The organism is Nocardioides sp. NPDC127503, from assembly GCF_040302165.1.
Lineage (GTDB): Bacteria > Actinomycetota > Actinomycetes > Propionibacteriales > Nocardioidaceae > Nocardioides.
The window spans coordinates 1-54,257 of record NZ_JBEORH010000013.1; the positions used below are offsets into that span (position 1 = coordinate 1).

Sequence of the window (54,257 nt, forward strand, 5' to 3'; positions counted from 1 at the left end):
GCCGCGCGCGGTCCCCCCCCACCCCCCCCGCCGGGGGGGGGGGGGGGGGCGCCCCCCCCCCCCCCCACGCCTCCGCCTAGCGGCTCCGGCGGCTCGACCAGCGGAGCGGCCTCTCAGTTCTCCTGAGGCAGGGGTTTCGCGTACTTCACCTCGAGCAGGCCGTCGTAGGCCGGAGCGGTGAGGTAGGTCAGCGGCTCGAGGAACCAGCCGATCTGGACGTTGGGGTCGCGGGCGTCGGCCCGGTAGTTCTGTACGTGGTTGTCGCGGTCGATCGCGGCCTGCAGCCGGTCGGGGTCGCCGACAGCCTCGATGACGTACGGCTGGGGGTAGGGGACACCGTCGAGCTGCACCGTGCTGCCGGAGCACTTGATGCCGGTGGTGGTGATGATCCGCTTGCCGGCGATGGTGATCGCCTCGGCGCCGCCGGCCCAGAGCGCGTTGACGACGGCCTGGATGTCCTGCTGGTGCACGACGAGCGAGTTGGGATCGTCCCCGGTGTAGCTCTCCTGGACCTCGGAGGGCGCGTCGCCCAGGACGATCTGCATGCCGGCGCCACTGTGGTCGGAGGTGCCAGCCGGGTCGGCGAGCCGCGCGGACTGGTTCTGGAGCTTCTTGACGTCCTTGTCGGTGACGCCGCTCGTGAGCTGGTCCACCTCGCTCTGCAGGTCGGTCAGCTGGGCCTCGAGGCGGTTGTAGCGGATCCGCTCACCGTCGACGAGCGTCGCCAGATCCTCGTAGCGGCCCGGACGCAGGTCGGTGCCGTCGGCGTTCACGAAACTCACCGCGAGCAGACCGCCACAGAGCAGCACCACAACGGGCGTACCAAGCCTCCAGGAGGTCACGCGGGACCAGCGCTTTGCCCGACGCGTTGATTCGGAGGTGGGGTTAGCCTGGGTTCCGGAGCTCACGACCATTAGGGTATGCGCAGCAATCACATTTGTCTGAGGAGCATCACCCGTGGCCAAGCTCAAGCTCTCGAAGAAGAGTGATCTCGACCTTCCCAAGGAGCCGATCTTCACTCCGCGCTTCGGGGTCGCCCTGCTGCTGATCGCCCTCGGCATCGGCTGGATCGCCTACTACTACGTCGGGGTCCGTCCCAACGAGGTCGGCGGCGACTTCACCGGGCCGAAGCCGGTGCAGAAGCTCGAGGGGTGGAACTACCTGATCGGCTTCATCCTGCTCTTCCTGGGCCTGGCCGTCGCCGCCCACCCGAAGACCCCGCTGGGCCGCGGCCGCGGCGTCGTCGTCGGCATGCTCGGCTGCTTCGTGATCGGCCTGATCTGGATCTGCGTCTTCTACGTCTTCGCCAACGACCACCTGGACAAGATCTGGGTCTTCAACGACCTGGGTCAGAAGAACCTCCTGGTCGGCATCGGCTTCATGGCGGTGGGATTCACCTTCGCCACGAAGTGGGAGTGACCCTCTCGTTAGACGGCGAAAGCGGCGCAAACCTTTGGTTTGCGCCGCTTTGCGTTACACGGGTGTAGTTCTCCACAGGGTCATCCACAGCTGTGGATTTGTCCACGCGGTGAAAACGCCCCGAAAACACCTACTCCGAAGGCGTCAGAACAGCAGGATTCGTACGCCGATCACAGCAAGCAAGGCCAACGTGAAGCCGCCCAGGGCAGCCCACTGCAACGGCGCCTTCCGGTCGGACCGGAACTGCGTGAAGATGCCTGCGACGACGAGACCGCCGACGAAACCACCGACGTGCCCCTGCCAGGAGATGCCGCTGCCGAAGAAGGTGATCCCCGCGTTGATCAGGAGCACCGGCAGCAGCGGGGCGAGCGACTGCCCGGCCCTGACGAAGAGCACCACCAGGACGCCGAGGAGTCCGAAGATCGCGCCTGAGGCGCCGACGGTCGACCCGGCCGGTGCCGCCGCCCAGACCACCAGGGCGGAGCCCGCCAGGCCGGAGATCAGGTAGAAGACCAGGAATCGCAGCCTGCCCACGATCGGCTCGAGGAACGAGCCGAGCATGTAGAGCGAGAACATGTTCACGGCCAGGTGGATGAGCGAGACGTGGGTGAACGTCGAGGTCAGCACCTGCCAGACCGCGCCGTCGTCGACCCCTGGCATCCAGGTGTAGCCGCTCGCTCGGCAGACGTCGTTGGGCACCGCGAAGCCACCGTCCGGCGTGAGGCAGTAGCCCTGCAGACGGATCGCGATGAAGTCGGCGATCCGTGACCCGGACCCGCCGGTCAAGATGATGCTCAGCCAGACCAGGACGTTGACGCCGATGAGCGAGAAGGTCACCGGGAGTGCCCGGAACCCGACCCGCGCGCCGGTGAAACGCTTGGGCTGGCGTACGGACTTCTGGCCCTCACGCAAGCACTCGGGGCATTGGAAGCCGACCGAGGCGGGCGTCATGCAGTCAGGGCAGATGGACCGGCTACAGCGCTGACAGCGGATGTGCGTCTCACGGTCGGGGTGACGGTAACAGACCGGCACCCCGACCGGGGTCGAGTCGGACAACTAGACGATCTCGAGCGTCTCGATGACGACCGGCTCGACCGGGCGGTCCATCGCACCCGTCTTGGTGCCGGAGATCGAGTCGACGGCCTTCTTCGACTCCTCGTCGGCGACCTCACCGAAGATGGTGTGCTTGAAGTTCAGCCACGGCGCCTGGCCGGTGGTGATGAAGAACTGCGACCCGTTGGTGCCGGGGCCGGCGTTGGCCATCGCGAGCAGGTAGGGCTTGTCGAAGGTGAGCTCGGGGTGCGGCTCGTCCTTGAAGGTGTAGCCCGGGCCGCCCGTACCGGTGCCCAGGGGGCAACCGCCCTGGATCATGAACCCGGGGATGACACGGTGGAAGCCGAGACCGTCGTAGTAGGGAACGCCGGAGCGGCCGGCGTCGTCCGTGTACTCCTTGGTCCCCGTGGCGAGGCCGACGAAGTTGGCGACCGTCTCCGGAGCATGGTTGGGGAACAAGGTGATCGTGATGTCACCGTGATTGGTGTGGAGGATGGCCTTCTGGTCAGCCATGACCTGCCCTTCCGACATTGGGATTGGTACGGGATGTAACTCCTCGATCCTCCCACAGTGTCGGTCGCGGGCCTGAGGTCAGGAGGCCGCGTCAGCGAGCTTCGGAGCGATCCGGTCGGCGACGCGGCGCTCGACCCAGAAGATCAGTCCGGGGATCAGGCCGGCGATCATCATCAGCAGGAACTCCGGGATCGTCCAGCGGGCCTTCTGGGTCAGCAGGAAGGCGACGATCACGTAGATGATGAAGATCCAGCCGTGCGCGACCCACAGCGGCGTCATCGCCTCGCCGAAGGACTGCAGGGCGGTGCCCTCGGGGAGCAGATACTTGAACAGCGAGGAGACCGTGCCGACGAGCAGCAGCACACCCACGACGTACGCAAGCACCTTGTAGGTGCCGAACAGCTTGTTCACGCGTCTGAGCGTACGCGCAGATCCTGAGTGGTTTTCTCAGGGTCTTCTTCGTCGTCCTCGTCGAGCCGGGGGCGGAGGGTGTCGCGCAAGTAGCGCCACCACACATAGATCCCGAAGACCCCGAACAGCCACCACTCGATCGCGTAGAGGAGGTTGCGCAGCCCGGTCGTGGCCTCGGGCTCGGGCAGCTGCGGAGCGGGCACGTCGGCGACGTCCGTGGAGCCGTCGTTGACCGGCATCGAGCTGGCCGGCCAGTTGTCCTCGACCGGCGAGCGCACCATGTAGGCGCTGTAGAGGTCATAGCTGGTGCGCGAGATCAGGTCGGAGACGTCCAACTGCGGAAAGACGTTGTCGGACTTGCGGTCGTCGGCGACGTCGGTCCAGTCGCTGGGCTGCAGCCAGCCGGTGACGGTGACGTGGCCGCGCGGCGCGGGCGGTGCGGTGCCAACCTCAGGGGTCCAGCCGCGTACGACGTAGACGGCGGACTCGGTGTCCTCGACGAGCACCGGTGTGACGGCCCAGAAGCCGACCTGAGAGCCGCGCTCCATCCCGTCGATGAAGATGGTCTCCTCGGGCATCCAGATCCCGGAGACGGTCACAGGGCGCCCGATCTGCTCCCACGGGAAGGCGTCGTTGGGCCCGATCAGGTCGGTGAACGCCTTCGGCTTCGCGTGCACCAGCTCGGCGACCTGGTCCTGCTTGTCTTGCTGGCTCGACTCGTACTGCCACACCCCGAGCAGCACCGCGCCGGTCACGAAGATCACCACCAGCGCGTGCGCACCCCACAACCTGGGGGAGAGGATGCTTCGCGGGGGACTGGTCTGGGCGGCCATAGCACTCCCAGAGTACGGCCCTTCAGTCACAGACTGCGAACGGGACGGGTTCGCTGGTGACCAGCGTGGCCGCGGTCACCGGGCTTGTCACCCGGAACCCGATCCGCCCCGTGGCCGGGTCCGCGACACCGTTGGTGAAGACCTTCTTGTACGCAGGGGCCTGATCAGCCAGCTTCAGCCGGACGAACAGGTCGTCACGGTCCTCGCCGAGACGCAGGGTGGCCAGACCGCCGCCGAACTCGACCGAGTAGGCCTCGACCGGCGCCAGCCGGGTCTTCTCCTCCGGCCCGCCCTCGGCGCAGCCCTTGACGACGTACGTCGAGGTGGCGGGGCCTCCGGCGACGGCGACCATCACTTCCTGCGCGGCCCAGTTCTCGGCGTCCGGGGTCGCGGTGTTCTTGGTGATCAGGTGGGTCTCCGGGTCGAACTTCGCGCCCTTCAGGGGACCGACCCCCGCCTTGATCGCCGGGCCGGGCTTGACCCGGTCGGCGACCTTGATGACGTACCCATCCTTGCCGCCGCCGGTGAACCTGGCCTCCCAGATGACATCGGCAGCGCCCCACTTGTAGGTGTCGCGCAGACGCTGGTCGACCCCACGCAGCAGACCGCCGCTGACCTGGGCGGCCTCCTTGTCGGCCCGGTTCCACAGGTCGCTCTGGTCCGCGGGGCTCGACCGGCTGGTGATGTCATCGAACCCGAAGAGCGACTTCACCTCTCCGTAGTCGGTCACCGCCAGCGTCTTCGCGCCCTCCGGCACGAGCGTCATGGCTGCCTCGACGGGGTCCATGGTCGCGGCGTACACGGGGTAGGTGTCCTCCGACGCCGCCGCCTCCGGCTTCTTCGGCTCGCTGTCGTCCCCACAGCCGACCAGTGCGAGCGCCAGCCCAACGGCCAGCACAGAGATGCCCCATCGCCTCACGTTCACCCCAACGAGTATTCCCGATCCCCGTCACGGTAGGTGCCACGAAATAGATGGAGGCCGCAGGCGGAACGCGCCTGCGGCCTCCGGGATCCCGAGCGTCAGCGACCAGCGCCTGTGAGCTCAAGGGATGAGGGGAGCGGCTCGAGCACCGGGTCGATGATCCGCGAGGAGGCCTCGGACCGGGCGACCCGACTGCGGCGCAGGTCCTTGACGGTCGTGAGGCGGCGGAGCCAACGGTCGGTGCCGTCGTAGCGAGCCGTGAAGGGCTTGCGGCCGTGCAGCGCACGGTGGTTGTCGACGATGAGGATCTCGCCCGGCGCCAGCGCGACGTCCTCGACGTTCGCGGAGAGCTCCATGATGAGCAGCTGGAGCGCCCGGTCGGCCTCGACATCACCCGGCAGAGCCGCCATGTAGGGCGGGTCGAGCCGGACATCGGGAGCCTGGGGGGAGCCGGAGAGCACCGCGGTCGGCGCGGCGAGCAGCTCGCCCTCGTTGACGCCGGCCTCGCGGAGGTTGCGCAGGTGCTCGTCGTCGGGGTGAATCACGTAGCGCGGCTCGAACAGCGGAGCGTACTCAGGGCCGGTCACGTCGATCGAGCTGATGCCAACCGCGGTGGTCGGGATCATGTCCTCGTTGCGCAGCGAGATCAGTCCGAGGTGGTCGCAGCGAAGGTTGCTGAACGCGTCCTCGATGTGCAGGTCGAGCACGACGTCGCTGCTGTGACCGGTCTGCAGGCTCTCCTGCTTCTGGATCGGCAGGATGTTGTTGACCAGCTGGCCACCCTGCAGCGAGGACCAGGAGACGGCGTCGCCGAGTTGGGCCATGATCAGGGCGAGCCAGAAGTCGGCCATGTGCGGCGCCTGGGCCTCGGGGTGGTTCCAGTGCGGCGGGGTCGGGCCGGCGGTCACCGGGAGCCCGCTGACCACCAGAGCGTCGGTCGCATCGCCGTAGCGGAACGCGCGGATCGCCTTGGCGACGCTGTCGGGAAGCTCGCCGCCAAGGAACGGCGCGGTCTCGAGGAACTCCGAGGAGACCGGGCTCCCGAACCGGGCGAGCAAGGACTCTGACAGCTCGGCTGCGGCCTGCGACTCTGCTGGGGTCATCTCGACCCGGGTGACTACGGACTCTGCGCCCACAACATTGACCTCTCGGACTTTGCGGTGGAGGGGTTCGTCAGAAGCGTTTTCTGGCGCCCGCACCAAAGGGTTTCCTAAGTTCGAGACCACTTTGTTCCGCCGTACGGAATTCAAACGAGTGATAGGTCCAAATGTCGAGACGATAGGTATTAGGCCCCTTGCGCAATCGCCTTGAACCTGTTTAGGGAATGTATCTACCTTGCGGTCTGCCAGTTACCGGAAATTCCCCGTCTGGCGCGGGTTTTGAGCCGTACTCACGTTGCCCTCTGCATCATTGGTAAGGATCGACGAGCTCGCGGAGCGAGGTGAGCGCCTCGCGCAGGGCTGACGCCAGGCGGGGCCCGAGGTGGTCGTTCCACTCCTGCTCGACGCCCATCACCACCTCGCGAGCACGGTCAGCCGCATCCTGCCCCGCCACTGTGAACCTGATCAGCCGCGCCCGGCCGTCGACCGGATCCGGGACCCGCTCGACGAGCCCCTTGCTCTCCAGCGCGGCGACCAGCACGCTCGCGGTCTGCTTGGTGACCTGAGCCTGCTCGGCCAGGTCGACCAGGCGCGAGCCGTCCTCGGCGATCCGCTGGGCGAGCCGTGCCTGCGCGACGGTGATGTCGTAGCCGGCTTCCCGCATCGCGGCGATGACCCGTTCGTCCATCGCCCGGTAAGCGATGAGCATGAGCGTTGCGACGTCCATCGAACCCCTTGACACTGTGCGGCACCGTGGTCAATATAGTCAGTAAGACTGACTATCATACCGCTCTCCGGTGTCCAGACATACGTCTGTTCACGGGGCTCCGCCGGACGCGTGTTACTTCCACGATCTCCACTAGCCTCGCGCGCCGAGGCCCGTCCCGAGCAGGTCCCCATGAACGCAGTCGCGCAGCTCAGTGCCGGCATCGCCGCCCTGATCCTCATCGCCGTCTTCCCCGTCGAGGCCTTCTTCATCCACCGCCCCGAAGTCCAGCGGTTCCTCGGGATCGAGCCACACGGCATCCGCAACGTCCATCTGTGGTCGTTCTGCATCGGCGCCCGCAACGCCCTCGCCGGCGTCGGCACGCTCGCCGGCCTCTGGATGGTGAACTTCGGCGACGAGTCCACCGGCGTCACCGTCGTGGTCGTCGCCTGCATCTACATGCTGCTCGCCTCGTTGTTCATGGGAATCGCCGACGCCCTCGGATACTGGCTCCCACACGGCGGCAGCGTCAGAGGCACCATCGGCTCCGTCGTGCTGCCCGCGGTCGCGCTGATCGCGATCGCGGTCTGATAGCGCGAACCATCCAGGAGCATTACGCTCCGAACATGAGCGCGGCGATCGTCTCGGGACTCTTCGCAGTGGTGCTCGCCTGCCTCGCCTGGGGCCTGAAGAACGGCAGCAGACGTGCCCGGGTCCTCAGCCGGATCGAGCGCTACACCCAGATCCTGAAGGACATTCCGTACGGCCATCCGGCACGCGCACATCTGGACGCGGCCCTTGCCGCCGAGGCCGAGCGGCTCCGTACGCTGACCGGCTCGACGACGCCGCTGTTTCCGGCTCCCTGGTATCAGGACCCGTCATTCGCTCCCGCGCCGATCCCTGATGGCGCGCCCGGTCCCGTCGACACCGGACCCGCCACCATGGACGACATCTTCTCGACGGGCGAGAACCCACCGATCACACCGGGCGCATCGTCCCCGGCTCAGCCGATGACCCCCTCAGCCCCACCACCCGCCCTGCCCGGTGTTCGCTCGTCCCGATCGCTACAGGCGTACGCCTCGGTGGCCGCGGGTCTGCTTGCCGGCGGGTTCGCGATCTTCGCGATCTGGCTCGTCATCGACCAACTGCTGGGGTAGCCGACCTCTCATATTCCTTGACAGGCATATTCCATTTGAGGCATGTTTGAGGGGTGCCCACCCGAGACCTCTTCAGCGCGATCGCCGACCCGACCCGCCGGCAGATCCTCGACCTGCTCTGTCAGCGCGAGATGGGGGTGGGTGAGCTGGTGGAGACCCTCGGGCTCGCCCAGCCGAACGTGTCCAAGCACCTGCGGACGCTGGGTGAGGCGGATCTGGTTCACGTACGCGTCGACGGACCGCGCCGTCACTACCGGCTGCGTCCCGAGAGGCTCCGGGAGCTGGAGGAGTGGCTGGCGCCGTACCGGCGGATGTGGGCGGATCGTCTGGATGCGCTCGAGCGTCACCTGGACCAGCTCGACGACGACCCTGACCACAAGGAGAACTGAGATGACCACGACGACCGGACCCATGGGCGAGGTGCTCCGCGACGGCGAGCGGACGGGCCTTCGCTACGTACGCCTGCTTCGCCACGCACCCGAGAAGGTGTGGCGGGCCCTGACCGAGCCGGACGGCCTGCGGCACTGGTTCCCGACGGACATCGTCGGTGAGCGTGCCGTCGGGGCGCGGCTGAGCCTGCCGTTCTGGCCCGAGGGCCTGGAGCTGGCGAGCACCACCGAGGCGATCGAGGAGATGGGGGTCGACCCGGGCGACTACGTCTCCGAAGGGGAGCTGCGGGTGTGGGACCCGCCCCGGACCTTCGAGTTCACCTGGGGGATGGACGGCCGTGAGGAGCTGACCGACCTGCTCCGCTTCGACCTCGAGCCCACCGACGACGGCACCCGCCTCACCTTCACGACCTGGCTCGGCAGTCCCACCGGCAACACGGACACCGCCGTCGGCTGGCACGTCTGCCTCGACGAGCTCGCCGACCTCCTCGAGAAGGGCCCGTCGCCCATGACCGAGGAGGCCTCCGCCCGCGTCGTCCAGCACGTCAAGGACCGCACCGACGAGCTGCGACCGGCGTACGCCGCCGCGCTCGACAAGGTGGCCCCGCCGCTAGGCTGACCGGGTGGAGAACCGCACGTACGTCCAGCTCGGCCGTCGCTCGGATCTCGGCGCAGACTGCTCCAGCTGCTTCGGCCTGTGCTGCGTGGCCCTGGCGTTCGTGAAGTCCTCCGACTTCCCCCGCGACAAGCCCGCGGGGGAACCCTGCGACAACCTCGACGAGCACGACGCCTGCCGCATCCACCCACAGCTGCGCGACCAGGGCTTCAAGGGCTGCACCGTGTTCGACTGCTTCGGGGCCGGGCAGAAGGTCTCCCAGCGGACCTTCTCCGGCCGCTCCTGGCGCGATGACGCCCAGGTGCGGGACGAGATGTTCGCCGTGTTCCCGCGCGTACGCCGCCTGCACGAGCTGCTCTGGTACCTGGACGAGGCGATCGCCCTCGTCCAGGCTCACCGCGACCCGTCACCGTGGGTCGACGCGTTCGAGCATGTACGCGAGCTCAGCGACCGGCCGGCACAGGACCTGGCCGATCTCGACGTCGACGCTGCGTACGACTCCGCGCGAGGACTCCTGGTCGAGGCCAGCGAGATCGCCCGGGCAGGGGCCGAGACCAGCCAGCGTCGTCGCGGCGCCCGGGTGCCAGGGCCTGGGAGCGACCTGATCGGCGCGAAGCTGGCCGGCGCCGACCTCTCCGGCGCGACCCTCCGCGGAAGCGTCGCGATCGCCGCAGACCTCTCGGGCGCGACGATGCGGTCCTGCGACGTCCTCGGCGTCGACCTGCGCGACGCCGACCTCCGCGGAGCGGACCTCAGCAGCGCGATCTATCTGACGCAGATGCAGGTCAACAGCGCCCGCGGCGACGCCCGCACCGCTCTTCCCGAGGGCTTCGAGCGGCCTTCTCACTGGACGTACGGATAAAAGATCTGGGCAGCGTCCACCTCCCCCTCGCCACCGGCCATCCTCCCGGAGCCCTGTTCGTCTGGACGTCGCCAGTATCTTGGGTCGGGCTCGGGCCTGTGCGTCGCGAGGACTTTGCTGGTGGCGAAGCAAGGCATTCAGGTCCGCGTGGGTCCGCGGCACCTGCCCTACGAGCGCTGTTGGGGTTCTGAGTGCCGAATTCACTGACGGATGCCTGCAGGGGTGTTTCAATGCAAGCGCGCCGCATGTCGCAGCGCCTCGACTTCGAAAGAAGACCCCCATGCTCCGCAAGTTCACGCTTGCTGCCGCCGCCCTCGCGCTCGGCGCAGCGACCCTGTCACTCGGTGGTTCCGCGCAGGCTGCGACCACCCCATCTGTCAACGTCACAAGCGCCTGCCAGGGCGGCGCTGGCGTCATCACCGTCGGCGCTCGGCGCTCGCCCACCGGTGGCACCATCGGAACGACCGTTATTCGTGACGTGAAGAGGCCCAACTGGTCCGGACTCACGATGGTCGGCAACGGCGAGCCATCCGGTCCGTTCCCTGAGTCAGCGATGCTCCACCCGGTCGACGGCGTCGTACGCGACACCACGAAGTCCACCCGCGCCTGGCCGAAGCCAGTCACGGGCGTGTACTTCTCGGGTGACTACTCGGTCTTCTGCGTCGGAAGTGTCGACCAGAACCCCTACCGAGTCATCGGCATGGGCGCGTCCTCCCAGATCACCGTACGCCGCGACTCCGGCGTTGTCCGGGTCGAGGGCGAGGCGAACCGGATCGGCAAGTACCGCCTCACCGTACGCCTGTGGACTCCGGCCGGCTTCCAGGAGAAGTCGACGGTGGTCAACGTGGGCGTTAACACGAACATCGGCGAGTTCCGGCACCGCTTCACCGGCTTCAAGCGGACCAACAAGTTCACCAAGGCCGTACTGATCGCAAAGAACATTCGAAGCGGCAAGACCACCACGGTCACAGTGCGACGCACGTTCTGACCTTTAATACTGCTCGTGGCCCCGTCGATCCGGCGGGGCCACGATGTCTAAGAAGGTGCGTCGGCATCGGCGGCGGATTGAGAAGTGGAGTCGCGACGGGTAGCAGCTGCGTCATCGGCGGGAGCGTCTTGGTCTTCGTGCTGAGGCGCTCTTCTCGTCTTGGGCCGGTGCCGTCGGGACGGGGGTGCGCGTAGGTGACCGTGTGCACCTTGACGAGGACCCCCGTATATCGAGGTGTGGCGCTCGGTTCGAGCAGGTGGAGACACCTCGTGGGCACCGAGCAGGACGCTCACAACGTGCGCCGGATGTTCCGCGATGCTCTCCGCCTGGCGCCCGGGATCGATCCCGATGAGTGGGTGCCGTACGAGCTGCGGCACTCGTTCGTCTCGATCCTGTCTGAGCGGGGGATCCCGGTCGAAGAGATTTCGCGACTCATGGGACACAAGGGCACTGCGGTGACGGAGCTGGTCTACCGCCACGACCTGCGGCCGGTGATCGAGTCCGGGGCCAGCGTCATGGACAGCGTCTTTCCGCTCGCCGTCGAGGAAACCGACGAAGACGCCGAGGACGAGGACGAGGACGACGATGACGCGGCGTAGTCAGGCAGTTCGTCAGGATTTGGCCCTTCGGCCGCTGAATCCGGCTCAGTCGCTTTCGCGTTTTGCCTGGTCAGATTGGGTGGAGCATAGGGGACTCGAACCCCTAACCCCCTGCTTGCAAAGCAGGTGCGCTACCAATTGCGCCAATGCCCCGGACGGGTGTCCGTCGGTCAGCTCACCTTGTCGGTCGCCGCGGCCCAGTGACCCTTCTCAGGGTTGGACTGGTCGAGCTTCTTCTTGGCGAGGAGGATGCCAGCCGCGGCCAGCAGTACGAGGACGATCTTCTTCACTGTCTTCTCCTGCGAGTCGTGGTGAGCATCGCTGCCCGTTAGACCCGGAAAGCGTACCGGCCCGCCATGAAGCGTACGAAATCAACCGGCCTCGGGGTCGGGCGCCAGGCCCAGGGAGGCGATCGGGGTGCAGGTCATGTGGGTGCTCGCCCACATCCGGCCGGTCAGGATGCCGAACCCGCGCGCCGAGGGACGGCTGTAGGGGGAAGCGCCGGACTCGTAGGTGGTGATGAGCTCGCCCGAGACCTCGACGATCGCCTCGGCCATGTTGGGGAACCTGTACTTGCGCCGCACCGCACCGACGCGGCCGTCGGGCTTCCGCTCGCAGACGAAGATCGTGCTGGGCCGGTGCCGGCCGAACGAGGAGGAGAAGACGTACTCGTCGCGGCGCACGACCACTCCCTGGACCTTGGGCGGGGTGGTGGTCGAGAGGACCGGCTCGGAGAAGTCCCACTCGCCGTTCGCGCCCTTCTCGTAGGCGAACAGGGTCTGGTTGCCGAAGCCGCCCACGTAGAGGCGGTTCCCACGGATCCGGCAGTAGGAGCCGGCAGCCACCTTCGCCGGTGCCTCGATCGGCTCGACCTCGGTGCCCTTCGCCGCATTCCGGATGACCGAGAGCGAGTAGCGGTAGAGCCGGCCGGTGCCGCCGCCGGCACCCTTGGAGACCCAGACGTCGTCACCGTCGATCGCGACACCGCCGGCGTGGCCGGGACCGGCCTTGCCGTTGTAGCCCACGAGCAGCACCTCGGCGGCGGACTTGCCGCTCTTCAGGTCGACCAGCACCAGCGCCGAACCCTTGTCGTGGGAGTAGTAGCTCTGGGCCAGCATGTTGGTGTCCGGGCCGTAGCCCAGCCCCTGCGGCGTCCAGTCGTCGGTGCCACCGGTGGCCAGCGTGTTGGGGATGAGCGGGCCGACACGCCCGCCCAGCCGCCGCCCCCACCTCTCGGTGCGCCTCATCCCGCCCTTGACCCACCGGCGCGTACGTCCCGGGATGGAGTCGAGGTCGAACGGAAGGTCGATCTTGGTCATGATGGTGATATTCGCATGCGATTCCTACTGCGTTCAGATGGCATACCGACTCATCGTCGCTAGGTTCTTTGTGTGACAAGCGACCCCACAGCTTCTCCTGCCACTCCGACAGCTCGGGAGCTGATCGGTGCCCTGACCGGATTCGGGCGGGGCATGCTGCGCCCGCGCCGCGCTGACCAACGACTTCTCTCCTCGATCACCGACGCCGGCCTTCCCGAGGGCGACCGAACGGTCACGGTGACCACGATGCCTCAGGTCCCGCGCTCGCTGCCCGCCGGTGGCCTCATCGAAGGCGCTGGCCTCCGCCGGCGCGTACGCAACGCGATGACCTGCTTCGTCATCAGTCATCCCGAGGCGACGTTCGTCGTCGATCCGTCCTACTGCCGCGACGCACCCGACCGAGCCCTGAGCGAGCTCCCGGTGATGCTGCGACGCCTGGTCACCCCGCCGGCCGACACCATCGCCACCGTCGACTCGCTGCAGACGGCGCTGGTGCAGCCCGATTTCGCCCTCCCGACCCATGCCCACTGGGACCACGTCTGCGGCCTCCTCGACCTCCCCGGTCTGCCGGTGCACCTGCGGACCACCGAGCGCGACTGGATCCTCGGCCCGGGCCAGCCTCCTGTCGGAGGCGTACGCCCGGCCCTCACCGATGGCCGACCGGTCGAGACGTACGACCTCGACGGCCCGCCCGTCGCGACCTTCACCGCCTCCCACGACCTGTTCGGTGACAGCTCCGTCCTGCTCGTCGAGCTCGCCGGTCACACGCCCGGCAGCATTGGCGTCCTCGCCCGAACCCCGTCCGGCTGGGTCCTGATCGCCGGCGACGCCGCCTGGCACTACGACCAGATCGATCTGATCAGGCAGAAGCCGGCCTTCCCCGGCGACCTCGTCGACGAGGACCGCGACGCCGCCTTCGCCACCCTCCACCGCCTGCACCTGGCCCGCCACCTGATGCGCGTCGTCCCCACCCACGACCACGACGCGTCCAGTCGGATCTGAACCCGGAAGAACCGGCCGGCCTACTTGGCTCGTCGGAGGCGGCCGCGGAGAAGAAGCACGAAAAGGACGAGCGCGGCCGCCAGTCCGCCAAGGAGCGTCGCCGCAACGACGAGGCCGAGCAGCCATTCGGACATGAACGGCGACAAGGACGAGGTCTCGGACATGGGCGGAACGGTAGCGGCTCGGTGGTGTAGCGGTTGCGATAACGGATGGATCGGTCGGGCAGCCAGTCCTACTGGAGAGTGAGCGCTTGGCGCGGCACATGGTGGGACCGGCCGCCGTTCCGCACGCGCCCTGCGGCCGCAGGGCGCCCCCTTGAATACCGACGTCCGCGTTGTGCGACGGAACCACCGACCATGCCATGCGCAGCGTCAAGGGCTCAGCACCCCGATCAAGGGCTACGGCTGCTGAGTAGTCCCGTTACCTGAACCCGCGGAAGACACCATCGGGGCCAGCCGCTTGGGAGAACTCCTCCCAGTCCATGTTCGAGATGTTGAGGTTGTTGTCTACACCCCACAGCTCAGCGGCGACACAGCGAAACGGTTGACGGGCGTCGACCAGGTCGACCACCAAGATCGGATACTCCGCGCCCAACGCCTCCTGGTCGACCACGAACATCACAGCCGGCCTGTCCGACGACTCCGGCACAGCCTGCACCAGCTCTTCCCAGGACACGCCCTGGTTCGACGGGTCATCGACGGGGTGCAGGTAGGCGCGGAATCCGTCCTCGTTGGTTGCTGTGGCCGCGGTCTTCGCCAGGTGCCAGGCGTCGTCGTTCGAGAACTCCACACGGACCAGGAGCGACTCACGCGCTGACGGCAGTGTGACCATATCGCCGATTAAACCCGAGCCTGCGGCAGCTGCAGCCTGAGACCGAGCGCGGCCGCCGCCCTCAATATTCCTAGGAAGATTCTACGGACGCCAGCGGACGACGCCGTCTGGAGCCTGTTGGTCGTAGTGATCGGAGAAGCTGGTATTGGCTAGTCCGAGGTTGCACTCGATGATGGCTATTGCTCGGGTGGCGCAACGAAACGACAGACCGAAGCGCCACTCCGGCCACCAGTCGGGGTGTGTTCGGGCCTCTTCGTTGTCCCTGAGATCAACGTAGGCAACGGTGATCTCCTCGCCGGCCCTAGCCTCACTGAAGGAGCGGGCGTCGGCGAGAAGGAGATAGCCGCCGCGCTCGGGCGGCACCCACGCCTGGATGAGGTCCTCAAGTGTCACGCCGTCGAAACTCCGATCTGAGATCGGGGTGATGTCCGGTTGATACGGCGGATGGTCAGGGTCACCGGGTAGCGGCTCGATGTCGTCGCGATCATCGAAGAATGCTGCTCGAGTGACGGCGTCGACAATGGTCGCCCACGCAGCGTCATCGGAGAAGTCGGTGCGAACCAATGGCGTCGAGTAGCTCATCGCGGCGTAGCAGGCATAGATCGGCTCGAGGTTCAACGAGCTTGCAGCCATCAGTATCCGATCAATTCGTCGCCTGCTGGGCTGCGCGCGAGCGCCTCAGCAGGTCCCAGGGGTGTGCGGAACGGGCGAGTTTATCGGTTTCGGTCGTTCCACACGTTGATGTTGCTCTTCGCTGGCCGGATCTCGTCGAGGGGCAGCCAGGCGTGCCGGATCTCCGGGGCTGCGTACGTTGTGTCGACCCAGATCACCCAAGCTCGCCACCGACCCCTGTGTTTCTCCCACTTGAGGACCAGGCCGGGCATGGGTGGCGGATGGTTCCGCCGTTGGCGATGCACCCAGACGTGTAGCCAGTGCCTGGGTTCAGGCCAGGCGTCGTTCTTGGGTGGGTTGGCCGACACACCTCATCGTATCGAACGTGCGTTCGATTCAAGGAGTCGGCTCGTGTATCCGGCAGCGACGAGCCGTTCGTACGCCGCGTACGTGGCTTCGTCGATCTGCTGCGGAGCGGCGAAGCCCCTGTCGGCGTAGACCCACATGCGTTGCGTGTCTCCGACGAGCATGTCGAGCACGCGACGAGTGCTCCCGATCGTGGAGATGTAGTCGGGCAGCTCCTGCGCGCGTGCGGAGCAGATCACCTCGAGCTCGGGCCAGATCTTGCGGGCAGTGGCGTACGCCCGTCGCTGTTGGTAGGGCCGACTGATCAAGGTTGCGGTACGCGGCGTGATGCCTTCGCCCTCGAGCAGGGCACGCGCGAACGCGAGGTTCTCGCCCGTGTTTGTTGCTCGCGGCTCGATCCGGAGGGCGGAGGCGGGAACCCCTAGCTCCTCGGCCCGCTCTGCGAACTCGACGGCTTCCCCTCGAGGGAAATCGTTCACGGTGGTAGGGGCGTTCGCACCGGTGAAGACGACCAGCGGAAACCGTCCTTGGCGGTGGAGATCCGCGGCGTGCTCGGCCACGCCGATGTCATGACTGCCCAGGCCGATCGCTACGTCAGTGTCGCGTGGCTCGTGGTGCATCTGGTGGAACTCCCACAGCGTCTGGGCGTCCTCCATCAGCGCAGGCATGCCGATCAGTCTGGCATGGAGAATGTGCAGCTCTAACAGAACCGCGAACGACAGCCCTGAAACGAGGAAGAGGCCCCCGAAGGAGCCTCTGACCTGGTGAAACTGCTGTGCGCTTAGGAGGACTTGAACCTCCGACCCCCACATTATCAGTCAGATTCTCGGCGTTGGCCGTGTTCTTCTGCCTCTGCTGCTACGCGGTCCAACGTCATGGTTCGGCATGGCTCAACAGGTGCCGATTCGACACGGCGGGGGCATCCTGGGGGCACGTGCGTCTGGTGGTTATCGCGGGGGCGGAGCGTCACTCATTCCGGCACCTGGCCCCCTTGGCGGGGGTCTGGGGGCTTGCCCCCACGCTGCCCAACACCACCGACTATAGAAGTGTCGCGGGGAGTGTCCCCACCGGCAGCCGCGCCCACCTCCCCCTCGTCATCAGCCCACTCCCTGGATCCCTGATCACTTGGACTTCGCCAACACCACCGACGGGGGCTCGGGTCTGTGCGTCGTGAGAACTTTTTCGGCTTTCGGTTTAGAACTGGTCGGGTCGGGGTAAGAGGCAGGTATGAGGAAGCCTGTGGTCGAGTTTCCGCCGGAGCTGCTGGACGATCCGTCGCTGCCGTTGCCGGAGCGGGTGGATCGGATGACGGCTCGCAGCGATCTGGAGTGGGCGGCGTGGCAGGAGGCGTATGGGAACGTGGTCGAGCTGCCGTTCGGGATGCCTGTGTTGCCGGTCGAGGTGGATGAGCCGGGTTGGTCGACGCCTGGAGAGTGAGCGCTTGGTCTACGGACTGGGCGCTCTTCTTCATTTGCGCGGCACGTAGGGGGACCGGCCGCCAGGCCGCACGCCCCCGGAGGCCGCGCACGCGGCCGGAGGCCGCCTTGAGTCAGTAGAGAAAGTTCTCACGAACACGGCGGTCCAAGTCCTTCGGCGCACGCGCCCTCGCCTCGGGATGCAGGCTGATGGGCGTGTTGACCAGGACGGTCGCGGCCATGACCTCGAAGAACCGTGCCGGCGACAGCTCATCTGGCACGAGATCGTGTCGAAGCAACACTCGCGGAAGATCGTCTACGTGGACAGGTGCGACGTCGTCAACTGGCGCGGCGTCCTCGACTGATGAGGCTTCCTCGGCCGATGCTTCTTCCTCGTCGATCCCGAGGATGTCATCGTCCAAAGTCATCGGGGCCGGGTCCTCCTCGCTGCCGTCCGATGTAGGTGCTATCACGTCCCACTCAGGGACGACGAGCCCCACAGCGCCGTACGCATCGTCCTCGCGACCGAGCTTCTGAAGAAGGTCAATGAGGCGAGCGGCGGTCTCTGGCTCCTCGTGAAACGCCGATGAGCCCAGCAGATAGAAAAATCCAAGAGCCGCTTGCGGGTGCCGCAGGCTCAAGTTCTTCGCGTCTCCATATGACTCCTCGATGCGGTTCGCCGCATTCTTTCCGAACGACGAGTCCATGCGCTTGGTCGAGATCATCAGTTCCGGCCCCGTCGACCAAGTACTCATGACTACATCAACTTGCTTGATGTAGTTCTTGCCCAGCAGGTTGGCGGAGGCGCTCGTGGTTCCTCCTGACCGGCCGTTGACAAGTCTGGCTCGCATTTCCTCCTGAAGCTTCTTCGGCAGGGAGTTGACGAATCTACCCACGTCGGCCGGGAGCACCCGTGGCGCGGTGGCGCGCGGCCAGACCCGGTCGGGGTGGAATCCTGCCCGCCGCAGCTCGTACGCCACCCACACATCCAGAGCAAGCGCCGGTACCCGGGTTCGGGGCTTCGCCTTGAGAGCGAGCGGGACACCGAGCAGAAGGGCCAATGTGTCGAAGTCTGGGGCAAATCTCTCGTCTGCGTCCCAGGGGCTTTCGTCTCGCTTTGGGGCCTCGGCGACGATCTGATCGAACAGGACCCAACTACGGTCCGTGAGACTTGGCATCCAGGAAACTCCCTCACGCGCCGTGCCGGGTGCAGGGCGCTAAGGCGAATCTTTACATCGCTTGGGCACCTGGCGCGGGAGGTTCAGGCAGCAGATACCAGTTCGTAGGAAAAGGGATCGATGCCGTACGCCTCGGCGGCGGCAAGCGTCGCGCCCTCGACGTCCCTGGCTCGAAACGCGTTGCGCAACGCCTCGGCCGTGCGCGGGTTGAGCGATTCGGATCGCGGTACGCGAATCTTCTTGAGGTACTGCGACTGGAACCGAAGGGTGCCCCCACGCATGCGGACGCAGTGGGCTTCGACGAACGCCTGGGCGATGCGAGACAGCAGGAGCCCTCCTAGGACCTCCATGTCCCACGTTTCCGATGTCACGTAGTAGAGGTTGTGGTGGGGGTAGTGCCCTCCCGGCTCTAGGACCGGGTTGATGAACGCCTTCATGTCCTGAAGCATGAGCTTTGGGCGCGGGGTGAGTTCTGCGTGAACCTTGTCGATGGTGCGATACCAGGCCCCAGGGTCCTTCTTCGCCACGAACCTGTTTCGCAGCGCGGGATGGGCCGCAAGATAGCGGGCAAGCCGCGGGAACTCTTCGAGCGGAACGAGGTTGCCCTCGTCATCCCAAGGGTTGACCAGGTAGCTTCCTTGCCACTCGAAGCGGCCTGAGGCCAGGTCCTTCCGCATAGCTAGCGGAAGCGCTCGGTCGGATTCAACGAGGCTTGGATCATCGATGACGTAGACCTTGTCGGCGCCGGTGGCGACTCCAATGGAGACCTTGGTTCCGGTCGCCGGGTCGTGAAGCGGATCGAAACGATCTGTAAGTAGCTCGATGAGTGCAAGTCGCGCCGGACTACCAGTGGGCCAGGACTCTGCGCCGTCGAACCAGTGCGGGAGACGGTGGGCCTGAACGCCAGTGTCGGAGAACGCCGTGAGCGACTCATCACGAGACCACTTGACGAGGGCTTGCGCGCTTGAAGGCCCGAACTCGGCGGTGGTGTCGGCTACAACGACCGGGCCTTGCTTGTGGTTGGCAAGGACCGTAATCGCTGGGTAGGCGGAGACAACTGCATCAAACGCGTCTACATCGTGCATGGTCCATACGTGCTCGACGGAGAAACGTGAGGTCACGAAGCGACGTAGGACAGATCCGTACTGATTGCGCATCCAACGATCCGCACAGATGAAACCGACCCTCCCGCCGGGTCGAAGCATGGCCAGTGCGCGCTCGAAGAATCCGACATAAATGTCTCCCCGGCCGCGCATCGTGGACCACGACTCGCGATACGCGGCAGCAACATCATCGGGAAGATCGTCGTAGCGGATGTAGGGCGGATTCCCAAACACGGCGTCGACGGATTCAGGTTCAAGCGCCTCAAGTAGGAAGTCTGCTTGCCGCACCCAGTCTCGCGCGAGCTCCTCCGACATCGACCGTTCTACGCCGGCACCGACCAGTAGTTCGATACAGCGAGCCCGTGCCCGCTCGACATTCTCAGGCCGGAGGTCGTAGGCCCGAATGGCGTCGCCCAACGTACCAAGGTCGCGACCGCGGGCGGTTGCACTCGCAATCAGTCGCTCGACGGCCGGCCCCAGGAACGCACCAGAACCACACGACGGCTCGACCACACGCAGCGAGCCGAGATCAACCGAGGCGTCATAGCCAGTCAGATCCAGAAGAGCCTCAACCACCCAGCGGCGTGTGAAAACCTCGCCATAGTTCGTCCAGGTAGCAGTCATGCGTGCAGTCTATGTCCCTTGCGCGTACGCAAGACTGAGGCTCGACCTAGAGCCCTCGGTACACTCCCCTCCAGACCTAATCGAACTAATGTTCTACCCTGGTTGCATGGGTGCGTCAGAGCGGGACCGGAGCAACGTGCGTCGGCCGCAACTCATACTCATGACAAGCCGATGGTCAACCGCTGCGGACAAGGTCACCCCCGGCCTGCTCTTGGAGTGGCGAAAGATCGAGCGGTACGGGCGGCGACCGCGATGGGAGGGTCTAGTGGCATACGCCGACGGTGGTGGCGAAAGTCCTTGGTCGCTCCACGTTCGATGGGTGCACGCGACCGACCTACATCCAGTCGCTGCCCCGCCCCCATCTTCGCCATCTGCGAGCACATCTTCCCTGCACCGTCGGAACAAGTAACCGGCACGTCTCAGGCGGCGCATCTCGCTCGTGCGGCTGGCCGCCTGGCAGACACTGGGACTGTTGCTGATCGACCGGGAGGGTCTAGGCTCGTTATGCATGCATGCATGACTTAAGGGGTGAAGGGTGACAGATGCAGCGCTCGTAAGGATCGGCGGCGAACTCCGCCGTTATCGCGAGGACGCTGGGCTCTCGGGCTCGGCAGTTGCACGCGAACTCGGGTGGTCCCAGCCAAAGGTGTCCAGGGTCGAGACTGGGCGCTTTGCCGCCTCGCTCGAAGAGATCGCGACGCTGCTCGATTACTACGGCGCTCCCGAAGAGGTCCGGGCGGAGCTCCTCGCGACCGTGGCGCGACGGGAAGGACTGGCGGGGGCCTGGGTAGTTCGTGCCGGAGGAACACGCCGGCGTCATGGCGAACTGCGCGCTATCGAACAGCGCGTCACCCGGCTACGGCAGCACCAAGGCTTGATGGTTCCTGGCCTTCTCCAGACCCGAAGGTATGCACGCGGTGTGGCTGATGCCCTCGGGTTCGCAGAGAGCGACGCAATCGCAGCGCGACGCGTTGCTCGCCAAGATGCCTTCATCTCCGAAGGAACAGCACGCTATGAAGTCGTGCTTGACGCTCGTGCCTTGATGCGCTGGCCGGGCGAGCCCGCGATTATGACGGAGCAGCTGCAGCACCTGGCCGACGTCGACACTGGCCGGGTCGACTTGAGGATTCTCCCGCCTGGTGGTGAAGCGGCGGCGTTCGCGACTGCCGGATTCCTCATCTACGACTTCACCGACGACAGACCGTCGGTGGTGATGCTCGAATCGTTGACGGCGGACACGTACCTCTCGGACGAGGTCGACGTATCGGCCTACGCATCAACGTTCGAGCGGCTGCAGAACGACGCTCTCGACGTCGAGGCGTCACGGCAGTATCTGGAAACCACGCTTCGCAACCTGCGAGGCACAAAGGGATGAGGAGTGCTCGATGAATGACAAGTGGCAGAACGCGCGTTGGCGGAAGAGCACCGGCAGCGACTCGGGCGGTTGTGTCGAGGTGGCAGAGGTCGACGGCATCGTCGGCGTACGCGACACCAAGACGAACGGCGCTGGCCCTGTCCTGGAGTTCAATCGCAAGGAGTGGGAAGCGTTCCTTCTGGGCGTCGGCAACGGTGAGTTCACCATGGAGGCCCTGAGCAAGTGAGCGCACCAGTGGAGGCCAGACAGGCAGGGACCAGCCCGCGCGGGCTTCGGCGTCTGCTGGCCTCTACTGGCGTCTCCATGATTGGCCAGGGGGCGGCAACAGCAGCCGTGCCACTGCTCGCCGCCTCACTCACTCGGGACCCGCTACTCGTGTCGCTCGTTGCAGCTGCTTCGTACGCTGCATGGCTCGTCGTCGGCCTCCCCGCCGGCGCTTTGGTCGACCGATGGCCACGGCGGCCGACGATGATCATTGCGGACCTGGTGCGAGTGGTGCTCCTGGCGCTCGTCGCCGTCGGCGTCCTGGTGGACTGGCTCCCGATCTGGGGCCTGATCGCCGTCGTCTTCCTGATCGCGTGCGCCAGCTGCTTCTTTGATCCGGCTGCACAGGCCGCCATACCTGTTCTCGCGACGCGGGAGCCTGCGGCACTTGCCAAGGCGAACGGGCATCTCTGGACCCTCGATGTCTTCGGACGCTCCCTGGTCGGCCCGCCGCTGGGTGCAGCGCTCTTCGCGTCGGCTGCGGTGCTGCCCTTCGCGCTGAACACGGGAACGTTCCTCGTGTCCGCGCTCCTATTGATCGGCCTTTCAGGGCTTGGCCGCGCTGAGCACCCCGACGGGGTCCAACCCGTCCATCACGCTGTGCGAGACGGCGTTCTCTACCTTGTGCGGCACTCGGGCTTGCGTCTTCTCACGCTCGGCATGGGGACCTACAACCTCGGCTACAACATCGCTTTCGGAATCCTGGTGCTCTTTGCCCAGGAGACTCTTGGTCTTCAGGCTCAAGGCTTCGGCGTCTTGCTCGCGATGCTCGCCGTGGGTGGCGCTGCTGGTGGCTGGCTCGGGTCCCGGGTGCATCGAGTCCTCTCGGCTGCGTCGACGTACTCCCTTGCCCTCGCGGTGCAAGGTGCGGCCTGGCTCGTGGTCGTCACGACACAGAATGTGTACGCCGCCGGCGCTGCACTCGTCGTAGTCGGCCTTGCCTCGACGGTCGTTAGCGTGGTCGGCGGAACCGCCCGACAGACACTGACTCCTGACCACCTGCTTGGCCGGATCACGGCCGGTACCCGCGTTGTCGGGATCGGTGCGGCCGCACTCGGCTCGGTGGTCGGGGGAGCTGTGGCATCCGCTGTGAATCTCAACGCCGCCCTTCTCCTGGCCTGCGCGGTCCTCGTCGCTGGTGCCGTGGCATTCCTGCCTGCGGCACTCGCCCGCCGCGTCTGAGCCTCCTTCGAGCAAGTTCGGCGGAAGCGCTTGACTCTCGCTATTCACTCGTGCATAGTCGTGGTTATGCAGTAGTGAATAGGTCGCTACGCAGAACCAAGGAGAACTAGTCATGGCGATTCAGCGGAGGATGAACCTCACCATCGAGCAGGTCTTCCCGGCAGGCGCGTTCATCGTGGGCGCGGTCGAGCCGGTCCAGGACTGGGACCAGGCCCCGCTCCCGGACGGGACCCGGCCGCAGAAGATCGACAAGGAGACCGGCCTCCCGACCTGGACCGTGCCGGTCCTCGACCCCGACCCCGAGGCGGGGAAGAACGAGAAGACGGTCAACGTCAAGATTCTCGCCACGCACCAGCCGGTGCCCCCGAAGAACGAGGCCGGGCTCCCGTTCGTCCCGGTCGAGTTCACCGAGCTGGTCGGTGTCCCGTGGATCGACGACTCCGGCAACCGCCCCAAGTTGATGTGGTCGCTCACGGCCATGGGGATGGACGCTCCCGGTGCGGCTCGCAAGCCCGCTGCCGGTGCTGCTGCTGGCTCGAAGGCGGCCGCGTGATGGGCGTCAACTCGCACGAAGCGGCATGGGTGGCAGAGCTCCTGATCCTGCTGCCGGACGTCGAGGTCCTCGGTCTCCGCGTCGGCAACGACCGTATGTGGATCGGGTCCGACTCGATCCCGATCGTCACCCTCGACGTCCACGTCAAGACGCTCACGGACGCTGAGGCACTGGCCACCGACCTGCACCTGTCCAAACTCGACCACGACGACATGAACCCCGCCCATGCAAACGACCCCGAACGGGTCTGGCACACCTGGCAGGGCTGGGCACACGAAGGCTCCCGACAGGCGGCCTGCTGGGTCGAGGTCAAAGCAGCAGAGCGGATCCCTGCCGAGGACACGGTGGCGGCGTGAGCCTCTACCTGGTGTGGATCGGCGATGGGTCCGACCCCGCGCACTACGCCGGGCTCAACGCCGATCTCACCCTGTGCGGGCAACCCAACGCCGGGACCGCCTGGACGTGGGACTACCCCGACCTTTCCACCCCGGTGTGCTCCATCTGTCGCGGCAAGGCGGCGGGTCTGTGAGCACACCCCACATTCGCCCGCCGGCCGTTGCGGAAGGGAAGCCGTGGCGGCTGGCGGGTCTCCAACACTTCGGAACGGAGCACGTCATGAACGAAACACTCGTCTACACCCTCGGCGGCCTGCTCGCCCTGGCGGTTGCGGTCCTGGTCGCGATCAAACCGACCCGAAAGCCGACCCTGGCCGCGCTCGTGTGGGTCGTGATGCTGGTCCGCCGGGCCTGGTGGTGGCTGGCCTTCCGGATCACCTGGAAGGGCCTCGCCCGTGAGTCCGGCCTCTCCAAGCGCCGCACCAAGCGCGTCAAGCGAATGGGCGTCGGGGAGGAATCCATTGAGAAGTGGCGCGACCCGAGGTTGAAGAGGGTCATCACTTCCTCGCACTCGGTGACTCTCAAGGTCCGCACCCGTCGCGGTCAGGCCCTGGCCGACCTCGAAGCGTTCGCCCCCAAACTGGCGGCCACCTACTCAGCCGACTCCTACCGGGTCTACCCCGCCAAGCGCCGCGCGGGGTCGACGGTGATGTTCGAGCTCGTGATGCGGGACCTAATCACCAAGCCCAACACGGCCACGATGCCGGAGCCTCGGATGCAGACTGAGACGGTCCTGCTCGGTCGCCGTCAGAACGGCAAGCCGTTCCACCTGCAGATCGAGCAGCGCCACACCCTCGTCGTGGGTGCCTCCGGTGCCGGTAAGGGCTCGTTCCTGTGGGGCATCGTCGGCTCCCTGTCGCCGGCTATCGCGGTCGACGCGGTCCGGGCTTACGGGATCGACCTCAAGGGCGGCATGGAGTTGACCATGGGTGCCCCGCTGTTCACCAAGATTGCCGTCAAGGGTGAGCAGGCGGTCGAGATTTTGCGCGAATTCGTAGCGATCGCTGACGCTCGGACTGAGGAACTGCGCGGCGTCTCTCGCAACCACAAGCCTGGCCCGGGTGACCCGCTCTACCTGCTGCTCATCGATGAGTTGGCCTCGCTGACGGCGTACGCCGATAACGAGATCAAGAAGGAGGCCGAACGGCTCCTCAAGCGGCTCCTCTCCATCGGCCGCGCCGTGGGCGTCGTCGTGGTCGCGTTCGTCCAGGACCCCCGCAAAGAGGTCATCGACATGCGCGGCCTGTTCACCCAGACCATCGCTCTGCGGGTCCGCTCGGCCATGGAAACCAACATGGTCCTCGGTGACGGCATGGCCGCCCAGGCATCCGCGCACCGGATCTTGAAGGCTGCCCAGGGCACCGCCTGGATCATCGACGAGGACGGCTCCACCGACCGCGTACGGGCCGACTACTGGCCCGATGAACTCATCCGGCAGTTGGCCTCGCTCTACCCAGCAACCCCCGATCTGGCGACCATCCCCAACGCTGCCCCAGACGATGCCCCCGGCGCACTTCCCGGGATGCAGCTCTCCCTGACCGATGGGGGTGCGCGATGAGTACCCCGGCCTGGATGGAACACGCTGCCTGTGCGACTCGGGAGGCTCGCGGGCTGCCCTGGACTACCGACGAGATCGAGACTCCTACGGTCCTGGTCGACCTGATGCGGGAGACCTGCGCGGGCTGCCCAGTCCGGCTCGCCTGTGCCGCCTACGCCCGTTCCTCCAAGGCCACGGGTGGATGGTGGGCCGGGGTCGACCGTGCCCCTGAGCCTGCTGACCTGCTCGACCTGCTCGACACCCGCCCCGCGGCTGCACTCCTGGACGGTGCGGCATGAAGACCAACGCCACGTCCAACACCGTGCCGGTCTGTGTGAGCGACGAGTACGGCTGCCCGCTGATCCTGGCCTGCGGCCACTACTGGCGACGCTGCGCCCCTGGCTGCCCCGGCTGGGGAGGCTTCAACGCCAACATCTACCCCAACATCCACGTTGCTGCCGCAGCCCTCCGCACTGCTCGCCCCGGCCACGCCGCTGCCATGCGAGGTGCTGCCGCGTGATCATCTCGACCATGGATGCACCGGGCATCCACAGTGACGCACCCTCCGCCTCGGGGTTCCCGGGGTACGGGGAGGGTGCGCCGCTGGATCTGCCCGGACTCGCCCCCGACCAAGCAGCCGGGATGCTCGCCCGCTGGCGTGACGGCACCTTCGACGCCTTCGCCGAAACCCTCGCCTCGGTCGGGAACTGCGCTCACCCCATCCGGCTCACAGGCTCGTCGGAAACCTACGACCTCGCTAGCGGGGATCTCGTCGGCACCTACGCGTCCGCGAATGCCCCGCTCGGGGTCCTGTTCCGACCCTGCGGCAACCGCCGCGCCGAGGTCTGCCCGGCCTGCTCCAGGACCTACGCCCGCGACACGTTCGCCATGATCAACGCTGGTCTCGTCGGCGGTAAGACGATCCCCGCCACCGTGGCAGATAACCCGCTGTTGTTCGCCACGTTCACCGCGCCCTCGTTCGGTCCGGTCCACACCCATTTCAAGAACAGCTCCCGCTGCCGCCCCCGCAACCGTGACCGGGGTGCCCGCTGTGAGCACGGTCGGCCCGTGTCGTGCATGGCGCGCCACAACGAAGACGACTCGATCGTTGGCGCGCCATTCTGCCCCGAGTGTCACGACACCGACAGCGCGATCATCTGGCAGTGGCACGCCCCCGAGTTGTGGCGACGCCTGACCATCGAACTGCGCCGCGCCGTTGCTCGTGCTCTCGGTGTCCCAGAGTCCCGGTTGAAGAAGCACGCCGCGGTGCAGTTCGCCAAGGTCGCCGAATACCAAGCCCGTGGCCTGGTCCACTTCCACGCACTCATCCGGCTCGACGGTCCTGACGGTCCCGGTTCGCCGGCCCCGCTCGATGGCCACGCCCTGGCCGGCCTCGTCGATCACGCCGCCGTCGCAACGAAGCTCGAGGCCCCACCCGTCGACAACAACGACGTCGCCCGGCTGCTGCGCTGGGGTAAGCAACTCGACATCCGTGTGGTCCGTGACGGGCACCGCACCGACGACCCAGACAGTCCCTTGGTCCCTGAGCAGGTCGCGGGCTATCTGGCCAAGTACGCCACCAAAGACGCCAACTCGATCCGCTCCGCCGACACGCAACGGCCGCACCTGGCCGCGATGAGCGCTCGCTGTCACCAGCTGGCCATGCGCGCCATGAAGCACTACGGCATCAAGAACGGCGCCCGGAAAGCCGACGCCAAGAAGACCGAACCGGCCAACCCCTACGACCTGCTCGGGAAGTGGGCTCACATGCTCGGGTTCCGGGGCCACTTCTCGACCAAGTCGCGCCGCTACTCCATCAGCCTCGGACGGCTCCGCCGAGCACGCGCACGCTACGCCGAACTCCGCGCCGCTGCCGAACACGACGAACGAGCCCGCGCAATCCTGCTCGACCTCGGCGAACTCGACGCCTGGCTACTCGCCGACGAAGAAACAACCCTCGTCATCGGCAACTGGACCTTCGACGGCATCGGCTGGCCCTCACCCGGAGACGAAACCCTCGCCCTGGCCGCTGCAGCCCGCGCCCGCGAATACGACCAATGGAAAGCCCAGACCAATAACAGCAACCGATGAAAGGGAAGATCGAATGAGTGCAGAGATTGGCAGCATGGAGCCGCTGATGACCATTGACGAGGTGTCCGATTTCCTGCGGGTCCCCGTCATCACGATCAAGTGGCTTCGCCAGGAGGGCCGGTTCGCTCCGGCAGTCAAGATCGGTCGTCGCCTCTCGTGGCAGCGTTCCGCCGTCCTCGCCTGGGTGGCTGAGCAGCAGGAGCAGGGGGTAGCAGCATGAGCGTTCAGCGGTACACCACGCCCAGCGGCAAGGTCCGTTACCGGGCACGGGTGAAACACCACGGGGTCGAGGTCGCTACCTCCGTCTTCGACCGGAAGCGTGACGCTGAGGACTGGGAAGCAGACCAGAAGCGACGCCTTCGCCTGGGGGAGTGGCACGATCCTCGCCGGGGACAGGTCGCTCTCTCCGTCGTCGCGGTCGACTGGCTGGATTCTCGCCATGCGATCAAGCGCAAGACTCGCGCTCTGGAAGAGGCTGCCTGGCGCCTTCACATCGCACCGAAGTTCGGCAAGCGTCCTGTCGCCTCGATCACCCCGGCCGACGTTGCTACGTGGGTCGGTCGTCTGGTCGCTGCTGGTGCTGCACAGTCGACGGTCTCGCGACACCTGGCGGTCTTCCGTAACTTGCTCGACTACGCCGTTCGGGACGGACGGATCACCAAGAACCCGGCTGCCCAGGTTGCTGCACCGACGACCGGCAAGGTTCGGCGCGAGGGTCAATTTCTGACTCGAAGGGAAGTCGAGGAACTCGCGAACACCTGCGATAGCGAGTACGGCGATGTAGTGCGTGTGCTCGCGCTGGCTGGTCTCCGGTGGAGTGAACTCGCCGGGCTCAAGGTGGGTGATCGTGTGCAGGTTCCTGGTCAGGGGATCCGGGTGCAGCGAACCGTCATGTCGAGCATGGAGACCGGCACTCTGTACGAGGACATCCCGAAGGGCAAGCGTTCTCGAACGGTGCCGCTCGTGGCCGACCTGGTGCCGATCTTCGACAGGTGGTGTGAGGGCAAGGAGCCGGGAGCCTGGATCTTTGCAGCTCCTAAGGGTGGACCGCTGTCTGAGCGGAACTGGAAGCGGTCAGTCGGCTGGTCTGATGCCGTCAAGAGGATCAATCGGCCGACGCTGCGCGTTCACGATCTCCGCCACACCTGCGCCTCGCTCTGGCTGGCTGCTGGCGCTGACCCCAAGGTGCTCCAGCGGATCCTGGGGCACGCCTCGGCGGCCATGACGATGGACCTATATGGCCACCTCGTCGATGACAACCTCTGGACCTCCGCTGAGAGGCTCGGGGGCACCCTGGGGGCATCTGATGAGAATGACAGCCCCGAAAACGAAGGTGAGGCCCCCGATGGGAGCCTCTGACCTGCGGAAAGATGTGGTGCGCTTAGGAGGACTTGAACCTCCGACCCCCACATTATCAGTGTGGTGCTCTAACCGTCTGAGCTATAAGCGCAGGCGCCAACTGGAGGGTGGAAGCCCCTACCAGCAGGCGAGAGGAAACATTACCCGGCTGCTGCCCGGGGCGCCAAAACGATGAGACCCCATCGACCCTGGGGAGGTCTGTCCGAACCAGGCTCGGACAGACCTCCCCAGGGTTAGGGTGCCAACATGTCCGACTCGGAGGACCTGCAGGCGATCGTCGCGCGCGAGGATGCGGCGCGGATGCTGGATGCTCAGCGACGGATGCAGGACGGCGTCGCGACCTATGCCCAGCTCACCGCCGGCGGCCTGAGCAGGATCGACATCGAGAGGTCCGTACGCCGCAACGAGCTCCGCCGGGTGCACCCGCGCGTCTACATCAACCACACCGGGCCACTCACCTGGGAGCAGCGGGCGTGGGCTGCGGTGCTCTACGCGGCTCCCGCTCTGCTGTGCCGCGACAGCCTCGAAGCTCCGCGCGGGCGCGACGACCGTCGCCCGATCCACGTCGCCATCGATCATTCCCGCAAGGTGATGCCTCAGCCTGGCATCGTCGTCCACCGGATGCGCGACCTCGAACGCAAGGCCTACGGAGGCACTCCACCGCGCCTCAAGGTCGAGGACAACGCCCTGGCGATGGCGAACGAAGCCAGGTCTGAGATCGATGCGATCGCACGAGTCGCCGAGGTGGCGAGCCGGTCCTACGTCACCGCGGCCACGCTCCAGGAAGCCCTGAACCGCGCGCACTCCTTACGCCGCCGAAAACTCATTCAGGGCTTGGTCGAGGACCTCGCAACCGGCACCCACTCGGTGCTCGAGCACGGCTACCTCACCAAGGTCGAGCGGGCGCACGGTCTCCCTGCGGGACGCCGCCAGTCGCCCCGGATCGGTGCTTCGGGCAATCAGTTCCGAGACATCGAGTACGAGGGGTACGCACTGGTGGTCGAGCTCGATGGCGCGCTCGGCCACGACTCCTGGCACGACCAGGCCCGTGATGCCGACCGTTCGTTGGACGATCTCGCAGAGCTCGGGGCGGTGACAGCGCGCCTGCGGTTCCACCAGGTGTTCGACACCCCGTGCCAGACAGCGGCCCGCGTAGGACGGATCCTCATCAGGAACGGCTGGAGCGGGACACCGCAGAGCTGTGGCCAAAGCTGCCCCGTGAACAAATGAACCTGGGGAGGGCCATCCGAACGGTGTTCGGACAACCCTCCCCAGGTTGCGGGTTCGAGTTGGGCTCAGTTCTCGGTGAGCTCTACTTCCACGCCGCCCAGGAGCGCGGCGGCCATGTTGTAGAGGAACGCGGCGAGGGTGGCGACGGCGGTCATCAGGACGATGTTGACGACCGAGACGACCATGGTGAATCCCATGATGCGGGGGAGGCCGAGGTAGTCCTGCACGTTCCAGCCGGCGCTGGAGTCACCGACGACGTCCTGGACCGCCTGGTTGATCGAGTCCCACACACCGGCGGCACCGAGTACCGACCAGATCACGAAGACGGCGACGATCACCACGACGCTGAGCGCGATCGAGAGCAGGAAGGCCATCTTCATGACCGACCAGGGGTCGATGCGGCTCAGGCTCAGGCGGGCCCGGCGGGCCGAGCCGCTGACCGCGTCCCGCTCCGCGCCGGCGGGGCCGGAGGTGCGGGCGGTCGAGGCCACGGCCGAAGTCGTACGCCTGGCCGCGTTGGCGACCGTGTCCGTGATCCGCTGGGTCACCGGCTGTGCGGTCTCGTTCCGCTCGGTCATCGCGACTCCCCCAGTCGTGCGGTCGGCGGTGCGGTCCGTCATCAGGATTCATCTTCCGTCGTGGTCTCGGACGGCGCTCCGTGCTCGCCGTCTTCCCCGATTGTTACATCATCCGCAATCTCTGTCCCGGTGACTACGTCATCGTCGACCTCGCGGGCCTCGACGGAACGTGCCACGACGGCGACCGAGTCACCCTTCTTGGGCGAGACGAACTTGACGCCCTGGGTGGAGCGACCGGTTGCCCGGAAGTCGGCGTTGATCGGGCTGCGTACGACCTGACCGGTCGCGGTGATCGAGAGGATCTCGTCGCCGTCGACCACGATGAACGCACCGACCAGGCCGCCGCGGTCGGCGTTGGCCAGGGCCATCGTCTTGATGCCCAGACCGCCGCGGGACTGCAGCCGGTAGTCGGAGATCTTCGTACGCTTCGCGAAACCACCGTCGGTGATGGTGAAGACGAACTGCTCCTTGACCTCGTCCGGCGACTCGGCACCGGAGACAGGAGCCGCGACGTCGGCGGTGTCCTCGTTGGCCTCGGAGAGCCCGGCCGCGATCTCGGCGGCGACGTGCTCGGCCCGGATGACCGACATCGACAGCAGCGAGTCGCTCTCCCGGAACTTCATGCCGGTGACACCCGAGGTCGCCCGGCCCATCGGCCGCAGCTGGTTGTCGTCGGCGCGGAACCGGATCGCCTGACCCTTGCGGGAGACCAGCAGGATGTCGTCCTCGGAGTTGACCAGCTCGGCGCCGATCAGCTCGTCGTCGTCCTCGCGGAAGTTGATCGCGATGACGCCGGCCTGACGAGGCGAGTTGTAGTCCCCGAGCCGCGTCTTCTTGATCAGACCGGAGCGGGTGGCCAGCACGAGGTAGGGCGCCTGCTCGTAGTCGCGGATCGCGAGCACCTGGGCGATCGACTCGTCCGGCTGGAACGAGAGCAGCCCGGCCACGTGACCGCCCTTGGCGTCACGCGCCGCCTCGGGCAGGTTGTAGGCCTTGATCCGGTAGACCCGGCCGGCGGTGGTGAAGAAGAGCAGCCAGTGGTGGTTGGTGGTCGAGATGAAGTGCTCGACCACGTCGTCGCCGCGCAGGGTGGCGCCGCGTACGCCCTTTCCACCGCGCTTCTGGGTGCGGTACTCACCCGCGAGGGTGCGCTTGGCGTAGCCACCGCGGGTGATCGAGACGACCAGCTCCTCATCGGGGATGAGGTCCTCCATGGAGAGGTCGCCGTCGGCCGCGATGATCTGGGTGCGGCGGTCGTCGCCGTACTTCGCGACGATCTCGTCGAGCTCGTCGCCGACGATCTGACGCTGGCGGGCGACGTTGGCGAGGATGTCCTCGAGGTCGGCGATGATGACCTCGAGCTCGGCCAGACGGTCGACGATCTTCTGCCGCTCCAACGCCGCAAGGCGACGCAGCTGCATGTCGAGGATCGCGTTGGCCTGGACCTCGTCGATCTCGAGCAGCCGGATCAGGCCCTGGCGAGCGTCATCGACCTCGGGGGAGGAGCGGATCAGTGCGATCACAGCGTCGAGCTGGTCGAGCGCCTTGACCAGGCCGCGCCAGATGTGGGCGTCCTCCTCGGCCTTGCGCAGCCGGAATGCCGTACGCCTCCGGATGACGTCGATCTGGTGCTCGACCCAGTTGGAGATGAACTGGTCGAGGGCAAGGGTGCGCGGCACCCCGTCGACCAACGCGAGCATGTTGGCGGAGAAGTTGGTCTGCAGCTCGGTGTGCTTGAGCAGGTTGTTGAGTACGACACGGGCGACCGCATCGCGCTTGAGCACGACCACGAGCTGCTGCCCGGTGCGGGAGGAGGTGTTGTCCTTGACGTCCGCGATGCCCTGCACCTTGCCGGTGTCGGCCAGGTCGGCGATCTTCTGGGCGAGGTTGTCCGGGTTCACCATGTAGGGGAGCTCGGTGATCACCAGGTTCGTGCGGCCCTTGGCGTCCTCGTCGACCTCGATCACCGCACGCTGGGTGATCGAGCCGCGACCGGTGCGGTAGGCCTGCTCGATGCCCTCGCGGCCGACGATCAGCGCGCCGTTGGGGAAGTCGGGGCCCTTGATCCGCTCGAGCAGCGCGTCCTGGAGCTCCTCGCGCGTCGCGTCGGGGTGCTCGAGCGACCACTTGGCCCCGGAGGCGACCTCACGCAGGTTGTGCGGCGGGATGTTGGTCGCCATGCCGACCGCGATGCCGGCCGAGCCGTTGACCAGCAGGTTCGGGAACCGGGCCGGCAGGATCGCCGGCTCCTGGGAGCGGCCGTCGTAGTTGGGCCCGAAGTCGACGGTGTCCTCGGTGATGTCGCGGACCATCTCCAGCGCCAGCGGTGCCATCCGGCACTCGGTGTAACGCATGGCCGCGGCCGGGTCGTTACCGGGCGAACCGAAGTTGCCCTGGCCGTGGATCAACGGGTTGCGCATCACCCACGGCTGCGCCAGTCGGACCAGGGTGTCGTAGATCGCCGAGTCGCCGTGGGGGTGGTAGTTACCCATCACCTCACCGACGACACGGGCGCACTTGGAGAACCCGCGGTCGGGACGGTAGCCACCGTCGTACATCGCGTAGAGGACGCGCCTGTGGACGGGCTTGAGCCCGTCACGTACGTCGGGCAGCGCCCGACCCACGATGACGGCCATCGCGTAGTCGATGTAGCTCGACTGCATCGAGGCCTGGAGTTCGACGGTCTCGATCCGGCCACCGGCAGCGGTCTGCCCGGAGCCTTCCGGAGGAGTCTCGGTCACGATTTCACTTTCTGCGTGCGTCTATCGGTATCTAGGGCCTCGGCGAGACTCAGATATCGAGGAATCGGACGTCCTTGGCGTTGCGCTGGATGAACGAGCGTCGCTCGGCGACGTCCTCACCCATGAGGATGGAGAAGATCTCGTCGGCGTGGGCAGCGTCCTCGAGGGTGACCTGCAGCAGCAGCCGCTGCGAGGGGTCCATCGTGGTCTCCCACAGCTCGTCGGCGTTCATCTCGCCCAGACCCTTGTAGCGCTGGACCGGGTTCTCCTTGGGCAGCTTCTTGCCCTGCTCCACGCCGTCACGCATGAGGGCGTCGCGCTCGGCGTCGGAGTAGACGAACTCGTGCTCGGCCGGCTTGTTCCAGCGCAGTCGGTAGAGCGGCGGCTGGGCGAGGTAGACGTAGCCCTGCTCGATCAGCGGCTTCATGAACCGGAACAGCAGCGTCAGCAGCAGCGTGTTGATGTGGTGGCCGTCGACATCGGCGTCGGCCATCATCACGATCTTGTGGTAGCGCAGCCGGTTGATGTCGAAGTCGTCGTGCACGCCGGTGCCCAGCGCGGAGATGATCGACTGGACCTCCTGGTTGGCCAGCACCTTGTCGATCCGGGCCTTCTCGACGTTGAGGATCTTGCCTCGGATCGGGAGGATCGCCTGGATGCGCGGGTCCCGGCCGGACTTGGCCGAGCCACCCGCGGAGTCACCCTCGACGACGAAGATCTCGCACTCTTCGGGGTTGGTCGACTGGCAGTCGGCGAGCTTGCCGGGCAGACCGCCACCGCCGCCGATGCCCTTGCGGTTGCGGGCCAGGTCGCGGGCCTTGCGGGCCGCGATCCGGGCCGAGGCTGCGGCCATCGACTTGCGGATGATCTCCTTGCCCTCGGCCGGGTTCTCCTCCAGCCAGGCGCCGAGCCGGTCGTTGACTGCGCCCTGCACGAAGCCCTTGACCTCGGTGTTGCCGAGCTTGTCCTTGGTCTGACCCTCGAACTGCGGCTCGCTGATCTTCACCGAGATGATCGCGGTGAGACCCTCACGGATGTCGTCACCCGTGAGCCGGTCCTCCTTCTTCTTGATCAGACCCCACTCCTCGCCCCAACGGTTGATCAGGGTGGTGAGCGCGGCGCGGAAGCCCTCTTCGTGGGTGCCGCCGCCGGGGGTGTTGACCGTGTTGGCGAAGGTGTGGACCGACTCGTTGTAGGAGGACGCCTGCCACTGCATGGCGATCTCGACGCTCATCGGGTTGGACGCCTTCTCGTCGGTCTCCGTCTCGAAGGCGATGATGCTGGAGACCGGGGTCTTGCGCTTGTTGAGGTGGTCGACGTAGTCGGCCAGACCGCGCTCGTAGTAGAAGGACTGCTCCAGCACCCGCTCGCCGTTGCCCGAGCTGTGCAGCTCGTCGGCGCTGTCGGTGTCGGACTCGCTCGTGCCGTCCTCGACGGCCTCGGCGATGGCGGAGGCTTCCGGACGCTCGTCGCGCAGCTCGATCCGCAGCCCCTTGTTGAGGAACGCGGTCTCGCGGAAGTGGCTCGAGATGGTCTCGAGGTTGTAGTCGGTCGACTCGAAGATGTCGCTCGAGGCGTTCCACGAGATCGTCGTGCCGGTGCGCTCGCCCTCCTCGAGCTCGCGCACCTCGCGAAGGTCGTAGTCGGGTACGCCGCTGGTGAACTCCTGCTCCCACAGGCGGCCACGGTTCTTGATCTCCATGTGGAGGTTGGTCGAGAGCGCGTTCACCACGGAGGAGCCGACGCCGTGCAGACCACCGGAGACCTTGTAGCCGCCACCGCCGAACTTGCCGCCGGCGTGCAGCACGGTCAGCGCGAGCGTCGCGGCGGGGATCTCCTGGCCGGCCGCGGTGTCGGTCGGGATGCCTCGGCCGTTGTCGGAGACGCTCACCCAGCCGTCGTCACGGAGCGTCACCTTGATGGTGTCGCAGTAGCCGGCGAGCGCCTCGTCGACCGCGTTGTCCACGATCTCCCAGATCAGGTGGTGCAGGCCGCGGGCACCCGTCGAGCCGATGTACATACCCGGTCGTTTGCGGACCGCTTCGAGTCCTTCGAGGACCTGGATGGCAGACGCGTCGTATTCGACTCCGTCTGTGGTCTTGTCGTCCGGCATAGGAGTCGTCTGGTCGGCAGCGGTCACCGGTGCGATCCACCTGTCATTTCGGTCCGGAATCGGACATGGTGTCGGTCGGGCATGCAACGGGCCGACCAGCGCCGGGAGGTTAAAACCTAGGACGATCGACCCAATCCCTATATTACCCCGTAGAACCCCGGATTCCACGCACGCCGCCGTTCCTGAGGGGGAACTGTGCTCGAAATGAGCGTCTGTGCGTCTCCTGACGGTGTCTCTGCGCCCCCAGCAGGGGGCTCGGTGAGTCCCTATACGTCCGCGGGGCGCTTAGAGCGGCAGATCGCGGCTCACGCACTGAGCGTCGAACACGTGTTCACGCCCCACCCTCGCGTGGGCTCTCAGCCGTAGGTGTCGCGGGGCCCGCGGCCGTCGCGTAGGCCCCGAGGACCCTTCTTCCACGAGGGCAGATGGGGGCCGAGCACCTCGATGAGGAGGACGGTTCCGTGACCCAGCTCCTCGTTGAGACGCTTCACCAGGGTCGGAGCCAACAGCTTGAGCTGGGTGGCCCAGGCGGTCGAGTCGGTGCGTACGGAGAGCTTGCCGTCGGCGTACGACTCGGGAGTCGTGTGGTCGGCGATCTCCTCGCCGACGATGTCGGGCCAGCGGGCCATCACGCCGTGGACGCGCAGCGAGGTGTCCCAACCGTGGTCGTTGACCATCCGGCTCACCACCGAGTCGATGAGCTGGGGGTCGCGGTCATCGGGCCGGGCACCGGAGACCGTTCCGCGCCGGGTGGCGTTGTCCGGCGTACGCCGCTTCTTCCGCATCCCTGCCTTGGGGGCGGGCATCTTCGCTGTTGCCCGGGTCAGGGAACGGGCCAGGTCGAGGCCGTCGGCGCGCTTCTCGGGTTCTTCCTCACCGCCTTCGGCGGTGGTCTCGACAGGCTCGACCACCTCGGGGTCCTCGTCACTCACCGCGGGTCACCTCGCCTGCCGTGACGTGGTAGCGCGCACCGGCGAGAGCGGCGGGTACGTCCTCGGGGACCGCCGCGGTGACCAGGACCTGCTCCGCGTCGGCGACGAGCTCGGCCAGCTGGACCCGGCGCTGACTGTCGAGCTCGGCGAAGACGTCGTCGAGGATCAGGATCGGGTCGTCGCCGTCGGCGCGCAGCAGGTCGTACGCCGCCAACCGGAGCGCCAGCGCGAAGGACCAGGACTCGCCGTGGCTGGCGTAGCCCTTCACCGGGAGACGCTCGGCGCCGGCACCGTGGCCGAGGAACAGCAGCAGATCGTCGCGGTGGGGGCCGACCAGGCTGATCCCGCGGTCGAGCTCGTCCTTCTGGCGTCGGGCGAGCTCGGCGAGGATCGCTAGACGAAGCGAATCCACGCTCGGGGTGGTGGTCTCGACAAGCTCGACCACCGGATCGACCACCGGCTCGACCACCGACTTGTAGGTGATCTCGGCGTCGTCGCGGCTCGCGCCGCGGGCAACCGTCTCGTAGGCCTTGCCGACGTACGGCTTGAGCGCTTCGACCAGGGAGAGCCGCTGGGCGAGAATCTCGGCGCCGATCGCGGCGAGGTGGTCGTCCCAGACGGCCAAGGTGGCGAGCGCACCCTCGCGAGCGGAGCCGCGCGCGAGGCCGGCGGTCTTCAGCAGCGAGTTGCGCTGCTTGAGAACGCGGTCGTAGTCGCTGCGTACGCCTGCCAGACGAGGTGCGCGCAGGATCATCAGGTCGTCGAGGAAGCGCCGCCGGTCGGACGGGTCGCCCTTGACGAGGGTCAGGTCCTCGGGGGAGAAGACGACGGTACGGACCAGGCCGACCAGGTCGCGGGTGCGGGGGAGCGGGCTCTTGTTGATCCGGGCCTTGTTGGCGCGGCCGGCGTTGATCTCGACCTCGAGCGTCGCGGTGCGACCGTCACGTACGACGGCGGCGCGCACGACCGCCTGCTCGGCGCCGGCCCGGACCAGCGGCGCATCGGTGGCGACCCGGTGGGACTGCAGGCGGGAGAGGTAGTCGATCGCCTCGACCAGATTGGTCTTGCCCTGGCCGTTGCGCCCGACGAACGCGGTCACGCCCGCCTCCAGCGGGACCTCGACGCTCGAATAGGAGCGGAAGTCATGAAGAGAGAGGTGTGAGACGTACATCGTGTTTCCTCTCTCGTTAAGGTGCCTGCATGACCCAGTCTCCCAACCCGTACGGCCCGCCTCCAGGGCAACCCGCCTATAGCGAGCCGGCCGGACCTTTCTATCTGTCGGTGATGGGCCAGGTCCACGGGCCGTACCCAGTCCAGCAGCTCGCCCAGATGGCGGCCGCGGGCCAGATCAAGGCGGACACCCCGGCCAGCCTCGGCACCGACCAGCAGTGGTTTCCCGTGAAACAGATCCCGGGCGTCTTCTCGAGCCGCGAGTGGCTCGTCACCCTGCTGCTCTCGATCTTCCTGGGTTCGCTCGGCGTCGACCGGTTCTACGTCGGACAGATCGGCCTCGGCGTCCTCAAGCTGATCACCTGTGGTGGCTTCGGGATCTGGACGATCATCGACATCATCCTCGTCATCGTGCGAAAGTTCCCGGATGCCGACGGCAAACCCCTCGCCTGACCTGCATCAGCGCATTGCGGCGGTGAGCTCCACGGAGGTCACCGCCGCCATCGGCGTCGGCGGGATCGTGATCGCGGCGCTCCTGCCGGCCGGCGGCATCGAGGACGGTCCGGTGCTCTGCCCGTTCCGTGCCCTCACCGGGCTGCCCTGCCCCGGCTGCGGTCTGACCCGGTCGTGGGTCTACCTGATGCACGGCGACATCGGCTCGTCGCTGGCGAGCAACTGGTTCGGACCGGTGCTCATCCTGGCGATCATCGCCCTGGCCGTGGTCTCCGTGCGCGCCCGGTTGACCCGCAGACGCCCTGCCGACCTCGACAAGCTCGTGCGAAGCCGGTTCATCCTCGGCTTCTTCGCGCTCTTCGTCGCCTACGGCGCCGTACGCCTGATCCTCACCATGACCGGAGCAATCCCCGCCATCTAGGTGGTCGAGCTTGTCGAGACCACCGCCCCGAGTCGAGGACTCAGGCCTCCGACTCAGAGATCACCGCGTGCCCACCGAACCCGTTGCGCATAGCGGCGATCGCCTTCATGGCGTGGTCGTCCTCCTGGCGCGAGACGAACCGCGCGAAGAGCGAGGCCGAGATCGCCGGCATCGGGACGGCGTTCTCGATCGCTGCCTCGACGGTCCAGCGGCCCTCGCCCGAGTCGTCGGCGTAGCCCTTGATCTTGTCGAGGTGCTCGTCGGCGCGCAGCTGGTCGACGAGAAGATCGAGAAGCCAGGAACGTACGACGGTGCCCGTGCGCCACGAGGCGAAGATCTCCGGGACGTTGTCAACGATGTCGACCTTGTCGAGGAGCTCCCAGCCCTCGGCGTAGGCCTGCATCATCGCGTACTCGATGCCGTTGTGGACCATCTTGGAGAAGTGGCCGGCGCCGGGCGTGACACCGCAGTGGACCAGTCCGTCCTCGGTGCCGGTCGGCTTGAGCGCCTCGAAGGCGGGCATCACCTTGGCGGCGTCCTCGTCGGAGCCGCCGTACATCAGCGCGTAGCCGTTCTGCAGGCCCCAGACGCCGCCGGAGACACCGCAGTCGACGAAGCCGATGCCGTTCTCGGCGAGGCTCGCGGCGTTCTTGGCGTCGTCGGTGTACTTCGAGTTGCCGCCGTCGACCACCAGGTCGCCCTCGCCGAGGAGCTCCTTGAGCTCGGCGATCGTGGAACGCGTCGGGTCACCGGCCGGCACCATCACCCAGACCACCTTGGGGCTGGGCAGCGCCTCGACCAGCTCCGCGAGGCTCGCCACGTCAGCGAGGTCGGGGTTGCGGTCGTATCCGACGACGGTGTGACCTGCCTCCCGCAGCCGGGTGCGCATGTTGCCACCCATCTTGCCGAGGCCGACGAGTCCGATGTGCATGCGAGTTCCTTCAGATCCGGTGGTCGAGCTTGTCGAGACCACCCTACGAGCGAGGTGTGAGCGGAAGTGGATCAGGAGAGCAGGCGCCGCGGCATCAGCAGGTAGCGGAACCCCGGCTCCTCGCCGCCCTCGGCCGGCTTGCCGCTGATCACCACGGGCTTCGGAGCCTGCGTGAAGGCGAGCTCGACGACCTGCTGGTCGATGGCCTGCAGCCCGTCGAGGAGGAACTGCGGGTTGAACCCGGTGGTCAGTCCCTCGCCCTCCATGGTCGCCTCGATCGACTCGGACGCCTGGGCCTCGTCGCCGGAGCCGGCGTCGAGGGTGAGCACGCCGTCCTCGAAGACCATCTGGACCGCGGTGTTGCGCTCGGCGACCAGCGCGACGCGCTTGACCGACTCGATCAGGGAGGCCTTGTCGACCAGCGCGGTGGTGAGGTGCTCGGCCGGGAAGAGGCTGCGCACCTTCGGGAACTCGCCGTCGAGGAGGCGCGTCGTGGTGCGGCGAACGCCACCCGCGGCCGCGCCCTCGAACCCGATGATGCCCTCGCCGGTGCCGGTGGTGGACAGCGCGAGGGTGACCTCGCTTCCGCTGGTCAGCGACTTGGCGGTGTCACCGAGCACCTTCGCCGGCACCAGGGCGGCCAGGCTCTCGTCAGGAGTCGCCGGGTTCCACTCGAGCTCGCGGTGGGAGAGCCGGAAGCGGTCGGTGGCGAGCAGCGAGATCGTGGAGCCCTCGATCTCGAGCCGTACGCCGGTCAGCACCGGAAGCATGTCGTCGCGACCGGCTGCGGTCACGGCCTGGGCGACGGCATGGGCGAAGAGCTCCGACTTCACCGTGCCGGCCGCGGTCGGCATCTCCGGCAGGGTCGGGTAGTCCTCGACCGGCATCGTCTGGAGGCTGAACCGTGCACTCCCGCAGGTGAGCGAGACGCGGGAGCCGTCGGTGACCATCTCGACCGGCTTGGCCGGAAGGCTGCGGCAGATGTCGGCGAGCAGCTTGCCCGAGACCAGTGCCTTGCCCTCGTCGGCGACCTCGGCCGACAGGGTCGCCCGTGCGGAGGTCTCGTAGTCGAATGTCGAGAGCACCAGGCCCTCGTGACCCGCCTCGATCAGCAGACCTGAGAGCACCGGGGTGCTGGGGCGGACCGGAAGGCTGCGGGCAGCCCAGGCGACGGCATCCGCGAACACGTCGCGGTCGACGCGGAACTTCACGATGACCTGTCCTTCTTCTAACTCGACATCGGGGCGTTTGAGGACATGCGGTCCGGGCTGTGCTCCACCCTTTGGGGAGACGACACCGGTTCCGGAACGCCCCCGCGTTGACATGACCTGGAGTACGCATCCTGCCACGGACCGCCGACAACCGGTAAGCGCTCAGCGGTGTCGGGTCTGCACAGGCGTGCTTGTGGACTCAGCTCGCCGAGTGGGTTGTCCCCAGGGAAGGGCGTTCGTGGAATTTCACCGAGGATCCATGGATGTAAATAGTTTCGTACGTCGTAAGAGCATCTGTGGGAAATGTGGATGACCGGCGTCTTCCCAGGTCACGCCCGGAAATGTGATTCCACAGGGGATGTGGACGCCATGCTGAAATGACGCACGTCACTGTGGGCTGTGGAGAGTTGTGGGCCCGTTCGAGTGTTTTGTGCACAGGCCATCCCCTTTTCCATCCCATTTGAACGGCCGGTTCTCCACAGGTTCCACCCAGCCTGTGGGCTGTGGACAACCTGGGAAATCTCGTCCTGTGGGTTTTGACCATCTCAAAACGCGATACAGCCCAAAATGCGAAACGGCCGCCGGCCCGGAAGGGGCGGCGGCCGCGTACGACTGCTGGTTCGGTCAGGCCTGGCGGGCCTGCATCTTGACGCGGTTGGTGAGCTCGGAGACCTGGTTGAAGACGGCCCGGCGCTCGGCGAGGAGCTGGTTGATCTTGCGCTCGGCGTACATGACGGTGGTGTGGTCGCGGCCGCCGAAGTGCTTGCCGATCTTGGGCAGGGAGTCCTCGGTGAGCTCACGACACAGATACATGGCGATCTGCCGGGCCATCACGAGATGACGCCCGCGCGAGGGCCCGGTGAGCTCGTCGATCGACAGTCCGAAGTACGCCGCGGTCTGGGCGATGATCAGGCCGGCGGTGATCTCGGGCTCGCCGCCCTCGGGGATCAGGTCCTTGAGCACGATCTCGGCCAGCGTCAGGTCGACGTCCTGCCGGTTGAGGTTGGCGAACGCCGTCACCCGGATCAGCGCACCCTCGAGCTCACGGATGTTGGTCTGGATCTTGCTCGCGATGAACTCGAGCACGTCCGGCGGCGCGGTGAGCCGTTCCATGGCGGCCTTCTTCCGAAGGATCGCGATGCGAGTCTCGATGTCAGGCGGCTGGACGTCGGTGATCAGACCCCACTCGAACCGGTTGCGCAGCCGGTCCTCGAGCGCCTCGAGCCGCTTGGGCGGACGGTCGGAGGTGAGCACGATCTGCTTGTTGGCGTTGTGGAGCGTATTGAAGGTGTGGAAGAACTCCTCCTGCGTCTGGGTCTTCCCCTCCAAGAACTGGATGTCGTCGATCAGCAGGACGTCGACATCGCGGTAGCGCCGTTTGAACCGGTCCTGCCGGTCGTCGCGGATCGCGTTGATGAACTCGTTGGTGAACTCCTCCGAGCTGACGTAGCGCACCTTCGCCCCGGAGTAGAGACTCCGCACGTAGTGACCGATCGCGTGCAGCAGGTGGGTCTTGCCCAGACCGGACTCCCCGTAGACGAGCAGCGGGTTGTAGGCCTTGCCCGGCGCTTCGCTGACCGCGACCGCGGCTGCGTGCGGGAACCGGTTGGAGGACCCGATGACGAAGGTCTCGAAGGTGTACTTCGGGTTCAGCCGGGTCTCGAGGACGTTGTGGCTCGGCTCGCTCGCCCGCGTGGGCGGACCTGGGACGAGCGGACGCGGCGGAACCGGCTCCTCGACGGGGGCCACCGGAGGCACCGGTGGATTTGTCGACATGTCGCCATATCCAGGACGCGCGTCGTCGTGAGGCGGAGCCGGCTGCTGAGCGGGTGGCGGAGCGATGGGGGCCTGCGGCGCCGAGTACGCCGCGGGCGCGCCCGCGTCCTCGTGCGGCGCGGGCGCCGGCGGGATGCCGGGGATCAGGCCGGGCGAGTTGGGCGGATATACCGACTGATGTGGGAACGCCGACTGGTTCGGGAAGGGCGACTGCTGCTGAAGTGCAGCAGCGGCGGCAGCATCCGCCGCAGCGATCTCCCTCTCGGAGATCATGATCGCCTGGGTGTCGGGATCCGGGGTGACGTCGAGATCGGGGTTCACGGTGACCGCGATGCGGATCTCGCGATGGAAGATCTCGCCCAGCGACCGCTCTAGGGAGCCGCGCAGGCGGCCCTCGATCTGGTTGCGGGTGAAGTCGTTGGGGACCTCGACGATCGCGGTCGACCCGTGCAGGGTGAGAGGCTCGCTGTCCCGGAGCCAGGCGCGCTGGTTCGGCGGAAGCTCGGCGACCACCTTCGTCCATGCGGACTGGAGATCTGGCTGTGGTTCTGGCGCGAGGCCGGAGTGCTCCACAGGTTCCTGCCTTCCCTGATGGCTCGGGTGGTGGTCTTGTATTGATGCAGCCTGGATTGATGCAGCGGTCTGGTCTACATCCTCCACAGACTTTTCCACAAGCTGTGGAGCATCCCCGAATGTAGGCATCGGAGATCCACCGAGACACTTCGCCGTCCTCGAGAATCCGACCGTTTCGGCAGGTCAGGCGGGAAAACAAGTTCCCTGCGTGGCATCCCCCCGAATGCGGCCGATGCTCCTGACGATGTGCAGGGAAACCTCGGTAGAGGACGAAACTACCGGTTGGCGAGGGTCACGGGCAACCCGTCCTCCACAGGTGGAGGGCGAATCACAGGCGTGTGATAGGGCGCGAGTTTGACCCTGGTTTCGCCGTCCACGTACCGTTACTAGGTCCGTCGAATCTACGGGCGCCGCATGTCCACGCCTTGGTCGCCGAGGCGCGGACGGGCGGTGTTTGTTGAAACGGCCCGCCTGGAACCACCGAGGGCGACCCCATCAGACCAGCCGGCAGAGCGACGCCGGCCACCACACAACTAAGGAAGCACCCGTGAGCAAGCGTACTTACCAGCCGAACAACCGCCGCCGTCACAAGACGCACGGTTTCCGCCTGCGCATGCGCACCCGTGCCGGCCGCGCGATCCTCGCTGCGCGCCGCGGCAAGGGTCGCAAGAGCCTGACCGTCTGAGGCCGCGGCCTCAGCCACCACGCGCGTGTTGCCACGTCGCCACCGACTGGTCGATTCGTCGGGCTTCAAAGAAGCAGTACGACGGGGCAAGCGCGCGGGCTCGAAGAGCCTGGTGGTCCATCTGCTCGTCCCCGGAACCGGCTCAGCTGCCGACCGGGAGAGCGAGCCGCAGGTGGGCTTCGTGGTGAGCAAGGCCGTCGGTCCGGCCGTCGTCCGGAATCGCGTGAAGCGCAGACTGCGTCACCAGGCCCGGGAGTCCCTGAGCGGACTCCCGGGCTCTGCTGTGCTTGTGGTCCGTGCGCTTCCTGCTGCAGCCGAGGCAGACTACGACGCCCTGGGCGCCGACCTGCGGCGCTGCCTGGAGCGAGTGCTCCGATGAGCACTGCGGTCCGCGTCGTACGTGGCGGTCTCGACAAGATCAACCTCCTGGTCGCGTCCGTCCTGATCGGACTGCTTCACGTGTGGCGGACTCTGATCAGTCCGCTCTACGGCGACGTGTGCCGCTACTACCCGTCGTGCTCGGCGTACGGGCTCGAGGCCGTCAAGACGCACGGCCCCTGGCGCGGGAGCTGGCTGACGGCGCGCCGTCTGGCCCGTTGCGTCCCCTGGGCCAAGACCCGGGGCTTCGATCCCGTACCGACCAAAACCCCTGACCTGGTCCGCGTAAGTGCGGACTCCCCAAACCGAGGAGCCTGATTCCGTGGGAGCCATAGGCGATCTGTTCGGATGGATCGCAACACCGCTGTATTACGCCATCTCGGGCATCCTGCTCGTCTGGCAGAAGGCGTTCTCGTACGTCATTCCGTCTGAAGGTTGGCAGTGGGCCCTGGCCATCGTCGGCCTGACCGTGACCATCCGCGCGCTGCTGATCCCGCTGTTCGTGAAGCAGATCAACTCCAGCCGCAACATGCAGCTGCTGCAGCCGAAGGTCAAGGAGCTGCAGAAGAAGTACGGTCACGACCGCGAGAAGCTCGCCAACGAGACGATGAAGCTCTACAAGGACTCGGGCACCAACCCGTTCGCGTCCTGCCTGCCGCTGCTGCTGCAGATGCCGATCTTCTTCGTGCTGTTCCGCATGCTCGAGCACGCCTCGGACGGTGTCGGCAAGGGCTTCCTGAGCGACGCCGCCGCGCACGAGTTCGCGACGTCGACCTGGCTCGGCTCGCTGCTGTCGGACCAGTTCACGACGGCCGACCACATGAGCACGTACTTCCTCACCGGGTTCCTGGTCGTCGCGATGATCGCGACCACCTTCCTCACCCAGCGTCAGCTGATGTCGAAGAACATGCCGGCCGACGCCATGACCGGTCAGTACGCCCAGCAGCAGAAGCTGCTGCTCTACGTGCTGCCCGTCGTGTTCGCCGTCGGTGGTATCGCCTTCCCGGTCGGGACGATTCTCTACTGGACCTCCTCCAACCTGTGGACGATGGGCCAGCAGTTCTACGTGATCCGCAACAACCCCGCACCGGGGACGCCGGCGTTCGACGCCAAGCAGGAGCGCGAGCGGGAGAAGCGCCGCAAGAAGGGTCTGCCCGAAGCGGAGATCGACATCGCCGAGGCCAACGAGGCTGCGGCCGAGAAGCGGCCTGCGAAGCGCGCCCAGCCCAAGAGCCAGACCAGGAGCCAGCGGAAGAAGGCCGGCACGAGCGCCGGTCGCTCCACGACCCAGAAGGATGGGGGAACCAAGTGACGACTCAGGATGTGAGCGAGACCGAGACCGAGGCTGTGGAGGAGGTCAGCGAAGAGACGCGCCTCAAGCAGCTCGAGCAGGAAGGTGACATCGCGGCCGACTACCTCGAGGAGCTCCTCGACATCGCCGATCTCGATGGAGACCTCGACATGGACGTCGAGGGCGACCGTGCGGCCGTCTCGATCGTCGGTGGCGATCTGCAGCAGCTGGTCGGCCGCCACGGCGAGGTCCTGGACGCGCTCCAGGAGCTGACCCGGCTCGCCGTCTACCGCGAGACCGGCGAGCGGTCCCGCCTGATGCTCGACGTCGGTGGCTACCGCGCCGACCGTCGCTCGACGCTCATGGCGCTCGCCGATGAGACCGTCGCGAAGGCCAAGGAGTCCGGTGCCCCGGTCTCGCTCAAGCCGATGTCGCCCTTCGAGCGGAAGGTCGTCCACGACGCCGTCGCCGCCGCCGGGCTGACCTCGGAGTCCTCGGGTGTCGAGCCGCGGCGTTACGTGGTCGTCCTGCCTGAGTGACGCTGACACAAAGAGATCGCCCCTCGTGCCGTGTGGCACGAGGGGCGATCTCTTTGTGAAGGTGTTTCACGTGGAACGTGGTCTCGACAGCCTCGACCACCGGTGCGGCTAGGACCAGTAGACGACGACGCGGTCACCGATGCGGATCTGGTCGAAGACCCACGCGATGGACGACTTGTTGCGTACGTTCACGCAGCCGTGGGAGCAGCCGTTGTAGCCGCGGGCGGCGAAGTCGGACGAGTAGTGCACCGCCTGGCCGCCGTTGAAGAACATCGCGTACGGCATCGGCGTGTGGTAGATCGAGGAGACGTGGTTGCGGCTCTTCCGGTAGACCTTGAACGCGCCCTCGCGCGTCTTCGTGTCGGAGCAACCGAAGCGGGCGTCCATCGCGCGGACGATCTTGCCGGCGCGTACGTAGCGCATCCGGCGGTCGGTCTTGTCGACGCAGAGCACGCGGCCAGTGAGGCAGCGACGGTCGAGGTTGAACAGCGCCGCGTCGGTCGGCGTGCTCGTCATCGAGCGGAGCCGGTCGAGGGTGCGCTGGTTGACCTTGCCGGTGATGGCCAGACGCTGGTTGCGCTGGAAGACCTTCACAGCGCCGGTCGTCTTGGAGCCGTAGTTTCCGGTGACCCGGCCGCTGTAGATGCGTCGCTCCTTGAGGCGGGCCTGGACCTTGCGCACCCCGAGGCCGGTGGAGCCCTGCTGGTAGAGGACGGTGTACGCCGTGTGCAGCCCGATCTGCCCGACGGAGGCCGACGGTGCAGTGGCCTGGGCGCTGCTCGGCGCCGCGATCGAGCCCAGGGAGAATCCCAAGGCGAGGATGGTGGTGAGGAAGATCGCCACCGGGGTTCTACGGACGTTCACATCAGCTCCGTGGGTCATGGATGGTGGCCCGGTCGCACGGGCCGCTGGAGTCGCACCCCGAGTGCGACGTTCTACGACTAAGACGTTCAAGCAGCGTGCGCGGTTGCATCAGATTCACGAGGCTGCCCGCGGACTTTAGCGCACCCCACGCCCGTACGACGCCTTTACGAACGCTTCTGCGGATTCGTTGGGCTGACGTTCTTCTGGGCGTCTCCAGCCGGGTGGGTTTCACGTGAAACGGGTGGTCGTTCCCGTCGAGATCACGCCGTCTCAGGGAGCAGGTCCAGTCGGTCATCGAGCCTGTCGAGATGACGCCGCGCGCGCCTACATCTCGTGGTCTCGACAGGCTCGACCACCGCATCCCGGTCATCGAGCTTGTCGAGATGACGTGGCGTGGGGAGGAGGTTCGGTGGTCTCGACGAGCTCGACCACCGGCTCACCTACGAGGTCCCGCATGTACATGGGGTGGTCTCGACAGGCTCGACCACCGAGGTCTGGTCATCGAGCTTGTCGAGATGACCTTCGCTGCTGAGTGGGTCAGGGATGTGGAGTCGACGATGTGTTGGCCAGGCGTGGAAGTTCGCCGAGCTGCCCTCTGATGAGCGCGAGACGCTTGGCCCTACTCCAGTTCTGGATCTGCTTCTCCCGCATGAACGCATGCTCGACGTTGTCGTACTGCTCGTACCAGACCAGTTCCACGGGGAGCCGATGCCGGGTGTACTCCGAACCGAGCCCGACGCGGTGCTCGGTCATGCGGCGTTCGAGGTCGGTCGTGCTACCCACGTAGAGGGTTCGGTCGGCGCAGAGAAGCATGTATGTGTAAGCCATGTCCTCATCATGAGCGCGACCACCGACAGTCTGGAGGTCGAGCTTGTCGAGACCTCTCTGTTCAACGGCGTGGTGGTCTCGACAGGCTCGACCACCGGTGGGGTGGTGGTCTCGACAGGCTCGACCACCGGGTTCGGTCATCGAGCTTGTCGAGATGACGTTGTGCGTACGGGGGCGCTGCGGCTCGACAGGCTCGACCACCGGGAGTTCTTGGTTGTGCGTTTCACGTGAAACAGTTTGTGTGTGAGCGAGGAACGCGAGGACTTGGGTGGTCTGGGGGAGCTCGACCCTCGGGCGGAGAAGGTGTTTCCGGCTGATCGGCTCGAGCTCGCGGAGAGGTACGCCGCCTGGCTGGCCGACGCGGGGGTCGTGCGGGGTCTAATCGGACCGCGGGAGGTTCCGCGGCTGTGGGATCGGCACATCCTCAACTGCGCGGTGCTGGGGGAGGTGATCCCTGAGGGGGTCGCGGCGGCGGACATCGGGTCTGGTGCTGGACTCCCCGGTTTGGTCCTTGCGATCGCTCGCCCGGATCTGCAGATCACGCTGATCGAGCCGCTGCTGCGGCGTACGACTTTTCTCGAGGAGGTCGCCGAGGATCTCGGGCTCGAGAACGTGTCGGTGCTGCGGGGGAGGGCGGATGCCTTCCATGGTGAACTCGGGTTTGACGTGGTGACCTCGCGAGCCGTCGCCGGCCTGGGCAAGCTGCTCGACTGGTCGATGCCGTTGGTCGTCCCCACCGGTGCGCTCGTCGCGATGAAGGGGTCGAGCATCGAGGCGGAGATCGACGAGGCCGACCCGGCTCTGAAGAAGTGGGGATGCGCGCCGCCGACCGTCTCAGAGCTCGGTGTAGGCGTTTTGGAGACGACAACTGTCGCGGTTCGGGTGGTTTGGTCGGATCCCGCACGGGTAGATTGGCCGCCGGTCCCGAAGGGCGGCCAGAAGGGGCCCAAGGGCGGGTCTCGAAAGAAGAAGCGCCGCCGCTGAAGGTGGTCGAGCTTGTCGAGACCACGAGATTTCGGGCGCGAGACGTCATCTCGACAAGCTCGATGACCGAACGATGAGGATGAGGAAACATGCCGTACGACGACGAGAGCGCTCAGAACGCCGTTTCACGTGAAACCGACGAACCGGTGTCGATCAGGCTCCGTACGGCCGGGGACATCGCGTCCTTCGAGAACGACTACGCCACCGAGGCGACACCGCTGGCCGCTGCCGCCGAGCACACGCTCCTGGCGCGTGGTGCGGCTGGCAACCGGCCGCCGCTGCCGCGCCCGGCGAGCACGCGCGTGATCGTCTCCGCCAACCAGAAGGGCGGCGTCGGCAAGACCACCTCGACGGTGAACATCGCCGCGGCGCTGGCCCAGCTCGGTCAGAAGGTTCTGGTCATCGACCTCGATCCGCAGGGCAACGCCTGCACCGCGTTCGACGTCGACCACTTCCAGGGCACCCCGGGGACGTACGAGGTCCTGGTCGAGGGAGCCCCGCTCGAGAACGTCGTCGTACCGGTCCCGAAGCTCGAGGGGCTCGAGCTGGTGCCGGCGACCATCGACCTGGCCGGCGCCGAGGTCGAGCTCGTCGAGGAGGACGGGCGTGAGCAGCGTCTGAAGGAGGCGCTGGCGAGGTCTCCCCGTGTGGGTGACTCGGAGGACCGATGGGACTACGTGCTCATCGACTGCCCGCCGTCGCTGGGACTGCTCACGGTCAACGCGCTCGTCGCGAGCACCGAGGTGATGATCCCGATCCAGGCGGAGTACTACGCGCTGGAGGGTCTGGGCCAGCTCCTCAAGACCGTCGAGATGGTGCGCGCCGCGCTGAACCCGACGCTCAAGGTCTCCTCGATGCTGATCACGATGTACGACGCGCGCACCCGCCTCGCGTCGCAGGTCGCCGAGGAGGTGCGCGAGCACTTCGGCGACACGGTCATGCGCACGTTCATCCCCCGCGCCGTGCGCGTGTCCGAGGCGCCGTCGTTCGGGCAGACGGTGATGACGTACGACCCCGGCTCGCCGGGCGCGCTGAGCTACCTCGAGGCCGCCAAGGAGCTCGCCAAACAGAGCGAGCACTGAGGTGATCGAGCTTGTCGAGATCACCAGCAGAGCAGCACAGAACTGACGTGAATCGCGGTGGTCGAGCTTGTCGAGACCACAGGCAGAGCAGCACAGACTGACACGAGAATCCCGGTGGTCGAGCTTGTCGAGACCACCATCAGCAGCATGGAACTGACATGGGGGACATCCAGATATGAGTAAGCAGCCGCCGAAGCGTGGCCTCGGACGAGGTCTGGGCTCGCTGATCCCGACCGCTCCGCCCGCTGGCGGAAACGAGTCGGCGGACAGCACTTCTGTCCAGCTGGACGTCCGGCATTCGGACCTTTCCGCTGGAGCGACTTCTGGCCCATCCGTGGACCCCAGGTCCACCGACTCGGCGGAAGGCCGCCAGATCGAGAATTCCGATCTGGCGCCTGTCGACGGCGCATATTTCGCCGAGCTGCCGGTCACTCAGATCCACCCCAACCATGTGCAGCCTCGTCAGGTCTTCGACGAGGATGCGATGGCCGAACTGGTCCATTCGATCAACGAAATCGGCCTTCTGCAGCCCATCGTCGTCCGGAAAGTGGCGGCCGACTCCTACGAGCTGGTCATGGGTGAGCGCCGGTGGCGCGCCACCCAGCAGGCCGGCCTCGATGTCATCCCGGCGATCGTCCGCGAGACCGACGACACCGACATGCTCCGGGACGCGCTCCTGGAGAACCTGCACCGCTCGCAGCTGAACCCCCTCGAAGAGGCGGCCGCCTACCAGCAGCTGCTCAACGACTTCGAGTGCACCCACGACGAGCTGGCCCAGCGGATCGGTCGGTCGCGGCCGCAGATCTCCAACACGATCCGGCTCCTGAAGCTGTCCCCGTCGGTCCAGCGCCGGGTCGCCGCCGGCGTGCTCTCTGCCGGTCACGCCCGGGCGCTGCTCGCGGTCGACGGCGAGGCGCAGCAGGACAAGCTGGCTCAGAAGGTGGTCGCGGAGGGCATCTCCGTACGCGGCCTCGAGGAGATCGTCGCCCTGGGCGACCCTGAGGGCGACGCCTTCGCCACTCCGCGCGTGCGGCGAGCCAAGCCGACCGCTCCTGGGCTCAAGGAGATCTCCGACAAGCTCTCTGACCGCTTCGACACGCGGGTCAAGGTCGATCTGGGGCGCTCCAAGGGAAAGATCACCGTCGAGTTCGCCACGCTGGACGACCTGCGTCGGATCGTCGAGCTGATGTCGCCCGCTCCCGACGAATCCATTTAGGCATTAAGCGCTAAAGCGCTTTGTCGACAAATAGATTTCTAGCTTGATGACAGGACGAGTGGTCTCGACAAGCTCGACCACCGGTGATGTCCAGTCATCGAGCTTGTCGAGATGACGGCGGTAGCGGGGCGGGTGGTCTCGACAGGCTCGACCACCGGCGACTGAGCTACTGCGTGTTCGTCGAGGGGTGCTCTGCGCCGCGGATGGGGAGTCCGGGGATCGGGCCGGTGGCACCGAACGTCTCCAGAAGCTCCATCTCGGCCTCGATGACACCCGCGAGACGGCGTACGCCTTCTCGGATCCGCTCCGGGGTGGGATAGCAGTAGGAGATCCGCATCGAGGAGGCGCCGAAGCCGTCGGCGAAGAAGCCGGTGCCGGGGACGAACGCGACTCGCGAGGTGACCGCGCGCGGCAGCATCGCCTTGCTGTCGATGCCGGAGGGGAGCGTCAGCCAGACGAAGAAGCCGCCGTCGGGCTTGGTCCACGTACAGGCCGCGGGCATGTAGGCCTCGAGCGCGTCGAGCATGGCGTCGCGGCGCTCGCGGTACATCTCCCGCATCTGCTTGATCTGGCCCTGCCAGTCGTGGTTGGAGAGGTAGGCGGAGACGGCCATCTGGTTGAACGGCGGCGGACAGAGCGTCGCGGACTCCTGCGCGAGGACCAGCTTCTCGCGGATCGCGGAGGGGGCCAGCGCCCAGCCGACCCGCAGGCCGGGGGAGAACGTCTTGGAGAAGGATCCGAGGTAGATGACACCCGGGTCCTGGGCGCGCATCGCCGGGCGAGGCTCGTCGTCGAAGCCGAGGAGGCCGTAGGGGTTGTCCTCAAGAACCAGGATGTCGTGGCGCCGGCAGATCTCGAGGATCTCGGTGCGGCGCTCGGGCGTCATGGTGACGCCGGTCGGGTTCTGGAAGTTCGGGATCGTGTAGAGGAACTTCACCTTGCGGCCGGAGGCCTTGGTGGCGACGATCGCCTGCTCGAGCGTGCTCGGGATCAGGCCGCTGGCGTCGACCTCGGCGTGCACGATGTCGCACTGGTAGCCCTTGAAGACACCAAGAGCGCCGACGTACGAAGGGGCCTCGCAGATCACCACGTCGCCCGGGTCGCAGAAGACGCGGGTGACCAAGTCGACGGCCTGCTGGGAGCCGACGGTGACGACGACGTCGTCGGGGTGGGCCTCGATGCCCTCCAGGCGCATGACCTCGCAGATCTGCTCGCGCAGCACGGGATCACCCTGGCCGCCGCCGTACTGCAGTGCGGTCGGGCCCTGGGTCAGGATGAGGTCCTTGATCGAGTCGCCGACCACGTCCAGCGGGAGGCTGGAGATGTTGGGCATGCCGCCTGCGAGCGAGACCACCTCGGGCCTGGCTGCCACGGCGAAGAGGGCCCGGACCTCCGAGACCGTCATGCCTGCCGTGCGCGCGGCGTACCGGTCCGCGTACGGGTCGAGGCGGGATGATGTTGCGCGCTGGGGAAGATCAGTCATGGTGTCACCATCATGAAGGATCGCATACGCTGGTGACAGACCCTTAACCCAGGATCAATGGTGAGACATGGCACGCCGCATCCTGCCCCTGACGCTGGATCTCTTCGCCGAGGTCCCGGCGCCGTGCCGCGCCTGCCTGTTCTGGGAGCGCGATCCCGTCGGCCATCGCCGCGTCGATTCCTCGGAGACGATCGGGGTCAAGGAGGCGTGGATCTCCGAGGTGCTCCGCGAATGGGGATCGTGCGGGCGGGTGGCCGTGGTCGACGGTACGCCGGCGGGGTTCGTGCTCTACGCGCCTCCGGTCTTCGTCCCACGGGTCGCCTCGTTCCCGTCCGGACCGGTCTCCGCCGATGCCGTCCTGATGACCACGGTGTGGATCGACCCGCGTCGTGCCGGCGGCGGGATCGGCCGGATGCTGGTGCAGGGAATGGCCCGTGATCTGGTCCAACGCGGTCAGTTCCGGGCGATCGAGGCCTTCGGCGACGTGGGACCGCTGAGCGGCATCCACGGCCGGCGCTGTGCCGCCCCGGCCGACTTCCTCGGCCGGGTCGGCTTCAAGACCCACCGGGACCACCCCACCGTGCCGCGGATGCGGATGGACCTGAAGCAGACGGTCACCTGGATCGACGATTTTGAGTCCGCCTGGGAGCGGCTGCGGGAGGTCGTACGTCCACGCAGCCACCCGTCACCTGCCTCCACCGAGCTGCACCGCGACGGCGAGTGAATGTTTCCCGTGAAACGGTGATGGTCGAGCCGGTGGTCGAGCCTCTCGAGACCACCAACCTCACCCGGTGGTCGAGCCTGTCGAGACCACAACTCTCCGCCACAACTGCAGTCTCGCCCGCCATTGGTGCCAACTCGCCCGCCACAACTGAAGTCTCGGCCGACGCAAGTGACGTCTCGGCGAAATGACGATGGCCCGCCACCTCAACAGGTGGCGGGCCATCGTTGTGACAGCTGGTGTCAGCCGATGAACTCCTGCAGCTCCTTGAGGAGCGCGGCCTTCGGCTTGGCGCCGACGATGGACTTCACGACCTCGCCGCCCTGGTAGACGTTGATGGTCGGGATGCCGGTCACGCGGTAGGTGGAGGGGGTGACCGGGTTCTCGTCGACGTTCATCTTGGTGAACGTGACCTTGTCACCGTGCTCGCCGGCGAGCTCCTCGAGGATCGGGGAGACCTGACGGCACGGGCCGCACCACTCGGCCCAGAAGTCGACCAGGACGGGCTTGTCGGACTTCAGGACGGTCGAGTCGAACTCGGCGTCGGTCACGGCGGTCATGTTGTCAGCCACGATGGGTTCCTTCTTCGGTAGGGACGTGTTGGGGAGGTCTGATGAGTTGAACGCTTGGCCTATGTGCCGCATTCCCGGTGGTCGAGCCTGTCGAGACCACCACCGTAGAGGCACGGATCAGGCCGAGACGGCAGCTGCCTCGGCGTGGGCCTGGTGGGCGAGGAACTTCTCCGCGTCGAGCGCGGCCTGGCAACCGGTGCCGGCAGCGGTGATCGCCTGGCGGTAGACGTGGTCGACCAGGTCACCGGCGGCGAAGACGCCCTCGATGTTGGTGGCGGTGGTGCCGTCCTTGGTGAGGACGTAGCCGTCGTCGTCGAGGTCGACCTGCCCGGTGAGCAGCTCGGACCGCGGGATGTGGCCGATGGCGATGAACAGTCCGGCGCACTCGAGGTCGCGCAGCTCACCGGTCTTGGTGTCCTTGACGGTGATGCTCTCCACGGAGAGCTCGCCGTTGATGGACTCGACCACGGAGTTCCAGGCGATCTCGAGCTTCGGGTCGGCGAAGGCGCGCTCCTGCATGATCTTGGAGGCGCGCAGCTCGTCGCGGCGTACGAGCAGGGTGACCGAGGAGCCGAAGCGGGTCAGGAAGAGGGCCTCCTCCAGGGCGGAGTCGCCACCGCCGACCACCACGATGGGCTTCTGCCGGAAGAAGAAGCCGTCGCAGGTGGCACACCAGGAGACGCCCTTGCCGGAGAGCTCGTCCTCGCGGGG

General features: G+C 66.6%; 64 protein-coding genes and 2 tRNA genes (1 of these 66 running past the window's edge). 35 read left to right on the forward strand and 31 right to left on the reverse strand.

From position 1 onward, the window contains the following. Positions 1–113: 113 nt before the first annotated feature. Entirely contained in the window at positions 114–782 is a 669-nt protein-coding gene (locus ABTW65_RS25090) for a DUF881 domain-containing protein (protein WP_350665254.1), read from the reverse strand. Positions 783–957: 175 nt separating this feature from the next. Between ABTW65_RS25090 and ABTW65_RS25095 the strand changes: the two genes are divergently transcribed. Beyond that, positions 958–1,419 (forward strand): cell division protein CrgA, encoded by a 462-nt coding sequence (locus ABTW65_RS25095; protein ID WP_350665255.1) that lies wholly within the window; start codon positions 958–960, stop codon positions 1,417–1,419. A gap of 144 nt (positions 1,420–1,563) precedes the next feature. Here the strand turns inward: ABTW65_RS25095 and ABTW65_RS25100 are convergent, their stop codons facing one another. The 7 genes from ABTW65_RS25100 to ABTW65_RS25130 all read right to left on the reverse strand — a co-directional run bounded on the left by ABTW65_RS25100 (position 1,564) and on the right by ABTW65_RS25130 (position 6,978). Continuing rightward, positions 1,564–2,370, reverse strand: coding sequence for a rhomboid family intramembrane serine protease (locus ABTW65_RS25100; protein ID WP_350665257.1), 807 nt, complete (start codon positions 2,368–2,370; stop codon positions 1,564–1,566). Between the two features lie 105 nt (positions 2,371–2,475). Beyond that, positions 2,476–2,985, reverse strand: a complete 510-nt coding sequence (locus ABTW65_RS25105) for a peptidylprolyl isomerase (protein WP_350665260.1) — start codon at positions 2,983–2,985, stop codon at positions 2,476–2,478. 78 nt (positions 2,986–3,063) lie between these two features. Beyond that, entirely contained in the window at positions 3,064–3,396 is a 333-nt protein-coding gene (locus ABTW65_RS25110) for a DUF3817 domain-containing protein (protein ID WP_350665262.1), read from the reverse strand. Next, positions 3,393–4,229, reverse strand: a complete 837-nt coding sequence (locus ABTW65_RS25115; RefSeq protein WP_350665264.1) for an SURF1 family protein — start codon at positions 4,227–4,229, stop codon at positions 3,393–3,395. Before ABTW65_RS25115 ends, ABTW65_RS25110 begins: the two co-directional genes overlap by 4 nt. Positions 4,230–4,251: 22 nt before the next feature. After that, positions 4,252–5,154: a hypothetical protein gene (locus ABTW65_RS25120; protein ID WP_350665266.1), complete on the reverse strand. Its 903-nt coding sequence runs from the start codon at positions 5,152–5,154 to the stop codon at positions 4,252–4,254. A gap of 95 nt (positions 5,155–5,249) precedes the next feature. Next, a complete protein-coding gene (locus tag ABTW65_RS25125) occupies positions 5,250–6,287 on the reverse strand; it encodes a TauD/TfdA family dioxygenase (RefSeq protein ID WP_350665267.1) in 1,038 nt (345 codons plus the stop codon). 271 nt (positions 6,288–6,558) lie between these two features. Further along, the gene (locus tag ABTW65_RS25130; protein ID WP_350665269.1) at positions 6,559–6,978 is read right to left on the reverse strand and encodes a MarR family winged helix-turn-helix transcriptional regulator; all 420 of its coding nucleotides are present in this window, start codon (positions 6,976–6,978) and stop codon (positions 6,559–6,561) included. Between the two features lie 171 nt (positions 6,979–7,149). Here ABTW65_RS25130 and ABTW65_RS25135 point away from each other — a divergent pair, with 171 nt between their 5' ends. The 7 genes from ABTW65_RS25135 (at position 7,150) to ABTW65_RS25165 (ending at position 11,568) form a co-directional block, all read left to right on the forward strand. Continuing rightward, a complete protein-coding gene (locus ABTW65_RS25135) occupies positions 7,150–7,548 on the forward strand; it encodes a DUF1304 family protein (RefSeq protein ID WP_350665271.1) in 399 nt (132 codons plus the stop codon). Positions 7,549–7,583: 35 nt separating this feature from the next. Continuing rightward, a complete protein-coding gene (locus ABTW65_RS25140) occupies positions 7,584–8,114 on the forward strand; it encodes a hypothetical protein (protein ID WP_350665273.1) in 531 nt (176 codons plus the stop codon). A gap of 53 nt (positions 8,115–8,167) precedes the next feature. Then, positions 8,168–8,503 carry an ArsR/SmtB family transcription factor gene (locus ABTW65_RS25145; RefSeq protein ID WP_350665275.1) on the forward strand — a complete coding sequence of 112 codons (336 nt, stop codon included), beginning with the start codon at positions 8,168–8,170 and terminating at the stop codon, positions 8,501–8,503. Position 8,504: 1 nt separating this feature from the next. Further along, positions 8,505–9,122, forward strand: coding sequence for an SRPBCC domain-containing protein (locus tag ABTW65_RS25150; protein WP_350665277.1), 618 nt, complete (start codon positions 8,505–8,507; stop codon positions 9,120–9,122). Between the two features lie 4 nt (positions 9,123–9,126). Next, the gene (locus ABTW65_RS25155; protein ID WP_350665279.1) at positions 9,127–9,981 is read left to right on the forward strand and encodes a pentapeptide repeat-containing protein; all 855 of its coding nucleotides are present in this window, start codon (positions 9,127–9,129) and stop codon (positions 9,979–9,981) included. A gap of 280 nt (positions 9,982–10,261) precedes the next feature. Next, positions 10,262–10,969 carry a hypothetical protein gene (locus tag ABTW65_RS25160; RefSeq protein WP_350665282.1) on the forward strand — a complete coding sequence of 236 codons (708 nt, stop codon included), beginning with the start codon at positions 10,262–10,264 and terminating at the stop codon, positions 10,967–10,969. A gap of 269 nt (positions 10,970–11,238) precedes the next feature. Next, the gene (locus ABTW65_RS25165; protein WP_350665284.1) at positions 11,239–11,568 is read left to right on the forward strand and encodes a tyrosine-type recombinase/integrase; all 330 of its coding nucleotides are present in this window, start codon (positions 11,239–11,241) and stop codon (positions 11,566–11,568) included. 80 nt (positions 11,569–11,648) lie between these two features. Here ABTW65_RS25165 and ABTW65_RS25170 read toward each other — a convergent pair. The 3 genes from ABTW65_RS25170 to ABTW65_RS25180 all read right to left on the reverse strand — a co-directional run bounded on the left by ABTW65_RS25170 (position 11,649) and on the right by ABTW65_RS25180 (position 12,887). Next, a tRNA-Ala gene (locus ABTW65_RS25170) sits at positions 11,649–11,721 on the reverse strand. Between the two features lie 17 nt (positions 11,722–11,738). After that, positions 11,739–11,858 carry a DLW-39 family protein gene (locus ABTW65_RS25175; protein WP_350665286.1) on the reverse strand — a complete coding sequence of 40 codons (120 nt, stop codon included), beginning with the start codon at positions 11,856–11,858 and terminating at the stop codon, positions 11,739–11,741. A gap of 81 nt (positions 11,859–11,939) precedes the next feature. Continuing rightward, complete coding sequence (locus ABTW65_RS25180; RefSeq protein WP_350665288.1) at positions 11,940–12,887, reverse strand: hypothetical protein; 948 nt, start codon at positions 12,885–12,887, stop codon at positions 11,940–11,942. 72 nt (positions 12,888–12,959) lie between these two features. On the opposite strand from ABTW65_RS25180, the gene ABTW65_RS25185 reads away from it, so the two are divergent. Next, positions 12,960–13,889, forward strand: a complete 930-nt coding sequence (locus tag ABTW65_RS25185) for an MBL fold metallo-hydrolase (protein WP_350665290.1) — start codon at positions 12,960–12,962, stop codon at positions 13,887–13,889. A 20-nt stretch (positions 13,890–13,909) separates the two neighbouring features. Here ABTW65_RS25185 and ABTW65_RS25190 read toward each other — a convergent pair whose 3' ends face one another. The 4 genes from ABTW65_RS25190 to ABTW65_RS25205 all read right to left on the reverse strand — a co-directional run bounded on the left by ABTW65_RS25190 (position 13,910) and on the right by ABTW65_RS25205 (position 16,366). Further along, positions 13,910–14,053 carry a hypothetical protein gene (locus tag ABTW65_RS25190; RefSeq protein ID WP_350665292.1) on the reverse strand — a complete coding sequence of 48 codons (144 nt, stop codon included), beginning with the start codon at positions 14,051–14,053 and terminating at the stop codon, positions 13,910–13,912. A 256-nt stretch (positions 14,054–14,309) separates the two neighbouring features. Next, positions 14,310–14,720, reverse strand: a complete 411-nt coding sequence (locus ABTW65_RS25195) for a DUF6924 domain-containing protein (protein WP_350665294.1) — start codon at positions 14,718–14,720, stop codon at positions 14,310–14,312. A gap of 81 nt (positions 14,721–14,801) precedes the next feature. Further along, a complete protein-coding gene (locus tag ABTW65_RS25200) occupies positions 14,802–15,353 on the reverse strand; it encodes a DUF6924 domain-containing protein (protein WP_350665296.1) in 552 nt (183 codons plus the stop codon). A 350-nt stretch (positions 15,354–15,703) separates the two neighbouring features. Next, entirely contained in the window at positions 15,704–16,366 is a 663-nt protein-coding gene (locus ABTW65_RS25205; RefSeq protein WP_350665297.1) for a YdcF family protein, read from the reverse strand. Positions 16,367–16,925: 559 nt separating this feature from the next. On the opposite strand from ABTW65_RS25205, the gene ABTW65_RS25210 reads away from it, so the two are divergent. Next, positions 16,926–17,135, forward strand: a complete 210-nt coding sequence (locus ABTW65_RS25210) for a hypothetical protein (protein ID WP_350665299.1) — start codon at positions 16,926–16,928, stop codon at positions 17,133–17,135. Positions 17,136–17,247: 112 nt separating this feature from the next. On the opposite strand, the gene ABTW65_RS25215 is transcribed toward ABTW65_RS25210, so the two are convergent. After that, positions 17,248–18,291, reverse strand: a complete 1,044-nt coding sequence (locus tag ABTW65_RS25215) for a hypothetical protein (RefSeq protein ID WP_350665301.1) — start codon at positions 18,289–18,291, stop codon at positions 17,248–17,250. An 83-nt stretch (positions 18,292–18,374) separates the two neighbouring features. Further along, positions 18,375–20,018 (reverse strand): Eco57I restriction-modification methylase domain-containing protein, encoded by a 1,644-nt coding sequence (locus ABTW65_RS25220; protein WP_350665303.1) that lies wholly within the window; start codon positions 20,016–20,018, stop codon positions 18,375–18,377. 535 nt (positions 20,019–20,553) lie between these two features. On the opposite strand from ABTW65_RS25220, the gene ABTW65_RS25225 reads away from it, so the two are divergent. The 12 genes from ABTW65_RS25225 to ABTW65_RS25280 all read left to right on the forward strand — a co-directional run bounded on the left by ABTW65_RS25225 (position 20,554) and on the right by ABTW65_RS25280 (position 28,774). Next, positions 20,554–21,393 carry a helix-turn-helix domain-containing protein gene (locus tag ABTW65_RS25225; protein WP_350665305.1) on the forward strand — a complete coding sequence of 280 codons (840 nt, stop codon included), beginning with the start codon at positions 20,554–20,556 and terminating at the stop codon, positions 21,391–21,393. A 10-nt stretch (positions 21,394–21,403) separates the two neighbouring features. Continuing rightward, the gene (locus tag ABTW65_RS25230) at positions 21,404–21,619 is read left to right on the forward strand and encodes a DUF397 domain-containing protein (protein ID WP_350665308.1); all 216 of its coding nucleotides are present in this window, start codon (positions 21,404–21,406) and stop codon (positions 21,617–21,619) included. A gap of 8 nt (positions 21,620–21,627) precedes the next feature. After that, on the forward strand, positions 21,628–22,839 hold the full coding sequence (locus ABTW65_RS25235; protein WP_350665516.1) for an MFS transporter: 1,212 nt from the start codon (positions 21,628–21,630) through the stop codon (positions 22,837–22,839). A 112-nt stretch (positions 22,840–22,951) separates the two neighbouring features. After that, the gene (locus ABTW65_RS25240; protein WP_350665310.1) at positions 22,952–23,392 is read left to right on the forward strand and encodes a plasmid replication, integration and excision activator; all 441 of its coding nucleotides are present in this window, start codon (positions 22,952–22,954) and stop codon (positions 23,390–23,392) included. Then, positions 23,392–23,748, forward strand: coding sequence for a hypothetical protein (locus ABTW65_RS25245; RefSeq protein ID WP_350665312.1), 357 nt, complete (start codon positions 23,392–23,394; stop codon positions 23,746–23,748). Before ABTW65_RS25240 ends, ABTW65_RS25245 begins: the two co-directional genes overlap by 1 nt. Further along, positions 23,745–23,921 carry a hypothetical protein gene (locus ABTW65_RS25250; RefSeq protein ID WP_350665314.1) on the forward strand — a complete coding sequence of 59 codons (177 nt, stop codon included), beginning with the start codon at positions 23,745–23,747 and terminating at the stop codon, positions 23,919–23,921. Before ABTW65_RS25245 ends, ABTW65_RS25250 begins: the two co-directional genes overlap by 4 nt. An 86-nt stretch (positions 23,922–24,007) precedes the next feature. Then, entirely contained in the window at positions 24,008–25,345 is a 1,338-nt protein-coding gene (locus ABTW65_RS25255) for an FtsK/SpoIIIE domain-containing protein (protein ID WP_350665316.1), read from the forward strand. 14 nt (positions 25,346–25,359) lie between these two features. Beyond that, complete coding sequence (locus ABTW65_RS25260) at positions 25,360–25,623, forward strand: WhiB family transcriptional regulator (protein WP_350665318.1); 264 nt, start codon at positions 25,360–25,362, stop codon at positions 25,621–25,623. Beyond that, complete coding sequence (locus ABTW65_RS25265) at positions 25,620–25,844, forward strand: hypothetical protein (protein ID WP_350665321.1); 225 nt, start codon at positions 25,620–25,622, stop codon at positions 25,842–25,844. The genes ABTW65_RS25260 and ABTW65_RS25265 overlap by 4 nt, the downstream gene beginning before the upstream one ends. Beyond that, positions 25,841–27,415 (forward strand): replication initiator, encoded by a 1,575-nt coding sequence (locus tag ABTW65_RS25270; protein WP_350665323.1) that lies wholly within the window; start codon positions 25,841–25,843, stop codon positions 27,413–27,415. Before ABTW65_RS25265 ends, ABTW65_RS25270 begins: the two co-directional genes overlap by 4 nt. A 13-nt stretch (positions 27,416–27,428) precedes the next feature. Beyond that, complete coding sequence (locus tag ABTW65_RS25275; protein WP_350665325.1) at positions 27,429–27,635, forward strand: helix-turn-helix transcriptional regulator; 207 nt, start codon at positions 27,429–27,431, stop codon at positions 27,633–27,635. After that, complete coding sequence (locus ABTW65_RS25280; protein WP_350665327.1) at positions 27,632–28,774, forward strand: tyrosine-type recombinase/integrase; 1,143 nt, start codon at positions 27,632–27,634, stop codon at positions 28,772–28,774. Before ABTW65_RS25275 ends, ABTW65_RS25280 begins: the two co-directional genes overlap by 4 nt. Before the next feature lie 14 nt (positions 28,775–28,788). Here ABTW65_RS25280 and ABTW65_RS25285 read toward each other — a convergent pair. Beyond that, positions 28,789–28,865, reverse strand: a tRNA-Ile gene (locus ABTW65_RS25285). Between the two features lie 155 nt (positions 28,866–29,020). On the opposite strand from ABTW65_RS25285, the gene ABTW65_RS25290 reads away from it, so the two are divergent. After that, positions 29,021–30,004, forward strand: a complete 984-nt coding sequence (locus ABTW65_RS25290) for a type IV toxin-antitoxin system AbiEi family antitoxin domain-containing protein (protein ID WP_350665330.1) — start codon at positions 29,021–29,023, stop codon at positions 30,002–30,004. A 65-nt stretch (positions 30,005–30,069) separates the two neighbouring features. Here ABTW65_RS25290 and ABTW65_RS25295 read toward each other — a convergent pair whose 3' ends face one another. The 5 genes from ABTW65_RS25295 to recF form a co-directional block, all read right to left on the reverse strand. Beyond that, positions 30,070–30,624, reverse strand: a complete 555-nt coding sequence (locus ABTW65_RS25295; RefSeq protein WP_350665332.1) for a DUF3566 domain-containing protein — start codon at positions 30,622–30,624, stop codon at positions 30,070–30,072. Continuing rightward, positions 30,624–33,323 (reverse strand): DNA gyrase subunit A, encoded by a 2,700-nt coding sequence (gyrA, locus tag ABTW65_RS25300; protein WP_350665334.1) that lies wholly within the window; start codon positions 33,321–33,323, stop codon positions 30,624–30,626. Before gyrA ends, ABTW65_RS25295 begins: the two co-directional genes overlap by 1 nt. Positions 33,324–33,372: 49 nt before the next feature. After that, the gene (gyrB, locus tag ABTW65_RS25305) at positions 33,373–35,436 is read right to left on the reverse strand and encodes a DNA topoisomerase (ATP-hydrolyzing) subunit B (RefSeq protein ID WP_350665518.1); all 2,064 of its coding nucleotides are present in this window, start codon (positions 35,434–35,436) and stop codon (positions 33,373–33,375) included. A gap of 356 nt (positions 35,437–35,792) precedes the next feature. Then, positions 35,793–36,368, reverse strand: a complete 576-nt coding sequence (locus ABTW65_RS25310; protein ID WP_350665335.1) for a DciA family protein — start codon at positions 36,366–36,368, stop codon at positions 35,793–35,795. Beyond that, complete coding sequence (gene recF / locus ABTW65_RS25315) at positions 36,361–37,539, reverse strand: DNA replication/repair protein RecF (protein ID WP_350665337.1); 1,179 nt, start codon at positions 37,537–37,539, stop codon at positions 36,361–36,363. Before recF ends, ABTW65_RS25310 begins: the two co-directional genes overlap by 8 nt. Before the next feature lie 29 nt (positions 37,540–37,568). On the opposite strand from recF, the gene ABTW65_RS25320 reads away from it, so the two are divergent. Both ABTW65_RS25320 and ABTW65_RS25325 read left to right on the forward strand, forming a co-directional pair. Next, positions 37,569–37,991 carry an NINE protein gene (locus tag ABTW65_RS25320; RefSeq protein ID WP_350665339.1) on the forward strand — a complete coding sequence of 141 codons (423 nt, stop codon included), beginning with the start codon at positions 37,569–37,571 and terminating at the stop codon, positions 37,989–37,991. A gap of 22 nt (positions 37,992–38,013) precedes the next feature. Next, complete coding sequence (locus ABTW65_RS25325; RefSeq protein ID WP_350665341.1) at positions 38,014–38,412, forward strand: DUF2752 domain-containing protein; 399 nt, start codon at positions 38,014–38,016, stop codon at positions 38,410–38,412. Between the two features lie 40 nt (positions 38,413–38,452). Here ABTW65_RS25325 and gnd read toward each other — a convergent pair whose 3' ends face one another. The 3 genes from gnd to dnaA all read right to left on the reverse strand — a co-directional run bounded on the left by gnd (position 38,453) and on the right by dnaA (position 42,903). Next, positions 38,453–39,385, reverse strand: coding sequence for a phosphogluconate dehydrogenase (NAD(+)-dependent, decarboxylating) (gene gnd, locus ABTW65_RS25330; RefSeq protein WP_350665344.1), 933 nt, complete (start codon positions 39,383–39,385; stop codon positions 38,453–38,455). Between the two features lie 29 nt (positions 39,386–39,414). Then, complete coding sequence (gene dnaN, locus ABTW65_RS25335) at positions 39,415–40,554, reverse strand: DNA polymerase III subunit beta (protein ID WP_350665346.1); 1,140 nt, start codon at positions 40,552–40,554, stop codon at positions 39,415–39,417. A gap of 624 nt (positions 40,555–41,178) precedes the next feature. Further along, complete coding sequence (gene dnaA / locus ABTW65_RS25340) at positions 41,179–42,903, reverse strand: chromosomal replication initiator protein DnaA (protein ID WP_350665348.1); 1,725 nt, start codon at positions 42,901–42,903, stop codon at positions 41,179–41,181. Between the two features lie 547 nt (positions 42,904–43,450). On the opposite strand from dnaA, the gene rpmH reads away from it, so the two are divergent. The 5 genes from rpmH to ABTW65_RS25365 are packed head-to-tail and all read left to right on the forward strand — an operon-like array spanning position 43,451 to position 45,796. Continuing rightward, the gene (rpmH, locus tag ABTW65_RS25345) at positions 43,451–43,588 is read left to right on the forward strand and encodes a 50S ribosomal protein L34 (protein ID WP_091044043.1); all 138 of its coding nucleotides are present in this window, start codon (positions 43,451–43,453) and stop codon (positions 43,586–43,588) included. Between the two features lie 25 nt (positions 43,589–43,613). After that, complete coding sequence (rnpA, locus tag ABTW65_RS25350; RefSeq protein ID WP_350665350.1) at positions 43,614–43,967, forward strand: ribonuclease P protein component; 354 nt, start codon at positions 43,614–43,616, stop codon at positions 43,965–43,967. Beyond that, positions 43,964–44,284, forward strand: a complete 321-nt coding sequence (gene yidD, locus ABTW65_RS25355; protein ID WP_350665353.1) for a membrane protein insertion efficiency factor YidD — start codon at positions 43,964–43,966, stop codon at positions 44,282–44,284. Before rnpA ends, yidD begins: the two co-directional genes overlap by 4 nt. A gap of 4 nt (positions 44,285–44,288) precedes the next feature. Next, a complete protein-coding gene (gene yidC / locus ABTW65_RS25360; RefSeq protein WP_350665355.1) occupies positions 44,289–45,278 on the forward strand; it encodes a membrane protein insertase YidC in 990 nt (329 codons plus the stop codon). After that, a complete protein-coding gene (locus ABTW65_RS25365) occupies positions 45,275–45,796 on the forward strand; it encodes a Jag family protein (RefSeq protein ID WP_502890669.1) in 522 nt (173 codons plus the stop codon). Before yidC ends, ABTW65_RS25365 begins: the two co-directional genes overlap by 4 nt. Before the next feature lie 108 nt (positions 45,797–45,904). Here the strand turns inward: ABTW65_RS25365 and ABTW65_RS25370 are convergent, their stop codons facing one another. Both ABTW65_RS25370 and ABTW65_RS25375 read right to left on the reverse strand, forming a co-directional pair. Further along, a complete protein-coding gene (locus ABTW65_RS25370; protein WP_350665357.1) occupies positions 45,905–46,660 on the reverse strand; it encodes a L,D-transpeptidase family protein in 756 nt (251 codons plus the stop codon). A 537-nt stretch (positions 46,661–47,197) separates the two neighbouring features. Continuing rightward, a complete protein-coding gene (locus ABTW65_RS25375; RefSeq protein WP_350665359.1) occupies positions 47,198–47,488 on the reverse strand; it encodes a GIY-YIG nuclease family protein in 291 nt (96 codons plus the stop codon). A 9-nt stretch (positions 47,489–47,497) separates the two neighbouring features. On the opposite strand from ABTW65_RS25375, the gene ABTW65_RS25380 reads away from it, so the two are divergent. The 4 genes from ABTW65_RS25380 to ABTW65_RS25395 all read left to right on the forward strand — a co-directional run bounded on the left by ABTW65_RS25380 (position 47,498) and on the right by ABTW65_RS25395 (position 50,770). Beyond that, entirely contained in the window at positions 47,498–47,719 is a 222-nt protein-coding gene (locus ABTW65_RS25380) for a hypothetical protein (protein ID WP_350665362.1), read from the forward strand. Between the two features lie 12 nt (positions 47,720–47,731). Then, positions 47,732–48,472: a 16S rRNA (guanine(527)-N(7))-methyltransferase RsmG gene (gene rsmG / locus ABTW65_RS25385; protein ID WP_350665364.1), complete on the forward strand. Its 741-nt coding sequence runs from the start codon at positions 47,732–47,734 to the stop codon at positions 48,470–48,472. Between the two features lie 89 nt (positions 48,473–48,561). Then, positions 48,562–49,554: a ParA family protein gene (locus tag ABTW65_RS25390; RefSeq protein ID WP_350665367.1), complete on the forward strand. Its 993-nt coding sequence runs from the start codon at positions 48,562–48,564 to the stop codon at positions 49,552–49,554. A gap of 175 nt (positions 49,555–49,729) precedes the next feature. Beyond that, positions 49,730–50,770 (forward strand): ParB/RepB/Spo0J family partition protein, encoded by a 1,041-nt coding sequence (locus tag ABTW65_RS25395; protein WP_350665369.1) that lies wholly within the window; start codon positions 49,730–49,732, stop codon positions 50,768–50,770. Between the two features lie 166 nt (positions 50,771–50,936). Here ABTW65_RS25395 and ABTW65_RS25400 read toward each other — a convergent pair whose 3' ends face one another. Further along, positions 50,937–52,253, reverse strand: coding sequence for an aminotransferase-like domain-containing protein (locus ABTW65_RS25400; protein WP_350665371.1), 1,317 nt, complete (start codon positions 52,251–52,253; stop codon positions 50,937–50,939). 67 nt (positions 52,254–52,320) lie between these two features. Here ABTW65_RS25400 and ABTW65_RS25405 point away from each other — a divergent pair, with 67 nt between their 5' ends. After that, entirely contained in the window at positions 52,321–52,977 is a 657-nt protein-coding gene (locus ABTW65_RS25405; RefSeq protein WP_350665373.1) for a GNAT family N-acetyltransferase, read from the forward strand. Positions 52,978–53,216: 239 nt separating this feature from the next. Here ABTW65_RS25405 and trxA read toward each other — a convergent pair whose 3' ends face one another. Both trxA and trxB read right to left on the reverse strand, forming a co-directional pair. Next, positions 53,217–53,546 (reverse strand): thioredoxin, encoded by a 330-nt coding sequence (gene trxA, locus ABTW65_RS25410; protein ID WP_091044069.1) that lies wholly within the window; start codon positions 53,544–53,546, stop codon positions 53,217–53,219. Positions 53,547–53,663: 117 nt separating this feature from the next. Then, on the reverse strand, positions 53,664–54,257 hold the 3' portion of the coding sequence (trxB, locus tag ABTW65_RS25415; RefSeq protein WP_350665375.1) for a thioredoxin-disulfide reductase. The gene runs 381 nt beyond the window's last position; 594 of the gene's 975 nt are visible here — the last part of the coding sequence; its start codon lies off the right edge, out of view; it ends in the stop codon at positions 53,664–53,666.

Excerpts from the sequence above, each read along its gene's own strand:
- ABTW65_RS25100 (WP_350665257.1), bottom strand. The coding sequence starts at position 2,370 with ATGACGCCCGCCTCGGTCGGCTTCCAATGCCCCGAGTGCTTGCGTGAG.
- ABTW65_RS25105 (WP_350665260.1), bottom strand. The coding sequence starts at position 2,985 with ATGGCTGACCAGAAGGCCATCCTCCACACCAATCACGGTGACATCACG.
- ABTW65_RS25115 (WP_350665264.1), bottom strand. The coding sequence starts at position 4,229 with ATGGCCGCCCAGACCAGTCCCCCGCGAAGCATCCTCTCCCCCAGGTTG.
- ABTW65_RS25130 (WP_350665269.1), bottom strand. The coding sequence starts at position 6,978 with ATGGACGTCGCAACGCTCATGCTCATCGCTTACCGGGCGATGGACGAA.
- ABTW65_RS25135 (WP_350665271.1), top strand. The coding sequence starts at position 7,150 with ATGAACGCAGTCGCGCAGCTCAGTGCCGGCATCGCCGCCCTGATCCTC.
- ABTW65_RS25140 (WP_350665273.1), top strand. The coding sequence starts at position 7,584 with ATGAGCGCGGCGATCGTCTCGGGACTCTTCGCAGTGGTGCTCGCCTGC.
- ABTW65_RS25150 (WP_350665277.1), top strand. The coding sequence starts at position 8,505 with ATGACCACGACGACCGGACCCATGGGCGAGGTGCTCCGCGACGGCGAG.
- ABTW65_RS25160 (WP_350665282.1), top strand. The coding sequence starts at position 10,262 with ATGCTCCGCAAGTTCACGCTTGCTGCCGCCGCCCTCGCGCTCGGCGCA.
- ABTW65_RS25180 (WP_350665288.1), bottom strand. The coding sequence starts at position 12,887 with ATGACCAAGATCGACCTTCCGTTCGACCTCGACTCCATCCCGGGACGT.
- ABTW65_RS25190 (WP_350665292.1), bottom strand. The coding sequence starts at position 14,053 with ATGTCCGAGACCTCGTCCTTGTCGCCGTTCATGTCCGAATGGCTGCTC.
- ABTW65_RS25195 (WP_350665294.1), bottom strand. The coding sequence starts at position 14,720 with ATGGTCACACTGCCGTCAGCGCGTGAGTCGCTCCTGGTCCGTGTGGAG.
- ABTW65_RS25200 (WP_350665296.1), bottom strand. The coding sequence starts at position 15,353 with ATGGCTGCAAGCTCGTTGAACCTCGAGCCGATCTATGCCTGCTACGCC.
- ABTW65_RS25205 (WP_350665297.1), bottom strand. The coding sequence starts at position 16,366 with ATGCCTGCGCTGATGGAGGACGCCCAGACGCTGTGGGAGTTCCACCAG.
- ABTW65_RS25210 (WP_350665299.1), top strand. The coding sequence starts at position 16,926 with ATGAGGAAGCCTGTGGTCGAGTTTCCGCCGGAGCTGCTGGACGATCCG.
- ABTW65_RS25215 (WP_350665301.1), bottom strand. The coding sequence starts at position 18,291 with ATGCCAAGTCTCACGGACCGTAGTTGGGTCCTGTTCGATCAGATCGTC.
- ABTW65_RS25220 (WP_350665303.1), bottom strand. The coding sequence starts at position 20,018 with ATGACTGCTACCTGGACGAACTATGGCGAGGTTTTCACACGCCGCTGG.
- ABTW65_RS25230 (WP_350665308.1), top strand. The coding sequence starts at position 21,404 with ATGAATGACAAGTGGCAGAACGCGCGTTGGCGGAAGAGCACCGGCAGC.
- ABTW65_RS25240 (WP_350665310.1), top strand. The coding sequence starts at position 22,952 with ATGGCGATTCAGCGGAGGATGAACCTCACCATCGAGCAGGTCTTCCCG.
- ABTW65_RS25245 (WP_350665312.1), top strand. The coding sequence starts at position 23,392 with ATGGGCGTCAACTCGCACGAAGCGGCATGGGTGGCAGAGCTCCTGATC.
- ABTW65_RS25255 (WP_350665316.1), top strand. The coding sequence starts at position 24,008 with ATGAACGAAACACTCGTCTACACCCTCGGCGGCCTGCTCGCCCTGGCG.
- ABTW65_RS25260 (WP_350665318.1), top strand. The coding sequence starts at position 25,360 with ATGGAACACGCTGCCTGTGCGACTCGGGAGGCTCGCGGGCTGCCCTGG.
- ABTW65_RS25265 (WP_350665321.1), top strand. The coding sequence starts at position 25,620 with ATGAAGACCAACGCCACGTCCAACACCGTGCCGGTCTGTGTGAGCGAC.
- ABTW65_RS25275 (WP_350665325.1), top strand. The coding sequence starts at position 27,429 with ATGAGTGCAGAGATTGGCAGCATGGAGCCGCTGATGACCATTGACGAG.
- ABTW65_RS25280 (WP_350665327.1), top strand. The coding sequence starts at position 27,632 with ATGAGCGTTCAGCGGTACACCACGCCCAGCGGCAAGGTCCGTTACCGG.
- ABTW65_RS25290 (WP_350665330.1), top strand. The coding sequence starts at position 29,021 with ATGTCCGACTCGGAGGACCTGCAGGCGATCGTCGCGCGCGAGGATGCG.
- ABTW65_RS25295 (WP_350665332.1), bottom strand. The coding sequence starts at position 30,624 with ATGACGGACCGCACCGCCGACCGCACGACTGGGGGAGTCGCGATGACC.
- gyrB (WP_350665518.1), bottom strand. The coding sequence starts at position 35,436 with ATGCCGGACGACAAGACCACAGACGGAGTCGAATACGACGCGTCTGCC.
- recF (WP_350665337.1), bottom strand. The coding sequence starts at position 37,539 with ATGTACGTCTCACACCTCTCTCTTCATGACTTCCGCTCCTATTCGAGC.
- ABTW65_RS25320 (WP_350665339.1), top strand. The coding sequence starts at position 37,569 with ATGACCCAGTCTCCCAACCCGTACGGCCCGCCTCCAGGGCAACCCGCC.
- yidD (WP_350665353.1), top strand. The coding sequence starts at position 43,964 with ATGAGCACTGCGGTCCGCGTCGTACGTGGCGGTCTCGACAAGATCAAC.
- ABTW65_RS25375 (WP_350665359.1), bottom strand. The coding sequence starts at position 47,488 with ATGGCTTACACATACATGCTTCTCTGCGCCGACCGAACCCTCTACGTG.
- ABTW65_RS25380 (WP_350665362.1), top strand. The coding sequence starts at position 47,498 with ATGAGCGCGACCACCGACAGTCTGGAGGTCGAGCTTGTCGAGACCTCT.
- ABTW65_RS25390 (WP_350665367.1), top strand. The coding sequence starts at position 48,562 with ATGCCGTACGACGACGAGAGCGCTCAGAACGCCGTTTCACGTGAAACC.
- ABTW65_RS25395 (WP_350665369.1), top strand. The coding sequence starts at position 49,730 with ATGAGTAAGCAGCCGCCGAAGCGTGGCCTCGGACGAGGTCTGGGCTCG.
- ABTW65_RS25400 (WP_350665371.1), bottom strand. The coding sequence starts at position 52,253 with ATGACTGATCTTCCCCAGCGCGCAACATCATCCCGCCTCGACCCGTAC.
- ABTW65_RS25405 (WP_350665373.1), top strand. The coding sequence starts at position 52,321 with ATGGCACGCCGCATCCTGCCCCTGACGCTGGATCTCTTCGCCGAGGTC.